The organism is Methylobacterium sp. UNCCL125 (assembly GCF_900116795.1).
Classification (GTDB): Bacteria; Pseudomonadota; Alphaproteobacteria; order Rhizobiales; family Beijerinckiaceae; genus Methylobacterium; species Methylobacterium fujisawaense.
Window position 1 is genome coordinate 110,566 of sequence record NZ_FPBW01000017.1, and the last position, 54,536, is coordinate 165,101.

Here is a 54,536-nt window from a genome sequence, read left to right on the forward strand (position 1 = left end):
GCCGGCCGTGCCCGCGAGCCTCTCGGCCTCCTCCGGGATCTTCCTCGGGCCGGACTTCCGGTTCGACCTGGTGCGCCCCGGCGCCGCCCTCTACGGGATCGCCCCGCAGGCGGACGCCCCGAATCCGATGCGGCCGGTGATCGGTCTGCGGGCGCGGGTGATGCAGACGCGCAGCGTCCCGGCTGGGACCCCCGTCGGCTACGGGCACGCGGCGAAGGTCGGCCGGGACAGCCGCCTCGCCACCGTGGCGATCGGCTACGCGGACGGGTTCTTCCGCAGCACCGCCGGTGGGGCGGCCTGGTTCGGCGGCACGCGCCTGCCCGTGGTCGGGCGGGTCTCGATGGACAGCCTCGTCCTGGACGTCACCGACCTGGCCCCCGGCACGATCGGGCCGGGGGCGCTCGTCGACATCATCGGGCCGGAGCGCGACGTCGACGCCGTCGCCGCGGCGGCCGGCACGATCGGCTACGAGGTCCTAACCAACCTCGGCCACCGCTTCCACCGCGTCTATCTCGGAGCCTGAGGCCCGCCATGAACGTCCTCATCCTCGGCGGCGGCGTCGTCGGCGTCACCTCGGCCTACTACCTCGCCCGGGCCGGCCATCAGGTGACCGTTCTGGAGCGCCAACCCGGCGCCGGCCTGGAGACCAGCTTCGCCAATGCCGGCCAGGTCTCGCCGGGCTACGCGGCGCCCTGGGCGGCCCCCGGGATCCCCGTGAAGGCGCTCAAGTGGCTGATGATGCGGCACCGCCCCCTGGTGCTCTGGCCGCGCCTGGAGCCCCGCCTCTACGGCTGGCTCACGCGGATGCTCGCCAACTGCACCGAGGAGGCCTACCGGCGGAACAAGGGCCGCATGGTCCGGCTCGCCGAGTACAGCCGCGACGTGCTGCGGGACCTGCGCACCGAGACGGGCATCGCCTACGACCACCGGGAGAAGGGCACGCTGCAGCTCTTCCGGACGCAGAAGCAGCTCGACCATGTCGGCGACGACACCCGCGTCCTCGACGCCTACGGCGTGCCCTACACGGTTCTGGATCCGGCGGGCTGCATCGCCGCGGAGCCCGCGCTCGCGGCGGTGCCGGACGTGTTCGTCGGCGGCCTGCGGCTGCCGGGCGACGAGACCGGCGACGCGCACCTGTTCACGCAGCGCCTCGCCGCGATCTGCGAGGGCCTCGGCGTCACCTTCCGCTACGGGACGGCGATCGCGCGCCTGCACCATGCCGGCGACCGGGTGACGGCGGTGGAGACCGCCGGCGGTGAGCTCCTGCGGGCGGAGGCCTACGTGGCGGCGCTGGGCAGCTACACGCCGGCCCTGCTGCGCCCCCTCGGGATCGCCCTGCCGGTCTACCCGGTGAAGGGCTATTCCCTGACCCTGCCCATCGCCGATGCGGCCGCCGCCCCGGTCTCGACGGTGATGGACGAGACCTACAAGGTGGCGATCACCCGGCTCGGCGACCGCATCCGCGTCGGCGGCACCGCCGAACTCGCCGGTTTCAGCAGCGCCCTGCGCCTGCCGCGCCGCGAGACCCTCGCGCGCTCGGTGCAGGACCTGTTCCCCGCGGGCGGCGACCTCTCCCGGGCCGCGTTCTGGACCGGCCTGCGGCCGATGACGCCGGACGGCACGCCGATCGTCGGGGGGACGCGGGTCGCGAACCTGTTCACCAACACCGGCCACGGCACCCTCGGCTGGACGATGGCCTGCGGCTCGGGCCGCCTGCTCGCCGACCTCGTGTCCGGCCGGGCCCCGGAGATCGCGAGCAACGATCTGGCGCTCGACCGCTACGCCGCGTGAGCCGGCCGGGCTTTCCGCGCCGCGTGGTGACGGAGGTGCCGGCACGCGGCGCCCTGGGGACGTGACGCACGGGCACAGCCTCGCCTCGTCCTGCGCCGGGCCGGCCCCGACCCTGCCGGCGCCGAAGCGGCCGCCGCGAGTGGTCGCCGCGAGTGGTCGCCGCGAGTGGTCGCGAAGCCCTGCCACGGGCCTGCCCAATGATTCGGCACTCTTCGCGACACGACTGCAAGTTGATTACATCGCGTTCATGAAGCGCCGATATCCGACATCACCGGACGACTTCACAACGGCCTGAGCAACCCTTCGCATCCCGTCGAGTTTAGGATCTGAACCAACGATCCGGGTGCGCAGATGAGTTTCATCGTCGTACAGGGCAGGGAAGATCAAGAGCAGGCGGATGCCGTGCTCAGAGGCGTCGCCGACGGGCTGGCCAGCCTGTTTCCCGTGCCCGATCATCCGCCCGGTGTTCAGGACCTGCTGGATGCCCGGACACAGGAGGCCGGCATCCGCGCAGGCAGCATCGCAACGTCGAGCGGGCGGAGTACGAAGCGCGCGAACGCGGGTGCGCGCCGCGGCGGGGATATGGGGCCGCCTCCGGCCCGCTCCGTGAAGACGGCTCCCGCCGGGGCGCTGCGCGGATCGCCTCCGCAATACAGCCGCACGCGGGCGCGCCGGGCGAGATCCGAGGCGAAGTCCGAGCGTCGCGACCAGTCCTGAGCCCGAGGCCGGCGGTCACACCGGCCTCAGCGCGGCCCCGCCACGGTCAGGCCGAACCGCCGGATCTCCCCGGGCATCTGCTCGAGCGGCAGGACCTTGGCGGCCGCGCCGCGATCGATCGCCTCCTTGGGCATCCCGAACACCACGCAACTCGCCTCGTCCTGCGCCACGGTCTGCGCCCCGGCCCGGCGCATCTCCAGCAGGCCGTTGGCGCCGTCGTCGCCCATGCCGGTCATCAGGATGCCCAGCGCGTTCGCGGCCGCCGCCCGGGCGGCCGACCGGAACAGCACATCGACGGACGGGCGATGGCGCGCGACGAGCGGACCGTCCTTCACCGACACCGCGTAGCTGCCGCCTCGGCGCTCGACCATGAGGTGCCGCCCGCCCGGGGCGATCAGGGCCCGGCCCCGCAGCACCGGATCGCCGTCCTCCGCCTCCTTGACGGTGATCGCGCAGAGCCCGTTCAGGCGCTTGGCGAAGGCCGCCGTGAAGTGCTCCGGCATGTGCTGCACGATGACGAGGCCGGGGGACTCGGCGGGCAGCACCTCGAGCACGTCGCGCAGGGCTTCCGTCCCGCCCGTCGACGCGCCGATGCAGACGATCCGATCGGTCTCGACCACGACGCGTCCGGGCACGGGCGGCGGCAGGACGACATCGGCCGAGAGCTTCGCTTCGACGAGCTGTCGCGGCGGCCGGCTGCCGCGCAGCTTGGCCCGGGCGGCCGCGCGCACCGCGTCGCAGACCCGCACCGTGGATTCGAGCAGGAACTGGCGGGTGTCGACCCGCGGCTTCGGCAGTACGTCGACGGCGCCCGCCTCCAGCACCTCGAACAGGATCCGGGAACCCGCCTCGGTCAGGGTCGAGCAGACGATCACCGGGAGCGGCTTCTGCGCCATGATCTTGCGCAGAAAGGTCAGGCCGTCCATGCGCGGCATCTCGAGATCGAGGATGATGACGTCCGGGATCTCCTCCTGGATCCGGCGGGCGGCGATGAACGGATCGGCCGCGGTACCCAGGACCGCGATGTCGGGCGCCGTCTCCAGGATGCCGCACAGGGTCTGGCGGACGGAGGCCGAGTCGTCGACGATGAGGACGCGGATCGGTCTCGACGCATTCACCGGCCGGAATCCCTCAGCTTGCTGAAGACGGTCGAGGACATCTGGTCGAGGCCCGCCACGCCGACGCCCGCCATCGATTCGGAATGGCCGACGATCAGGTATCCGCCGGGGCGCAGGTGCCCGGCCAGGCGTGCGACCACGGCCTTCTGGGTCGGCTTGTCGAAGTAGATCAGCACGTTGCGGCAGAAGACGAGGTCGACGTCCCGGTCGATCGGGTAGCTTTCGTCCATCAGGTTGAGCCGCTGGAACCGCACCCGGGCGCGCAGCTCGGGCACGATCCGCCCCTCGCGCCGGGCCGGATCGCGCGCGACCATCACGTAGCGCCGCCGCAGGTCCGGCGGCACCGCCTCCAGCATCTCCTCCGGGTAGATCGCCGTCCGGGCGCGGTCGAGCACCTCCGAGGAGATGTCGGTCCCGAGGATGGCGTAGCGGAACCGGTCGGCGGCCATGTCCTGCAGGACCATCGCCAGCGTATAGGCCTCCGCCCCGGTCGAAGCCGCCGCGCTCCAGACCTTGAGCAGCGGCCGGTCGCCCCGCGCCGCCAGCCGCGGGACGATCGTCGTGCGCAGCAGATCGAAATGCGCGGGCTCGCGGAAGAAGTCGGTCTTGTTCGTCGTCACGCAGTCGACGAGGTGCGGGAACTCGTCCGCGAGATGGCCCGCCTCGAACAGGTGGCGGCCATAGGCCTCGAGGGTCGGAAGATCGAGGGCGCGCATGCGCTTGCGCAGCCGGCCCTCGACCATGGTGCGCTTGGCCGGCGGCAGCTGGATGCCGGCATGGTGCTGGACGAGGTCGGCGACCGAGCGGAAATGCCGGTCGCTCAGGTGACCCGGATCGGTCTCCATGGTCCCGGGTCCGCTCAGGCGGCCTGGGGCGACGCGGCGAGCGCGGGCCCGTCGCCGTCCATGAGCGCGACGAGGTCGAACACCACAACGAACGCTTCGCCCCGGCGGCCGATCCCGGCGATGTAGCGCGCGTTCCAGCGGCCGCCGACCTCGGGGGCCGCCTCCATCTCGGTCCCGTCGAGTTCCGTCACCTCGATCACCCGGTCGGCCACGAACCCGACCCGCAGCGCCCGGCCCGGCATCGGCACGTTGAGCAGGATGATCCGCGTCGCCGGCGTGCGCGCCACGGGCGGCAGGCCGAGCTTGGTGCGCAGGTCCACCACCGGGTAGCTCTGCCCGCGCACGTCGATCATGCCGAGCAGGAAGGCCGGCGCCTGCGGCAGGGCCGCCGGGACCCGGTAGTCCAGGATCTCGTGGACGTGCTCGACGTCGATCCCGAAGATCTCGGCGCCGAGACCGAGGGTCAGGTACTGCCACACACTGGACATGCAGGGTCTCCGGATGGACTGCGACATGCGCCGACGGCGGGATCCGCGCGGGGACGAGCGCCGCGCGGATCCGGGCCTCGCCCGACAGGTCGGGCGACCTGTCGGATGACCTGTCGGGCGAGGTGTCAGGCGACGCGGGTGAAGGCGGCGTCCTGCGCGTCGCCCTCGCCCATGTCGAGGGCGAAGCCCCCGGCCGCGGCCGGGTTGCGCCCCACCGCCCGCTTCGGGCTCGGCGAGCGGATCGCCGCCGAGGGCGCGCCCATCCGCGTCGCGGTCGCGCGCAGCCGCGTCACCGCCTGATCGACACCGGCCAGAGGCCCGACCGGTGCGGCCGCCTCGGTGATGCGGAAGTAGGCGATCGTCGCCTGCAGCTTCTCGGCCTGGGTGGCCAGTTCCTCGGAGGTGGCCGAGACCTGCTCGGAGGCGCTGGCGTTCTGCTGGGTCACCTTGTCGAGCTGCTGGATCGCCTGATTGATCTGGCCCGAGCCGACATCCTGCTCGCGGCAGGCGGCGGTGATCTCCTCCACCAGGCTGGCGGTCTTCTTGATGTCGGGCACGAGCTTGCCGAGCATGTCGCCGGCCTGCTGGGCGGCCTTGACGGTGTCGGACGACAGCGTGCCGATCTCGGCCGCGGCCGCCTGGCTGCGCTCGGCGAGCTTGCGCACCTCGCTGGCCACCACCGCGAAGCCGCGGCCATGCTCGCCGGCCCGGGCCGCCTCGACGGCGGCGTTGAGGGCCAGCAGGTCGGTCTGGCGGGCGATCTCCTGCACGATGGTGATCTTCTGCGCGATGGTCTGCATGGCCTCGACGGCGCGGCCGACGGCGACCCCGCTGGCCTCCGCGTCCTGGGCCGATTGCCGGGCGATCGTCTCGGTCTGGCTGGCGTTCTCGGCGTTCTGCTTCACGTTGGCGGCCATCTCCTCCATCGAGGCCGAGGCCTCCTCGGTCGAGGCCGCCTGCTCGGTCGAGCCCTGCGACAGCTGCTCGGCCGAGGCCGACAGCTCCTGGGACCCCGCCGACACGTTGCTCGCCGCCGCGCTCGCCTCGGCCACGACGGCGCGCAGCTTCGTCAGCATGGTCTGCAGGGCGATGCCCATCGTGTCCTTGTCGGAGAGCGGCCGGGCCTCGACCCTGAGGTCGCCCTGGGCGATGGCGTTGGCGAGCGCGGCCGTCGCGTTCAGGTTCTCGGTCATGCGGCCCATGGCCCCCACGAGGTCGCCGAGCTCGTCGTTGGAGGTGACCTTCGCGGTCTGGCTCAGGTCGCCCATCGCCACCGCGTCGGCGAGGGTCACGGCGCGGCCGAGGCCACGGGAGATCGAGAAGGCGAGCCAGGTGGCGATGCCGAGGCCGAGGAGGAGCGCCGCCGCAACGGTGGCGAGCAGGATCGTCTGGCCCTCGCTCGCATCGGCCTTGGCCCTGCCGACGGCGTCGATCATGCGGCGGTTCTGGAATTCGGCCAGCGCGTCGAAGGCCCGGTTCGCCGCGAGGCTCAGCGTCGCGTAGTCGCCGGAGGCGAGGTCGGCGGCCTTGACGGCGGCCCCCGTCTCGATGGTCGCCAGCGCCTTCTGGAACGAGGCCGACCAGGCGGCGTATTTCTGGCGCACCCCCTCGGTCGAGATGCCCTGCGCGGCGCTCGCGCGCAGGAGGTCGTCCATGGCGTGCGCGACCTCATCCCGCACCTGCTTGGCCGCGTTCACCCGCTGCTCCAGCACCTCGAGGGTCGTCGCACCGGTCGCCGATTGAAGCTGTCCCCAGGCCCGCTCCATGCGGATCTGGAAGGCGGCCGCAGACTTGGCCAAGTCGTCACCCGATGTCTCGCCCGAGCGGCCCTTGGCCAAGGTGTCGAGTTCCGAACGGAGCGCCGCCGTCGCCGGCCGACCCGTCGTGTTGATCTCGGCCCAGGTCCTGACGCCGGAATTCTGCTTCGTCAGATCGATGATCTTCCCGGCCAGGGCGCGCTGCTTCTCGTACTTGTCGGACAGGTCATCCAGCAGCCGCTTGCCCTCATCCGCGACGATGTAGCCCTTGGCCTTGGCCAAGCCCGCCACGGCGTCGTTGCGGTTGTCCGCAGCGCGCTTGCTGAACTCCGTCATCTGGGCGTCATCGGTGCTGATCACCGCCGCCCGCACGTTGCTGACGCCATTGATCGCGTGGCCCTTCGCGTCCAGCACGAGGGCCTGCAGCTCGGCGCGGCTGATGACGAACTTCATCGACTCCTCGGAAGACATCAACTTCTGATAGCCGACGCCGCCGGCCGCGGCGGTCAGGAGCAGGACGGCGCCGAAGCCGCCTGCGAGCTTGGCCTTGATCGAGAAACGCATCGTACTCACCCCACGCACGCAACACTTGGACAGGACAGCCACAAGACTTCAGTTGAGGATCTGCTCGAGTTCGGGGACGATGATGAATTCATCCCTCGCCTTGACGATCGACCGGATGTATTCAGGGCGCCACGTCGTGCCGACCGGCGGCACCGCCTGGCAGCTCGCCGGATCGATCTCCGTCACCGCGAACACCTTGTCGGCCACCAGCGCGACCACCACCGGATCGCCCCCCACCGCAACCTCCAGCACTAGGAAGCGCGTGTCCGGGCTGTCCGCCGCCGCCGGCATCCCGAACCGCTCGCGGATGTCGGCCAGGGGGATGACGTTGCCGCGCACGTTCACGATCCGGTCGATATGCGGCCGCGCCCCCGCCACCCGCGTCGCCGGGATCGGATCGATGATCTCGCGCACCATCCCGGCATCCAGCGCGAAGCTCTCCGTTCCGATCCGGAACATCACCACCTGCTGGCCGCCCCGCGACCCCGCCTGCGGTCCGGTTCCGAGAGAACCGCTCGTCACGCCGCCGCTCATCACGCCACCTCCTGATACACGCGCGCGCCCTCGGCGCCGCCGCCGCTCACGAGCCGGCCGACATCGATGATCAGCGCCGCCGTGCCGTCGCCCAGGATCGTCGCCCCCGAGAACGTCGCCACGTCCGCGTGCAGCTTCGACAGCGACTTGATCACCGTCTGGTGGTTGCCGATGATCTGGTCCGCCACCAGCCCGACCCGGGCCTCGCCCGCCGCGACGATGATCACCTTCTGGTGCAGCTCCGGCTCGCCCGCGGCCCCGAACAGGCTGCGCAGCCGCAGGAACGGCACCAGCGCGCCCCGGATGTTCAGGAAGTCCCGCCCGCGCCCGCCGCGCTCGCCGGCGGGCAGCTCGACGCATTCCTCCACCGCCGCCAGGGGGATGACGTAGCGCCCCTCCCCCACCCGGATCAGCAATCCCTCGATGATCGCCAGCGTCAGCGGCAGGCGCAGGGCGACCGTCGTGCCGCCCCCCGGCTCGGTCGCGATGTCGATTGTGCCGCGCAGGCTCTCGATCGTCTTCTTGACCACGTCCATGCCGACCCCGCGCCCCGACAGGGCCGAGATCTCCTGGGCGGTCGAGAAGCCCGGCGCGAACAGGAACTGGTAGACCTGCTGGTCGGTGAGCACCGCGCCGGGCGCGCACAGGCCCTTCTCCTCGGCCTTGGCGCGGATGCGTGCCGCGTCGAGCCCGGCGCCGTCGTCGCGCACGCTCACCAGCACCTGGGCGCCGACATGCTCGGCGGTCAGCGTGATACGCCCGGTCGCGGCCTTGGCGGCGGCGGCCCGGCGCCCGGGCGCCTCGATGCCGTGGTCGATGGCGTTGCGGATCAGGTGGACGAGCGGGTCGGCCAGCCGCTCGATCACGGTCTTGTCGAGTTCGGTGTCCTCGCCGCCGGTGACGAACTCCACCGGCTTGCCGAGATCGCGCGAGAGATCGTGGATCAGGCGGCGGAAACGGCCGAACAGCGCGCCGATGGCGACCATGCGGATGCTCATCGTGGTGTCGCGCAGCCGCGCCGACAGGCGCTCGATCTCCTCCGCGATGCCCTTGAGGCCGGGATCGGCGCTCAGGCCGGCGAGCTGGCTCAGCCGGGCCTGGGCGATGACCAGTTCGCCGACCCGGTCCATCAGCTCGTCGAGCCGCTCCGCCTCGACCCGCACGCTGCTGGCCGGCCGCTCCTCGGCCCGCCGCGCCGGGCTCCGCTCAGCGGTCGGGGCCGCGGGCGCGATCGCCGGCGGCGCGACGGGTGGGGCTTCGACGGAGGCGATGGCGGCGAGACCCGCCGCCGGAGCCGTGACGGTCGGCGGCGCAAACGGCCCGGGCGCGGCCTCGACCGGTTCGGGTGCGGCGTCCGGCTGCGCCGGCGAGACCGGGACCAGGGTCAGGGTCATCTCGTCCCGCACGAACAGGAAGACATCCTCGATCGCCTCGCGGGTCACGGCCGCGCGCAGCGTGACGTCCCAGCCGATGGCGAGGCTCTCGGGATCGAGGCCCGGCAGTTCGGGCAGCGCGTCGAGGCGCGGCACGATCGTGCAGGCGCCGAGGTCGCGCAGTTCGTCGAGGAGCGCCAGGGGATTGGTACCGTTGCGCAGCACGTCGGGCGCGAAGGCGATGCCGATCTGCCAGCCGCCCTCCACCATCGGGATGGGCTCGGCGACCGGATCCGGATGGGGGGCCAACGGCGCGGCGGCGGGGCGGCCGGTGGTGCCGAGGAGCTGCTCGAGTTCGGCCAGGATGGCCTCGCCGATGATGGGCGCGCTGGCCTCCGGCTCCTCGATGAGGCCGCGGATATAGTCCTTGGCCGAGAGAGAGACGTTGACGAGGTCGTGGCCGACCGGAACCTCGCCGCGACGGACGCGGTCGAAGGCGGTCTCGAAGTCGTGGGTGAAGGCGGCGACCTGCTCGAAGCCGAACATGGCGCCCGAGCCCTTGATGGTGTGCAGGGCGCGGAAGGCGGTGTCGATCAGGGCGCGGTCCTCGGGCCTGTCGCCGAGGTCGAGCAGGGTCGTCTCCAGGCAGGCCAGAAGCTCGGCGGCTTCGGCCCGGAAGACGTCGGCGGGATCGAGAGCAGTCATGGGACGGTCGGACCCGCTCACGCTAGACACAAATACAGAATGAACCGCCCGGCTTCGAGCGAACGCGAAGACTTCGACTTTGTCACCGGGCGAATGTCTTTGAACTCAAGCGTTCGGCTGGATTGCCGAGTCGCGCCGAACCCTCACGGCGACGCGAAACGACGATCATCCGCCGCCCGATTTCACCGGTTGTATATAATCCGACTAAAAATTTTCGGTTAACGCCGAGGTTTTGATGTCTGACGGACAGTATATCCGCTCATTGCCCAGAGAATTTGATTATCGGATACTGAGATCGCGTGAGCCGTGGATCACAGGATCGCCGTGTCCGGCATCCTGCGCCGGTCGGTCCGGCACGGGCTCTCGTCGTGCATCCCATGCGGATGCGGGCCGCGGCCCTGCTGGGTGCGGCCGGCGGAGAGACGGGGATGAGACGTGGGGCCGGTCGCGGCAGATCCGGCGCCGAAGCCCCGGCCGCGGCGCAACCGCCGACCGGGCCGGACCGGATTGCCCGCGGACCGCGCCTGGCGGCGCGCTCGGGTTCAGAACAGGTCGATGCCGTCCAGATCGTCGGCGGCCGGGCGCTGCGCGACCGGGGCGACCCCGAGCAGTCGCTCCGTCAGGCGCGCCCGGACCTCGCCGAGGGTGCAGCGCGCGATCGCCGCCTCGATCCAGGCCGGGTCGGCGCCGGAATCCGGCACCGCGCCGTCGCCCGCGCTCGCTCCGGAGAGACGGCCGAGTTCCGCACCGGCCGCGCGCAGCAGGCCTTCGACGTTCTCGATGCGCTGCTTGGCCCGGTCCTGGAACTGCATCGCCACGATCGCCGCCGACACGTCCTCGGTGATGGCCTGCGTCGTCTCGGCGGTCTGGCGCAGGACGCCGGCGACCTGGGCGTTCTGCTCGACGAGGGCCCGCATCACCATGCGGACGCGCAGCTCGGCGGTGCGGCTCTCCTCGGACATGTCGATCGCCGCGATGTCGCCCAGCAGAGCGTGGCTGCTGCGCAGGTCGGCCGCCATGGTGCCGATCTGCTGCTTGATCACGTCCGACAGGGCGTTGATGGTCGTGGCGAGGCCGCGCACCTCGTCGGCGACCACCGCGAAGGCCGCGCCGCTGCTGCCGGCCCGGGCGGCCTCGATCTTGGCGTTCAGGGCAAGCAGGTTGGTCTGGCGGTTGATCTTCTCGATCTCCGCCACGCTGCCCTCGACCGACGACAGGCCGTCGAGCGCCCCCGCCAGCCCCTGCGCGAGGGTCGTCCCGCGGGAGGACATCAGCGTGATCCGCGCGATCAGCGCGGCGAGCGTCTCGCCGAGGCCGGCGGCGACATCTCCGAGGTCCAGGGTCTTGTCGTCGATCCGTACGGTCTGAACCGAGGCGACGAGGCCGCGCACGATCTCCGACTGCTCGCAGGTCGAGGCCGCGATGTTCTGAAAGCGGTTGGACAGGCCGTGGACATTCGCCTCCACATCCGCGGAGACGATCCCGAGCTCGGCGATGAGGGCGTCCAGGAGCCCCCGCTGCTGCGCCGAGAGGCCGAGCCAGGCCTGGAGCAGATCGGCCGACCGCGTGGCGGCCGCCGGGTCGGCCGGGATCTCGATCTGCGGCGCCGGCGACGTATCGGCGGCGGGGGATGCCACCGTCTCGGGACGATCCGGCGGCGCGAGCGCGGAGCCGGACACCGCGCCGGGCACTGCGCCGGGCACTGCGCCGGATCCGCGCCGTCCGTCGGCCCGCCGGAAGCGGGCCGGGACCTGCCTGAGAATGTCGTGGGCAGCTTGGAAGGACATCAGATGTCGGATCTCTCGGCGTCGACCGTCGCGCGCCGGTCAAGCCGCAAACCGATGGACGGCGTCGGCCCGACGGTAAGGATCGCCGTTAAAGAAAGCGTTATCACCGGCAATGAAGCGCAAGAGCGAGACAACAGATTTCTGTATTGACGCTTGAATTCCGTTCCATGCTGAATCGAATTCCAGCTGTGCAGCGTCCGGCGGCGGCGGCAACAGCGGTGGATTGGTCTGCCGTCGGTCAGAAAGAATTTACCCGCCGCGGTGTTGTCTCCGCCGGAGAGGCGCAGCGGCGCCCAATCCTGTCGTCGAGGGCCTGAACCCGCATGTCCGAGGCTTCCGTCCTCACGCTCGAATCCGACTGCACCATCCGGACGGTCCGGTCGCTGCAGGGCGCTTTGGCGGCGGCCCTCGCCGGCGCGACGCGCCTCACCCTGGACTGCGCGGCGGTCGAGCGCGCGGACATCACCTTCGTCCAGATCGTGCTCGCGGCGGACAAGGCGGCACAGCGTCAAGCCACGGAGATCGCGCTGGCCAATGTGCCGCCGGCGGTCAGCGGCGCGTTCCAACGCGCTGCGATCGCCCTCCCCGGCCAGGCACTCCGCTAGGCCCACGCTTCAAGCACAAGAACGGAATCCTTGTCATGGCCACTGTCCTCGCCGTCGACGACTCGCCCAGCATCCGGCAGATGATCAAGGTCGTCCTCGGCCCGGCCGGCCACACGGTGATCGAGGCCGGCGATGGCGCCGAAGGCTTGGCGAAAGCCAAGAGCGCCAGCCTCAACCTCGTCATCACGGATCTCAACATGCCGGTGATGAACGGACTGGAGATGATCAAGCAATTGCGGACGTTGCCCGCCTGCACGGGCGTTCCGATCCTCTTCCTGAGCACGGAATCGGACGAGGGTATCAAGCAGCAGGCGAAGGCGGCCGGGGCGACCGGCTGGATCACCAAGCCGTTCAAGCCAGAGCAGCTGCTGGCCGTCGTGTCCAAGCTGGTGCGCGCCTGAGGGCGCGGGGCCGGTCCCGGCGGCGCGGCCTTCCGGGACGCCGGCCCCACGACGTCGGCGCCATCCCCCGCACCGCGAGCGGTGACGCGCGTCGCCGTCACTTCAGGTGGTAGGCGACCCCCGCGATCAGCGCCTTTTCCTCGGTGTTGATGGTGCGCCGCGGGTCGGCGCCGAACTTGTTGCGCCAATACTGGAACCCGGCGAAGACCTCGACCCGGTTGGGGGTCCCGGCGAGCAACTGCCCGACATCCAGGACAAGGTTCGTCTGTGAGGCGAACTCCAATTGCGTGTCGTTCTGGTTGATCGTGCCGTAGCGCCCCTTGGGCAGGATGATCGTGTTGAAGCCGGCCAGGGACAGCGGCAGCCCGGTGAACGGCAGCGGGATCGTGTAGGTGATCTCGAATTCCGGGGTCAACTTGAACTCGACACTGCGGAAGTGCGAGTAATCGAAGCCCGGCACGGCGCCATTCCCGAGGATGCCCGGCGTGGGCCCGTTCCCCGCAAAGCCGTTGCGGGAGAAGTCCTTGTAGCCCTGGACCTTCAGGTTCACGAACCCGGCCGGCACGTCGAAGGCGAAGCTGAGGCCGAAGGTGCCGGCCCGCTTCTCAGCGTCGAAATACGTGTCCTTGGTGTTGATATCGGCCCCGAACGACAGGCCGACATCCTTGACGAAGCCCGGAATCGCGAAGGTCTCGGTATCGAAGATCTTGTTGAGGCTCAGGACGCCGCGATAGATCAGGTAGATTTCGGTCGCGCCGTAATCCTTGAACGGGCGCCGCTTGTCGCCCGCAGGATCCTGGGAGCCGGATGTGAGGATGTCGAGGGAGATGAGGTTGGTGCCGTAAGCCCATGAGTCGGCGTGAAACACGTTGACGACGTTCTTCGGCACCTCGCGCGGGGCGAACCCACCCTGCGCCGTGCCGTCGGGACGCCGCACGAAGAGCCCGGGCTCCGCCGACGGGCCCTGGAAGCGGTAGCTGACCACCGTGTCGGAGAAGCCGAGGTACGAGGGCGGCGGCGCCGCCATCACGGTGGCGGCCGCCACGGAAATTCCGGCCTCCTGGCGCTCCGCGCGGGCCGGAGCCCGCGCCCCGGGAACGCGCGTGCCGCCTGCCGCCCCGGCGATCTCCGGAGCCGGGGACGTGGCCGAATCCGGCGAAGGCTCGGCCCGGGCCGGCTCGACCGGCCCGGATCCGCAGGCCAGGATCAGCAGACCCGCCGCGGAGAACGGCCTCATCCGGGATAGCAACCGGAGCCCGGTCAAGACAGCTTCCAGAAGGCAAGGATCATGATCGCGTAGGCGGCGATCAGCAGCGCAGCGCCCTGAAGGTTGGCCCGGGCCCGCCGCCCCGGAGCCGGCGACAGCCACCAGCCCAGCCGCCGGGCCGTCCAGGGCACCATCTGCGCGGTGAGGAGCACGCTGAACACGTTGCCGATGAACAGGGCGACCGGGAAATCCAGCTTCAGCATCCCGGAGAGGATCGGCGTGCCGACCAGGACCCCCCACAGGAACACGGTGGGGTAGAGCGTCAACACGACGATCATGTTCATCTTCCACGCCGCGGGCGCCGGGCCTCCGGCGGGGGCGACGGTGCGGAACCATTGCTCGAAGCCGCTCTGCACCGTCCGCGTGTGGAATTCCGCGGTCAGCGGCGCCGCTTCGGCGACGAGGGCCCGCCGCTCGGCCGAGTCCATCCAGGTTTGCAGGTTCGCCTCGCCGTCGAAGCGCAGGATCGCGACGTAATCCTCCTGCACCCCCGGCACGGCCGGTTCGAACCGGTAGCCCTGCATGCCGGGCGCCTTCGACTGGGCGGCGGCGATCTTCTGCTCCCACTTGAGGTAGGCGGCCTCCAGGCCGGGCTTCACGCGGGTGCTGATCACCGCGCTGACCGGCGACGTGCGGGCTGCACTGGCATCGTCCTTGACGATATGGACGTCGTCGCGGCCCACGAGCATGGGCGTGGCGCCCTCGATCCGGGCCTGCCGCTCGGGCGAGGCCAGCCACGCCCGCGCCTGCTCCAGGCCGCTGAAGCGCTGCAGGATGACCCAATCCACCTGCAGCGGCGGCCGCGGCGGGATGAGCTGCTGCTCGATGAAGCCCGGAAAGGTCGCCACGACGGCATGGGTGTCGGACTGCCATCGGGCGAAGGCGTCGGCGCTCTCCGGCCGGATGGTCGTCTGCGTCACGATGGTGACGGACGTCGAGGCACCGCTCATGAACCGACGCACTTCCGTTGCACGACGCCCTGCCCTCGCCCGCTCGTGCGAAGCGGGGTGCGGCCCTCGGCGCTAAACCGAGCCACACCGCCGGGCGGATCGAAGCATCGGTTCGGGGACCATCACACCGCGACCGCGGCAGACTTGAAGAAGCCTTCCGCCCACAAAAGACGAGGAGGAACAGCCGAAGATTGGTCTCGCATCGCATAGCCGCCGTTCCGCCGGCGGCGTCGCTCTGCATGCTCCCATCAGCAAGCCGACACCAGTCAAAGTCAAGGCCTTGGCAGAAAATGCCAATGTAAATATTGTAAATATAATACAATACAGGTATAGATCGTTCTTTGAACCAAAACATCGAAAGGATAGTTATATCTCGGGGACGCAGCCAGAATCGCCGGACTTTTCCAGCGCGCCGGCGCCTCGCGTGCCGCAGGTCTGGGACGGAGCGACAACAAAAAGGCGGCGCGCTGGCCAAACGGACGAGGCGGAGGCGGAAATATTTTTTCTTGTTCCTGCGTCTCAGACCGAGCGCCATCCGACTTCGCGAACTCCACGGCGCGACTGCAACGCCTCGGATCTGCTGCAGGAACCGGGACCCCGGCGAATCTGATCGTCTATGCTTCAGATATTTATTGCATTCGTGAATATTTACAATTCAATTGCGGCGGATGCCTTGACGGCGTTGACGCGTCTCGCGGTGCCATGTCTAGTCAGATCGTCGTCGGATCATGACCATCCGGTATTGGCGAACGGACATGCGCTTCACGGGACGCACGGCCTTGGCGGGACGACCTGATCTGCGAGAACCATCGCGGCGGATGCGGGCGCGGCTCGATCCCCCCCCCCGCAACCTGCGCCGTTTCATCGACCCACGAGACCATCTGTCCCGAACCGAAGGCGATGCCGGTCTCCGAGGCAGGATTCTTGATCATACGGCGCCAAGTTCAAATCCGTTGATCGACGATCATACCCCCGGACATCGACAAGAACATCGCCGCAGATCATAGTCGCACTTGGCCTGAAAACATGACGAAGCAGAGGATTCGATGACCGAAAAACACGAACAGTTCATGGCCCGCGCGATCGCGCTGTCGGAGAAGACGTCGCTGGTCGACAGTGCCGGCGGCGTGTTCGGCTGCGTGATCGTCCAAGACGGTGAGATCATCGCGGAGGGCGCCAATCGCGTCGTCGCCGAGAACGATCCGACGTGGCACGGGGAGATCGAGGCCATCCGCAAGGCCTGCAAGTCGCAGGGTACCTTCAAGCTGCGGAACGCGACGCTCTATACCAGCGCCGAGCCTTGCCCGATGTGCATGGCGGCCGCGTATTGGGCCGGGATCAAAAATGTCTACTATGCGGCTCAGGTCGAGGACGCGCTCGAATACGGCGGCTTCGACGACAGCATGATCTACGCCGAGCTCAAGAAGGATGTCGGGGAGCGCTCGATCCCGACCCAACAGATCATGCGCGAAGAAGCCGTCGAGGTGTGGAAGAAATACGCCCAGAAGGCGGACCGCGTCCCCTATTGAGGGTCGGGCCGGGCGACCGCCCGCAACCTTGCACCCGCTCAGGCAGATCGGTCCGGGCGGGTTCCTCGCTCGTGCAGGGCTTGGCCATGAATGCTGAGGATCTGAGGACGCTCTGCAAGGGTCCCGTCATCGACGCGGGCGATGCGCAGTTCCGGAACGCCCTTCATGGGAATCTGTGGAACCGGCTGATCCCGGACCGGGCGCCGCGCATGATCGTGAAGGCGGCCGACGAGGACGACATCATCGCCACCGTAAAGTTCGCCCGCGCGCATGGCCTCAAGGTGGTCGTCCGCGGCGGCGGCCACAACTGGTGCCAGCCGACGCTGCGCAACGGCGGCATCCTGATCGACCTCGAACGCCTCAACAGGATCCTCTCGATCGATGTCGAGCATCGCAGGGCGGTCATCCAGCCCATCCTCAGCAATCGCGAGATCCAGACGGCGCTCAACGCCCACGGGCTCGCCTTTCCGACCGGCCATTGTCCGCAGGTCAAGGCCAGCGGCTACTTCCTCGGTGGCGGCATGGCCTGGAACCCCACGGTCTGGGGATACGGCACCGAGAGCCTGGAGGCGATCGAACTCGTCACGGCCGAAGGCGCGCTGATCCGGGCGAGCGAGTCCGAGAACGCGGATTTCTTCTGGGCCGCACGCGGCGCAGGCTCGGGTTTCTTCGGCATCGTCACGAAATACTTTCTGAAACTTCACCCGCTGCCGAAGGCGATTCATGGCAGTCAGTCCTTCTATCGGCTCGCGGATGCCCCGGCTGTCGGCACCTGGCTGGGGCAGGCCGCACCGGCGATCTCGCCCAGCGTCGAGCTGACCCTGTTCCTCGTCCAGGCCCCGCCCGCGCTGGCGGACAGGGCGGCCGGCAGCAACGGCTGGGTCTGCATGGTCACCGCGACCGCCTTCGAGGACGATCCGGAAGCGGCCCGGCGCGCCTTGCAGCCGCTGGACGATGCGCCGGTCGAGCCGCTGTCGCGTTCACGGGTCGCGCCCCTCGATTTCGAGCAGCTCTTCGATGCCTCCGGCGCGCTTTTCCCGGAGGGCGTGCGATCCAGAGTCGAAGCCACCTACTCCGACCACTGCCCCGGCGCGGTGATGGCGGCCATCCTGCCGGCCTGGCAGCGGGCCCCCTCGGCGATCTCGGTGTTCCTGACGACGATCTTCTGCGGGCCCCATGTTCCGGGGCCGCAACGGGACATGGCGCGCTCGATCACCTCCAAGATCTATGGCGGCCCCTGGACGATGTGGCACGATGCGGATGCCGACGCCGTCAATGCCGAATGGCATCGGGCGGTGACCGCCGTCTTGAAACCGTTCAATGTCGGGTACTACATCGGCGAGACCAACACGGTCGAACAGCCCGAGATCGTCGCCCAGGCCTTCACGCCCGAGAAGTGGCGGAGGCTGTGCGACCTGCGCGACAGGTACGATCCGGACCGCGTCTTCTTCGATTATTTCGACGGCCTCACCGCCGAGCCGAGTCGAGAGGTCGGATAGGATCGGACGTCGCGACGGTCGACCCGACGACGCAGGCCGGCCGCGCGATCGGACGAGGCCCTAGGCGTCGACCTTCGTCAGGAAGTCGAAGTCGCAGCCGTGCGGGGCCTGCGTGACGGTGCGGCGGTAGAGGGCCTTGTAGCCCCGGGCCGGGGCCGGCGGCGGCCGGTGGTCAGCGAGCCTGCGGGCGATCTCGTCGGCCTCGACCAGCAGGTCGACCCGCCTGTCCCGGATCGACAGGCGGATCCGGTCGCCGTCGCGCACCGCCGCCAGCGGTCCGCCCACCGCCGCCTCGGGCGCCACGTGCAGGACGATCGAGCCGAACGCCGTACCGGACATCCGGGCGTCGGAGATCCGCACCATGTCCGTCACCCCCGCCCGGGCGAGCTTCTTCGGGATCGGCAGATACCCGGCCTCCGGCATGCCGGCGGCGTGGGGACCGGCGTTCTGCAGCACGAGGATATCGCCCGGCTCGACGTCGAGGTCGGGATCGTCGATGCGGGCGGAGAGATCCTCCAGGCCGGTGAACACCACCGCCCGGCCCTCGGATTCGAACAGCGCCGGGGTTGCGGCCGCGCGCTTGAAGATCGCTCCGTCCGGGGCGAGGCTGCCCGACAGGGCGACCAACCCGCCCACGGCCGAGACCGGCTCGGCGAAGGGGCGGATCACCGTGCGGTCGACCCAGCCGGCGGGCTCGTCGAGGCGCTCGGCGAGGGTGCGGCCCTCCACATCGACGGTGTCGAGGTGCAGGAGCGGCCGCAGCTCGCGCAACAGCGCCCCCATGCCGCCGGCGGCGTGGAAATCCTCCATGTACCCCTGACCCACGGGCTTCAGATCGACCAGAACCGGTGTCTCGTCCGAGATCTGGTTGAAGCGCTCGGGGGAGACCCGGATGCCGAGCCGCCCGGCGATCGCCGTGAGATGCACGATGGCGTTGGTCGAGCCCGAGACCGCCATCAGCACCCGGATCGCGTTCTCCACCGACTTCTCGGTGATGACCTGGGAGGGCCGGATCTTCGTCTCGATGAGACGCACGGCGGCCCGGCCGGTCTCCTCGGCGGCCACCAGCCGGTCGGAATGCACCGCGGGGATCGCCGCGGTGCCGGGCAGCGACAGGCCCAGCGCCTCGGCGATGCAGGCCATGGTCGAGGCCGTGCCCATCACCGCGCAGGTGCCCTGCGTGACCGAGAGCCGTCCCTCGACTTCGGCGATCTCCTCCGCATCGACGGTGCCGGCCCGGTACTTGGCCCAGAAGCCCCGGCAATCCGTGCAGGCGCCGAGCCTCTGCCCGCGGTGGCGCCCGGTGGACATCGGGCCGGTGACGAGCTGGATCGCCGGCAGGTCGGCGGAAGCCGCCCCCATGAGCTGGGCCGGCACGGTCTTGTCGCAGCCGCCGATCAGCACGACCGCGTCCATGGGCTGGGCCCCGATCATCTCCTCGGTGTCCATGGCCATCAGGTTGCGATACATCATGCTGGTCGGGTTGAGGAAAACCTCGCCGAGCGACACGGTGGGGAAGGGCCGCGGCAGGGCGCCGGCCGCCAGCACGCCGCGGGAGACCGCCTCCACCAGCTCGGGCATGCCCCGGTGGCAGTTGTTGAAGCCCGACGGCGTCATCGCGATGCCGACCACCGGCTTGTTCAGGAGTCCGACCGAGATGCCCATGGAGCGGGCGAAGGACCGGCGCAGGTAGCGCGCGAAGTCGCGATCGCCGTAATTGGTCAAGCCGCGATCGAGGCCGTGCGGTTCGTCGGTCATCGTCGGATCCTGTTTCGAAGGCGCGGATGTCTGCGGTGTCGTCCCGGCCCTCGGGCACCCTGTCGGTCATGCCCTTCGCGACCGGAGACCGTGCCGGCCGTCGGAGCCTTCGCGCAGCCGATCCGGCCGGTCGCGGCCCGGCATCCGGAGGTGCGCGCCGAAGCCTTCGGCAGGTGGACCGGGACCGCTCGTCCGGACCGGACCCGGCGGGAGGCTACCGCATGGCGTTTGCCCTGGGTAGCCGGAAGACCCGCTTCGGGCGCTGCCCGGCGCGGGCCGCCGACCCAACGCCCCGCGCGGCCGGAACCGGTGGCGTGTTCCGCCCGGTAGACACCCCGATCCGCGGCGCCGCGCGCGCGCTCAGGCAGACCGTCACCGTGTCCCAGTCGAACCGCGCGGGACGAGACAGCCGCTGAGGACCACGCGCCGGACCGGCTGATCCGGCCTCTCGATCCGCTCGAACAACAGGCGCATCGCCTGGGTGCCGATCTCGGCGACCGGTTGCTCGATCACGGTGAGGCCCGGTTCGGCGAGTTCGGTCCACGGCTCGTTGTCGAAGCCGGCGAGCGCGAGATCCCGCGGGAGCGCGAGATTCAGGGCACGGGCCGCCCGCACGGCCCCCATCAGGATGAGCCCGTTCGAGACCACGAGCGCCTCCGGCCTGTCGGGCTCCTGGAACCAGCGCGTGGCCTCCGCCATCGCCGCGGCCGCGTTCGGGGGCACGCTGCGGATCTGCGGCGCCAAGCCGTGCCGCCCCATCGCCTCCAGATAGCCGGCACGGCGCTCCTGCGCGGTCGAACTCGTCGAGCCAAACAGGCCGCCGATCCGCCCGTAGCCCTGGGCCGCCAGATGATCGACGAGGGTCGCGCAGGCCGCCACGTTGTCGAGGACGACGCTGTCGTAGGCCCCCGGCGGTCCGGCCCGGTCGATCAGCACCACCGGGAAATCGAACCGGCGCGCGCCGAGCCCCCCGGTCGTGGCCACGGTCGGCGCGAAGATCACGCCGGTGACTCGCTCCTCCTCCATCAGGCGCAGGTACATCGCCTCGCGGGCGGGATCCTCGTCGGTGTTGCAGAGGATGACCCGCATGTCCGCGCCGAAGGCCGCATCCTCCACGGCCCGGCTCACCGCCGTGAAGAACGGGTTGCGGATGTCGGCGACGATCAGGCCGATGGTCCGGGCCGATTGCGAGCGCAGCCGCCGCGCGGAGAGATTGGGCCGGTAGCCCGTGGCGCGCACGGCCGCCTCGACCTGCTCGCGGAGAGCCTCGCTCACGGGGCCGCGGCCGAGGGCCCGCGACACGGTCGCCGTCGAGACGCCCGCCGCACGGGCGACGTCGCGGATTCCCACCTTCATCGCCGCATCATCCGGGAAACGTTTCCAGCGGTGTTACACCGTCAATGCCACCGTATACGCCGCTTCGCAACCGTGAGGCGATCGGGGGCAGCGGGTCGTGTTGACAGGTAAAGTGAAAACGTTTTCACTGCCATCAACGAGCAGGTGGCCGACGAGCCGTCGCTCGCGATGGGAGGAGAGCACGCCATGCTCGCACCGACACCGACATTCGCGCCGCGCATCCTGGTGCGCATTGCGGCCGCACCGGCCAGCAAGGAGGCGGCGATCCGCGAGGCGGCGCAGCTCCTGACGGCGGCGGGCTGCATCGACGGGGCCTATGGCGAGAGCATGCTGCGCCGGGAGGGGGTGGCGAACACCTATCTCGGCCACGGCGTCGTCATCCCGCACGGCATGGTCGACGACCGCCACCTCGTCCGCCACAGCGGCCTCGCCGTCCTGCAGGTGCCCGCGGGCGTCCTCTGGACCGACGGGCAGGCGGCCCATCTCGTGGTGGCCATCGCGGCGCAGTCCGACACCCACATCACGGTCCTGCGCCGGCTGACGCGCCTGATCCAGGACGAGGCGCGGCTGGAACAGCTGCGCACCACCGCGCACGAGCGCGACATCGCCGACGCCCTGTCCGAGGACGCGATCCCGGGCGCGTCGGGCCCGGCCACGGACCTGCGCCAGCGGTTCGACTGGACCGTCGACTATCCCGCCGGCCTGCACGCCCGGCCCGCGGCGCACTGGGTCGCGGTGGCAAAATCCTGCTCGGCGCGCATCCAGGTCCGGCACGCGGCCCAGGTCGCCGATGCCAAGAGCCTGATCGGCCTGCTCCAGCTCGGCCTGCGCTGCGGCGACCCGGTGACGATCTCCGCCGAGGGGGACGACGAGGCCGGCGCCCTGGCGCGGATCTGCGCGGCGGTCACGGGCTTGAGCGCCGGCGAGAAGGCGGCGGCGCAGCGCGCCGCGGAGGCGGCCGCCAAGGCGGCCGGTCCCGTCGCCGGCTGGAACCCCGCGGACGCGCCGCGGATCCTGGCGGGGATCGGCGCCAGCCCCGGCCTCAGCATCGGGCCGATCCACGTCCTCGCCAGCGCCGACGTGACCGTTCCCGACGCGCCCGAGCCCCTGACGAGCGGCGCCGACCGCCTTCACCACGCGCTCGCCGCGACGGCCGATCAGCTCAAGGCCCTCGCCGACGACACCGAGCGGCGCCTCGGCAAGGCCGATGCCGGGATCTTCCGGGCCCAGGCCGAGATGATCGCCGACACGGATCTGATCACCCGCGCCTGCCAGCTCATGGTCGAGGGTCACGGCGTCGCCTATGCCTGGGACCAAGCCGTGGACCGCCTCGCCGGAGAACTCGCCGCCCTCGGCAACCCGGTCCTCGCCGGACGCGCCGCGGATCTGCGCGACGTCGGCCGCCGGGTACTGGCGCAGATCGATCCGACCTTGAAAGGCCGCCACGACCTGCCCGACCGGCCCTGCATCCTGATCGCCCCCGACCTCGCGCCCTCCGACACGGCGGGCCTGGACCCCACCCGCGTGATCGGCCTCGCTACGGCCCAGGGCGGCCCGACCTCGCACACGGCGATCCTGGCTCGGACGCTGGGCATCCCCGCCCTGGTGGCCGGCGGCCCCGGGCTGCTGCCGCTCGCCGGCGGCACGATGGCGATCCTCGACGGGACCACCGGCCGCCTCTACCTCGATCCGAGCCCGGCCGACCGCGCCTCGGCCGAGGCGTGGCGTGACGGGCAGCGCCGGCAGGCCGAGGCCGAGGCGCGCGAGCGGGCGCTGCCGGCCCGCACCCGCGACGGCCACGCGGTCGCGATCGGCGCCAACGTCAACAACGCCGATCAGGTCCCCTTCGCCCTCGACCAGGGCGCCGAGGGCGTCGGCCTGATGCGCACCGAATTCCTGTTCCTGGAGCGCGGCGACACCCCCTCCGAGGACGACCAATACGCCGCCTACGCGGGCATGCTGAAGGCCCTCGACGGCCGCCCGCTGATCGTACGCACCCTCGACATCGGCGGCGACAAGCAGGTCGCACATCTGCAGCTGCCCCGGGAGGAGAATCCGTTCCTCGGCGTGCGCGGCGCCCGGCTGCTGCTGCGTCGGCCGGACCTGCTGGAGCCGCAGCTCCGCGCCCTCTACCGGGCCGCCCGGGACCATGTCGGTTCCGCCGCCCCGACCGGCCCGCACGCGCCGCTCTCGATCATGATGCCGATGATCACCTCGGTCCCCGAAATCCTGCGGCTGCGCGCGATCGCCGAGGGGATCCGCGCCGAGATCGGCGCCCCCTCCGTGCCGCTCGGCATCATGATCGAGGTGCCGGCCGCGGCGATCCAGGCCGACGTGCTCGCCCGCCACTGCGACTTCTTCTCGATCGGCACGAACGACCTGACGCAGTACGCCCTGGCCATCGACCGCCAGAACACGGACCTCGCGCCCGAGGCGGATTCCCTGCATCCGGCGGTGCTGCGGCTGATCCACATGACCTGCGCGGGCGCCGCACGCCACAAGCGCTTCGTGGGCGTCTGCGGCGGGATCGCGGGCGACCCGTTCGGCGCCTGCCTGCTGGCGGGGCTCGGCGTCCACGAATTGTCGATGACGCCGCGCGACCTGCCGGGCGTCAAGGCGCGGCTGCGCGGCGCCGACATGAGCGCGCTCCGGGCACTCGCGAGCCTGGCCTGCGAGCAGGAGGATGCGGCCGCGGTCCGCGCCCTCGATCGCGCCCCCGGTCCCGCGCAGGCCGCGGAGGTCGCCGCGTGAGCCCGATCGTCACCCTCACGCTCAACCCGGCCATCGACCAGACCGTCATCCTCGACGCCCTGGAGCCCGGTACGGTCCACCGGGCGCAGGCGGTCCGGTCGCATGCCGGCGGCAAGGGCGTCAACGTCGCCTGCTGCCTGGCCGATTGGGGCCTGCCGGTGACCGCCACCGGGATCCTGGGCGCCGACAACGCCGCCCCCTTCACCCAGGTGTTCGCCGAGAAGGGCATCGCCGACCGCTTCGTGCGGATCCCCGGCGAGACCCGGACCAACCTGAAGCTCCTTGACCGGCGGACCGGCGACACGACCGACATCAACCTGCCGGGGCTCGCCGTCACGGCTGACGCTCTCGGCGCGGCCCGGGCTGCGCTCCTCGATCATGCGGCCGGCGATGCCTGGGTCGTGCTGGCCGGGAGCCTGCCCGGGGCGCTGCCGCTGGAGACCTACGCGGAGCTCACGGCGCCCCTGAAGGCCCGGGGGGCCCGGGTGGTCGTCGACGCTTCGGGCCCGCCGCTGGCGGCCGCCCTCGCGGCCGGCCCGGAGGCGCTTCCCTTCGCGGTGAAGCCGAACCGCCAGGAGCTGGAGGAATGGGCCGGCCGGGCGCTGCCGACGCCCGCCGACGTGCATTCGGCGGCCCGTCGCCTGCACGGCCTCGGCATACCGGTGGTGGTGGTCTCCCTCGGCGCCGAGGGCGCCCTGTTCCTGACGCGGGCCGGCGCCGTGCAGGCGCAGCCCCCCGCCATCGCCGTGGCCAGCACGGTCGGGGCGGGTGATGCCCTCGTGGCGGGCCTCGTGGCGGCGCTCGAAGCCGGGCTCGACCCCGACGGGACCGCCCGACTGGCCGTCGCCTTCGCGGCCGGGAAGCTGACCCAGGCGGGCGCGAGCCTGCCGCCCCGCGCCACCGTGCAGGCGCTGATGCAGGCGGTCCGCACGCGGACGCTCGCCTGACGCGCACCGCGCCACCCGGCCGACCCGCGCGACGGAACCACAAAGCAGGGAGGAAACCATGGCACAGTTGCTGGCGGTGGTCGGAGGCGGAGACCTCCCCACCCACGCCGTTCTCGCCCTCGAGGCGCTCCGCAAGGCGGCCGGCCGGCGCAACCAGCCGATCGTCCTGGAACTGCGCGGCGCCCCCGGCGCAAACCCGCTGCCGGAGGCGGCCATCCGCGAGGCCGGCGCGGTGCTGCTCGTGGGCTCGGGCGACCTCGGCGAAGGCCGCTTCGGCGCGCTCCGCCGGGCGCGGGCCGCGATCGCGGATGTGCTGACCGACGTCAACGGCGTCCTCGACCGGGCGCTCTCGGGCGCCGAGGCCGCCCCCGGCGCCAGAGCCGCGGCGGGGACCAAGCGGATCGTCGCGATCACCTCCTGTCCCACCGGGATCGCGCATACCTTCATGGCCGCCGAAGGCCTCCAGGCGGCGGCCGAGGCCCTGGGCCACACGATCCGTGTGGAGACCCAAGGCTCGGTCGGCGCCCGCGACACCCTGACCGCCGCGGAGATCGCCGCCGCCGACATCGTGCTGATCGCCGCCGACACCGGCGTCGACCGGGCGCGGTTCGCCGGAAAGCGGGTCTACGCCACCAACACCAAGGCGGCGATCCGCGACGGCCAGGGGCTGATCGGCACCGCGCTGGCCGAGGCGCAGAGGCAGGCGGCCGGCGGCGCGGTCGATGCCGGGGTCGACGCCGCGGCCGAGGCACGGCCGGAGGCGGCCGAGCGGAGGGCGGGCGCCTACAAGCACCTGATGACCGGCGTCTCCTTCATGCTGCCCTTCGTGGTGGCGGGCGGCCTGCTCATCGCCCTGGCCTTCGCGGTCGGCGGAATCGACGCCATGGCGCCGGACCACGCGGGAACCCTGGGCTACGCCCTCGGGCAGATCGGCGCCAAGGCGGCCTTCGCCCTGATCGTCCCGGCGCTCGCCGGCTACATCGCCTACTCGATCGCCGACCGGCCCGGGATCGCCCCCGGCATGATCGGCGGCATGCTGGCGGCCAATCTCCAGGCCGGCTTCCTCGGCGGCATCGCGGCCGGGTTCATCGCCGGCTACGCCGCCCGCTTCCTCAACACGCATATCCGGCTGCCCAGGAACCTCGAGGGCCTGAAGCCGGTCCTGATCCTGCCGCTCCTCGCCACCACGATCACCGGCCTCCTGATGATCTACGTGGTCGGCGTGCCGGTCGCGGCGGTGCTGTCGGCGCTCACGACCTGGCTCAAGGGCATGCAGGGCGCGAGCGCCCTGGTGCTCGGGCTCGTCCTCGGCGGCATGATGGCGCTCGACATGGGCGGCCCGATCAACAAGGCTGCCTACGCCTCGGCGGCGGCCCTGCTCTCCTCCGGCGTCGACGCGCCCATGGCGGCGGTGATGCTCGGCGGGATGACCCCGCCGCTGGGCCTCGCCTTGGCGACCCGCCTGTTCCCGGCCCGGTTCACGCAAGCCGAGCGCGAGGCCGGCGGCGCCGCCGCCGTGCTGGGGGCGGCCTTCATCACCGAGGGGGCGATCCCCTTCGCGGCGGCCGACCCCCTCCGGGTGATCCCGTCTCTGGTCGCGGGGTCCGCGGTGGCGGGCGCCCTGGCGCTCACCCTCGGCGTGACCCTGAAGGTGCCGCATGGCGGCCTGTTCGTCCTGCCGATCCCGAACGCCGTCACGAACCTGCCGGGCGCCGTCCTGGCGCTCGCCGCCGGCACCCTGGTCACCGCGCTCACGGTGGGCCTCATCAAGAAGCGCCCAGGCTGAGGCCCCGATCCGGAGCCCGGCGCACGACCGGGCCCGGACACCACAGAGCGTCACGGGGGGATCCGTCATGAAGGGTTTGGCGACGCGCGCCGCGCTCGCGCTCGCGTTGGGCTTGGCGCTGCCGCATCCTGGATGGAGCCAGGAGGCGGGGGCCGGCCGCGCCGTGCCGGCCACGGCCGTCGGCCCGGTGCTGCGGCGCCGGGCCAGCCGCCCGCCGCCGCGATCGGAGGGCCCGGGCTCCGACGGGGCCGACAGCGCGGCCGGCGCCGCCGACACGCTCGGGCAGACCGCGACGCCGCCGACCCTGCCGCCCGGCACCCTGGATCTCGGCAACGGCCTCAGTCTCCTGGCCAATTACACCGGGCAAGGGGCGATCAACCCGGTCGGCGGCCTCCGGCAGGGCGCGGCTTATGCCGGCCAGCTCGTCCTCGGCATCGACGGCGACCTGCAGCGCCTCGCCGGGATCGAGGGCGGCGCATTCCACGTGGCGGTGACGAACCGGCACGGACGCAGCCTGTCGAACGATGTCATCGGCAACAACACCAGTGTGCAGGAGATCTACGGCGGCGGCCAGACCACCCGGCTGACGCTGCTCTCCTACCAGCAGAAGCTGTTCGACAATCGTCTCGACGTCGAGGCCGGCCGCTTGGTCGCCAATATCAGCTTCCTGAACTCGCCGTTCTACTGCAACTTCCAGTCTAATTCAGCCTGCGGCAACCCGACCTTCGTGTTCAAGACCTCGAACTTCACCTTCTGGCCGGTCTCCAGCTGGGGAGCGCATGCCAGGGCGTGGCTCACCGACACGACGTTTTTCCATGTCGGCGCCTACGAGGTGAACCCGCGGCATCAGCAGCCGGGCGACAACGGCCTCGACTTCTCGCTCGAGGGCGCGACGGGCGCCATCGTGCCGTTCGAACTCGGCTACACGACCACCTTCGCCAACGACGTGCTGCCCCGCAATTACGGAATCGGCGGCTGGTACGACGCCTCGGATTACGCCGATCCGGTGCGCGACGTGACCGGGCGGCCCGCGGTGCTCACCGGCCTGCCGGCGATGACCCGGTTCGGCCGCTCGGGTGTCTACGCCCGGTTCGACCAGATGGTGTGGCGGCCGGATCCGAAGGCGATCCAGGGCCTGACGCTGTTCGGCGTCGCGATGGCCGGCACCTCGGGCCGGCTCGTGGAGGACCACTTCCTGGAGATCGGCGCCCTGCAGACCGGCACCTTCGCGGGCCGGCCGTTCGATACGGTCGGCTTCGTCATCAACACGCAGGCCTTCAGCCGGCTCGCCCTGTCCAACATCGCCCTGGCGCAGGGCACGCTCGGCCTGTTCCGCAAGATCCCGACGCAGCAGGTGATGATGGAGCTGAACTACGGCATCCAGGTCAATCCGGCGATCCGGCTGACGCCGAACCTGCAATACATCCTCGATCCGGACCAGACCCGGTTCCCATTCTACCGCAAGACCATCCCCGACGCCTTCGTGGTCGGCGCCAAGCTGTCGATCGATCTGTTCACCCTGGCGGGGCTCGCGCGCGGTCCCGGCAGCCGGTGACCGCCGGCCGGGTGTCCCGGTCGGCCCAGCATCGCGCAGGCCGGCGGCGTCTGGGCCCGGCAGGTTCTCCGGCGCGCGCATGTCGATCCCGCGGGCCGCGATGTCGGTGTTCCAGGCCGGATAGGGCTGCATCACGCCCGTCGCCTTGTCCATCGACTTGTCCGTCGCCTTGCCCGTCGTCCCGCCGGTGAGCGCGATGGTCTGCGGGCCGAGGCGCGGCTGCGGGTGGAGGCGCGGCGCCGGGCCGGCATCGCCCCGCGCGAGGCCGCCCGCCGTTCCCGGTCCGTCACCCGGATCTCGGCCGCGTTGTTCTCCGGAGAGGGCGGGAGCCAGGCCTTCCCCGCCGCCGTGCACCACGCCGCGCCGTGCGCGACATGGCCGGAGCCGCAGATACCGACGCACGATTGCGAAAACGCCGATCGACCACCTGTGCCCGGACAAAACCATTCATGAATACTGCATTTTAGTTGCATATTCAAAACATGTCACAGATTTTTTGACAATATTGATCCAGCGCAATGCCGCCGGGAGGGCAAGATTTTGAATTGAGCCCGAATTGGAGAAATGGGATTTGTGCAATGACCAGTCGCCTCGCTCTCGTGTGCGAAGACTCTTGTGACAGTCTCGAATTCTTCCACCCATCGGATGCGGATCTTTCCCCCTCCGTCGAAACCGTTCATGGCGGCGTCGCGAGCGCGACCCGTGCCGCTCTCCGGGAACTCGGCGCCGATCCCGTCCACATCCTGCGCGAGGCCGGTTGCGATCGCTGGGCGTCCGGAGACGATGCCAGCCCGATCTCGAACGCCGCGCTCGGCCGCGTGCTCCAGTTGGGGGCGAACCGCACGCGGTGCGGCCATCTCGGCCTGCTGGTGGGGCAGCGCATTGCCCTCGCCAAGCTCGGGCCCAGCAACATCCTGATCCGGAACGCGGCGACCATCGGCGACGCCCTCCATGTGCTGGAGACCCGGCCCTGGGCCTGGACCTGCGGCTCGGCGGTCCGACTCTTCGTCGAGGCCGACTTGGCGCTGCTTCATTACTTTCCCTACGAGACTGGCGCGACGGCAGTGGGCCTGCAGGCGGAGGGGGCGCTCGCCACCGTCGTCAATATCGTGCGCGCCCTGTGCGGCGCCCGCTGGTCCCCGTCGGAGCTTCTGCTGCCGCGGGCACCGCCGGAGCAGACCGATCCCTATTGGCACTTCTTCCGCGCGCCCGTCAGGTTCGATCAGGAATGGGCGGCCCTCGCCTTTCCGGCGCGCCTTCTGGAGCAACCGGTCCCGGGCGCAGATCGGACGGCACACCGGATCGCCGAAGGCCGCATCCGACAGGTCGGGGCGGCAGCTCCGCTCCCGATGTCGGACCGGTTGCGGCGGCTGCTCCGCGCGGAGTTCATCCAGGATCCGTGGTCCGGCCAAGCCGTCGCGCGCCATCTGGCGGTGCATCGGCGCACCCTCAGCCGCCGCCTGAGGGCCGAAGGCACGAGCTTCCGGTCGGTGGCCACCCAGATCCGGTTCGAGACGGCGCAGCAGCTCCTGGCCGATACCAACATGACGCTGGCGCAGATCTCGGCCTGTCTGGGCTTTTCCGAAGCCGCCGCCTTCACGCACGCGTTCAGACGCTGGTCCGGTACGACGCCGAGCATCTGGAGGCGTGGGAGCCGGCCTCCGGATGCGGCAGCCGATCCGGGGCCGCCCGATCCCGTACCCCTTCCTGAATGGACGGAACGGACCGGCCTTTCAGGCCGCCCTTGGGCGCCAAGGCCGCGATCGCCGGACGACCGCTTTCCCATGGACGGCAGACAGCATTGGTCAATCGAGCACAAGAATCCGGATTGCATGGCATCACCCGGCGAATTCAGGAGATCCCGATGAAAGCGACACGGACCATCTCGCTCGCAGCCCTCACCCTGGCTGCCATGCTGGGCCTGCCTCCCATCGGCTCGGGCGGACTCGGCATTGCGGCCGCGCAGGCCGCCGGCGGCTGTGGGCCCGGATTTCATCGGGGCCCCTACGGCGCCTGCCGACCGAACGTCTCCGGCGCACCGGGCTACTACGGGCCCCGGGGTGGCGGCGTGTACGGATACCGCGGCGGCGCCCGCTACGGATACCGGGGCGGTGCCGTCTATCGGGGTGCGCGGGTGTATCGGGGGGGCCGCGTATACGGGGGCCGCGCCGTTTACGGACGGCGCGTCGGCGGGTTCCGGGGCGGCTTCCGCCGCTGACCGCGCCGGCCAGACTTAACTGCGCCGGCCGGACTTGGCTGCCCCGCAGCCTTGTCCGGCCGACGCAACCGGAGGTCGTGCCCTAATAGGCGCGGTAGACGGCCCGATGGACGCGAGCCGGAGGAACGTCGTAGCGCACGGAGGCCGGAATCCGCACGGCCACCGGGGCATTCGGGTCGAACGTCAAGATCGCGGCCCCGGCTGCGATGAAGCCCGCCAGGGCGCGGATATCGTCCGGCTGCCGCAGATCGCGCGCGATGCGGTCCGTCTCCCATTGAAGCCGCAGATTGCAGGCCCGTGACGGCAATCCGCCGACGGGGGTGCAGGCGTCATGACGCGCACAGGCGGCATCGAGCGCATCGACGGGCGGCAACGGAGCATTGCTGCCGAGGCCACAATAGTTGCCGTGAATGAGCGCCGCAGGCTGCTGCAAGCCGGACGGCTGCGCCAGGGCGGGTGCGCTCAGGCAGGCGGCGAGGAGGAGCGGGGCGACGATTCGAAAGGTCATGGCTTGGGCCGAACCCATTCTGGGGCCACTCTGCCGGGGCGGGCCGCCGGCTCGGGCCGGATGATCGGGGGTTGGGGGTCGGGGTCTGCCGGCCTCGACCCTCTCGCGGCAGGATCAATACGGGCGGCAGACGCCCGCATAGGCATCGTAATAGGCGTAGGGTCCGCAGCGGCCGTAGGTGGCACCGTATCCGGTGGCGGCGGCAGCGCCCACGGCAGCCGCGCCCAGGCCGTAGCCGTAGGGACGGACGCCGTAGCGGCCATATCCGTATCCGTAACGGCCAACCCCGCCATATCGGCCGACCGCCCCATAGCGGCCGACCGCGCCGTAACGGCCGACCGCGCCGTAGCGGCCGACCGCGCCGTAGCGGCCGCGATAGCCCACCCCCCCGCGATAGCCGCCGACCCGGACGCCCTGGACGCCGCCGGCGCGGAAACCACCGCCGCGGAAGCCTCCCCGGCCGCCGTAGAAGCCACGCGCTTCGGCCACCATGCCGCTCATGATCAGGGCGGCACAGGCCACCGACGCAATCTGCAGAGTTCTCATGGATGGTCTCCGTTCAGGAGAACGACCTGCCGAGGGGCGCCGGACGCGAAGCCCTGCGGCCCCTCGGACACGTCTCGGCCGTACCGTACGCCGAGCTGCCGACGCCGCTTGATCCGCGGGGACTCGCGTGCCGGTGAACCGGCGCAGCCGCGTTGCGCCGCTCCGACCGCAGCGTTCCATCCTGAACGTCGCTTCCGTCCGGCGCCCAGGCGGCCCGAAGCCGTTGTCAATCGCGCCGGCGGCCGGTGTCTTCCCCGATCAAGCATGGGATCGCCGCGACTGCATAATGGGCCCTCCGCTTCGGTGCGGTGAGGCGAGGCAGGGAACTGACCTTGCGTGCCCGGTCAGGGCGCGACCGATCGGGCTTCCTAGCGGTCGGCGCGTTCCGCACATCCCGGCGATCGGAAGAACGCTGCCTCCGGTCCGCTCAAGGACGCGCGAAGCGGTCTCGGCATTCGAGAGATGCCTCGGTTGATCACGATGCAGCGTGAGGAGATGACCATGCCGATCAAGTCACCGAAGGAGCTTTTCGTGCGCATGTTGAGCGATGCGCGGCATCACGCGGAGCGCGCGACGAAGATTTACGAGGAGCTGGGCCAAGCCACGCAGGATCCGGCCATCCAAGAGGCGCTCCAGTCACGCGCCTTCATCCAAGAGAAGACGGTCAAGTCGCTCGATCGCTGCTTTCAGCTGATCGGCGAGAAACCGATTGCCTCCAACGGTCGGCTTCAAGAAGTCTTCCTCGAAGACTTCCGGCGCGAGCTGGCCGAGATCCAGGCCCCGGCCGCCAAGGCCCTGTTCATCCTGATCAAGGCCAATCACCTGATGCATCTGCGCATCGCCGAGTATGTCGCCCTCGTCGCCATGGCCGATGTGAGCGGTCACTTCGGGGTCGGCGTCCTGCTGGAGAGCTGCCTGGCGGACAAGATGGCCTTCACCGAGCGGACCCGTCGCCTGATCCGGCGGACGATCGAGAGCAAGCACGCCGTCAAGCTCGCGGCCTGACCCGCGGCCCGTCAGACCCCGGACCGGGCAGCCCGGTCCGGGGCTTCGGGCGCGCATGCGGAACCGGCCCATGGTCCACGCGCCCGGCGCGCGGACCATGGGCGCACGGGAGCCGCGGAGAACGAGCCATGCCCCCTGTCACGTCTCGAGACGCGATGGCAGCTGCCCCTGCCCCTGCCCCTGCCCCTGCCCCGCGGGAGCTGCCGGGTGCCGACGGGCGCGCCAAGTCCCGATCCCTGGGACGTCGGGCCGCCGCCGAAGCGAAGCGCTACCTGGCCTTCGCGATCTACCTGATCGTCGTTTTCGGCACCCTGATCCTGTTCAGCATCAACATCTACGCACGGGTCGATCAGGATATACCGCACTATCCGAGCTATCACTTCTACGCACTCGGGCTGATCAACGCCCTGGTCCTGGCCAAATTCATGCTGATCGCCGAGGCGGCGAAGCTCGGATCCCTCCGCCTCGGCCGGCGCATCACGCGCGGCCCCCTCGTCTACGGGATCCTGTATCGCTCCCTTCTGTTCACCGCCGTCCTGGTGGCGGCCTACGGACTCGAAGAGGTGCTGGTGGGGGCCTGGCACGGGAAGGCGCCGGGCACCGTTCTTCCGGAGATGGCCGGCGGCCCGCGGGGCGTGCTCACTTTCGCCTGGGTGATGTTCGTGGCGCTGCTCCCGTATTTCGCCTACCGGGAGATCGGCCGCGTGCTGGGCGGCGGTCGCCTGCGCGTCCTGCTCCTCCGCACGCCGGCGGCGCGCTAGAGCGCCTTCACGGCTTCGGTCGCTCGATCGCCGGCCGCAGCCGGCCCGAGCCACCGCCCGGGCCCGCCGTCAATGGGCGACCACGAGCGTCGGTGCGGACGGGAGCGCCGTCTCGGGGCCGAGGCTTGCGCGCCGGCGGTCGAGGGCGTCGCGCGCATGGGCCAGGGCCGTCGCGAAGGCCGACAGGCAGTCGGTGCTGACAGCCCCGGTGGTGCAGCCCAGCATCGCCGAGACGATCGCCCGGAATTCGCCCTCCAGGGCGGCGAGCTCCGCACGGTCGGCGCCGGGCGCCGCGTCGGCAATCTCGACCAGGCGCCGGACCGGGCGCCATTCCGCCTCCGATCGGCGCCGGGCCCAGCCCGCCGAGGCGGCGGCGAGGAGCGATCCGGCGAGGCTGATCACCACGCCGCCGAGATAGAGATATTGCTGGGCTTGGTCGAAGAAGCTCTGGTCCCCGTTGCTGAGATAGGACGCGACCCCCGGATGGACGGGCAGGATCGGGCTCTTGTCGTCCGGATCGGGCGCCTCGATCTGCGCGGCGAGCGGCGTCACGGCCGTGAGCTTGGCCTTTGTGGTCAGGATCGACCGGGCGATGGCGGCCGCGACGACGTTGGGCATCAGCTCCGAGGCGGCGAACCGATAGGTGACCGCCAGCGTCGTGACCGACTCGCTGGGCGTGGCGGGACGCGCCCGGAACGCCCCCACGGGCACGTCGATCGCCTCGAAGCCGGGGAACCGCTTGCCGATCGCCTCCGCCTCGTCGAGCGCGAGGATGCCCGGCGTGCCCTTCGTGGCGCGCGCGACGGCGGCAACCCCATCGACGATCTCGCCCGGCGCCATGGGACCGACCGCCAGGATGGCCGCCACCTTCTTCTGCCGGACGGCCTGGGCCAGCGCGTCGATCGGTAGAATGGCCCTGCCGACATCCTTGGCGGGGATGTTGAAGTAGCTCAGCACCATGTCGAGGACACGCGTGTTGGTGTCTTGCAGCGGCCCGGCCACGAGGCCGACGGTCTTGCCCGCCAGGTTGGCGACCGAGCTGACAGGGCTGTGCGGGGGCACGATCAAGGCGACCACGTCCCGGCGCAGGATGACGATGGTCTGTGCGTTGGCGGGTGCCCCCGCGTCGCTGCGCACGATGGCGAGATCGGTCCGGCGCTCCTCCAGAGCCTTGGCGCTCCCCGCGAGGTCGTCGACCCGCACGAGGTCGAGATTGACGCGGGGATGCTGCACCCGGGAGACGGACACGAAGGCCGTGATGAACCGCTCGGCCGTGCTGCCGGGGGGGCCGAGCGTGATGCGCAGGTTGGCGTGCGGCGACCAGACATGCGCAACCGCGAACGCGCCGGCGGCCACGAGCAGGATGGCGACGGCCACGAGCGCCCGGCTCCACCGCCGGGGCGGCTTGGCGCGGTGCCGCGGGCTTTCCGATCCCGTCCGGTCGGGATCGACAGCGACAGGCTTGGCATCCTGCATCGTGACCTCACACCGGGATTTCGGACCGGGGGCGTGTCGCGCGGAGGCGCCGGCCGGAACCGTTCAGCACGCCTCGCAGGCGCCCCTCTCCCCCGGGAGCCTGCGGTCGTTGCGGCGATCCCGCGGGTCCCGATGCCGCCTCTGCGTGCCCGGTTCGACGCCCGGCGGAGGATCGCTCACATCGAGGGGAGGCGTGGTGATCGCCTCGCGTTCGAGGCGGTTGAGCTGCGCCTCGCTGGGGATGGCGATGCCACCCTGCGCGAGGCGGACCTGCGCTTCCCCGCGGGTGACCGCACCCGCGACTCCGCCGGGAAGGGTGAGCATCAGGAGGGCGGCCGCGGCTCGTGAAAACGGTGAAAACGCCATGGCGACCTCCTCGGCAGCCGCTGAACGGACGATACTCCGCTCACATAGCCCGTCTCGGCGGGCGCTCCTTGACCGAACCGGACAGGGACTGCGCTCACCGCGCGACGCGCGCCGTATTCGGCGATGTGTCCTGGGAGGCGACCCACGAAGTCCCGCGCACGCCGAACGCCCGACCTGATGGGGAGATCGAGCTGGCGGCTTGCGCGAAGCGGCCATCTCCCGCCGCCGCGTTCGGGGCGGGCCTCATGGCCGATGCGCGGCCCTCCGGGCGTGGCGAGAGCCGCCTCTCCGGATCTCAGGCCGAGGCGCGGATCGGACGACCGGCGACCGTGGCGAATGTCACCGGAGCCGCCCGGCGCAGGCGCCCGATCTGAGCCGGCGCAAGCCGTTCGACGATGTGCGGCAGAGCATCATCCCGGCCACCACGCACCGCGACACGGCCGGATCCACAGAGCACTTCAGGGGGACGCTACGCACTTCCGGCCAAGTTCCTCGACACTCCGCCAAATCCGCTCCGGACACGCAGCGGAGGGTATAATGGAATGTGCATTGCGTTGGCGCGGAGCCCTGCAACTGCTCGGTTCCACCCTAGAGCGCGATCCGAGCGAGTTGAGTCGTCTGGGGTTTTGGCACGGACGGAGATGTGATTCGATGCACGGCTTTCTGATCAGGAGAGCCGGATGCCCTGTCCGCCGATCTGCGTGAACGCGTCGTGACGGCCATCGAAGCGGGAGCCTCGCGCCGTGATCTAGCCTGACCGTCTGGCGGGAGCCCCTCGGCCAAGCCTCGGGTCAAATCTCAATCCAGGCCGACCGCGAGTTTTTCAACGAAATCGGTCGTGAGCGGGCGGAACGGTGACGTCCGCTTCATCGCGAGGCCGGTGTTTCGGTTGCGACCCGACGCGGTCATGTCGCGACACGCGTTGCTGTCCTGTTAGCAGACACCCCCGCTGCCGTGTTGCGGATCAGTGACACTGAATTGGCTGACTTTGGCGACGGCCTCGCAATTGCGCTACGCAGCTTTCAGCTGGCGGAGGTCGAACTCGGCGTGAACGCCTCCGGGCTTCGCCATCCGTTCCTCGCGATAGGGTCGCCTCGGCGTTCCTGGTCAATCGAATGAGTCACCTCATGGCGCATAGATCCGGCACCGGGCTCTCGCGTGGTAAAATTGAATTTTTCCGCGATACTTACGCCACCTTATTCTTGGAATGCTCGACTTTAAATAGGGCATCGACTTCCTGCGCAGGGCGCGGAGGACTGAACAGAAAGCCCTGCATCTCGTGAGCCCCCTCGGAGAGGACAGCGTTACGCTGAATGTCCGTCTCAATACCCTCCACAAGGGTCGTCATATTGAGGCTCTGGCCGAGACCGATAATAGCCCGAATGATCGCGGCCGCCTCGGGCTTCTCGCCGATCTCGCGCACGAAGGACCGATCAATCTTGATCTTGTCAAAGGGGAACCGACGCAGGTAGCTGATACTGGAATAGCCGGTGCCGAAGTCGTCCATGGCGATGCGGATACCAAAACTGCGCAAGACGTGCAGTGTCTCAAGGTTCGCATCGGTTTCTTCCAGAAGTACGCTCTCGGTGATTTCCAGTTCGAGCCGACTCGGATCGAGGCCGCTTTCTGATAGAATCGAGAACACCATCGTCGCGAAGTTGCGCTGGCGCAGCTGATGGGCCGATACGTTGACCGCGACCCCGACGTGAGCGGGCCATCGCTTGGCATCCTCGCACGCCCGCCGCAACACCCACTCGCCCAACGGTACGATCAAGCCAGTTTCTTCTGCGATCGGAATGAACACCGCAGGGCTCACGAGGCCCCTCTCGGCGTGCCGCCACCGAACCAGGGCTTCAACGCCAGTCACGTCGTTGCTGCTGAGTTTGACGAGCGGCTGGTAGTGCACCTCAAAGCGCTCATTGGTCAGCGCCTCGCGCAGTTCCCGCTCCAAGTTGAGGCGGGCTCGTGCGCTTTCGTCCATCTGGGGTTCGAAGACCCGAAACGTCCCCCGCCCGTCCGATTTTGCTTGGTAGAGCGCCAGATCGGCGTTCTGCAGAAGCTGACTGACGTCACGATCCATCTCGCCGGACAACACAATTCCGGCACTCATACCGATCTCAACCCGCAATCCGTCGAGCTCGTAGGGCGCGCTGACTGACGCGATCAGTCGCCGCGCCAGCGCTTCCGCCGCCTTCAGGTCCTTGACCCGGTGCAGGACGACGAACTCGTCTCCCCCCATCCGCGCGACGGTAGTTCCTTCACGAACTTCTCGCTGAAGCCGCTGAGCGACACACCGTAGAAGTTGGTCGCCCACCGCGTGGCCGAACCCATCGTTGACGAGCTTGAACCGATCAAGGTCGAGACACAGCACGGCGAGGGAACGACCCGGCATAGGCTGCCCCAGCATTCCGTTGCCAAACTCATGCAAGGCCATGCGGTTGGGCAAATCGGTCAGGGCGTCGTGCCGCGCCATGTAGGTGATACGGTCTTCGTTGCGGCGGCGCTCAGTCACATCCTCGAAGGTTGCGACCCACCCGCCGCCGCTCATCGCCCTGTGAGTCGCTGAGACCGTTCGCCCATCCGCGAGCTCCCGCAGGATTGACGTAGCCTGCCCCTCGATAAGCGAGGTCCGAGTGCCTTCACTCAGAGCATCGACCGTGGTGCCAGCTGCGTAACGTCCGAGGCCAACCAAGATCTCGATGATCTGTCGCTGGCTCATTCCGACATGCAACTGGTCAGCCTCAAGTCCGAAGATCTCCAGATATCGCTTGTTCCAGACCAACAAACGTCGGTCCGCATCGAACATGCACAAGCCTTGGTTCATATTCTCCAAGGCTGCATCGAAGCGTCGATTTTGTTCAATCAGTTGCTCGTGCGGCACAGAGGACTGACTAAGCCACGGCACGAAGGCAGCTGTGGCATTGGAATACCAACACCAAATGCCACAAGAGGTTGGTAATTCCCAAGCATCGAGAGCAGACATGGAATGCGGTCAGCGTGTTGAATTTGGCATACGATAAGATAGATATCTTAATTTATTAGCTGCCCACTCGATGGGCATATGCACTTACAATCATCAACTTAGCGAACCAAAGACAGGCGCTTACTACAGCTTGTCCGATTGTATCACGGGCCGGCCTCTGCACGATGCGCATCGGCAAGCGCTGCAGTGTCGGGAGCGGGACCCATCCGGTCGTCTGCTTTTGCCTTGCTCAGTAAAGGAAGCGGAAGAGCTGAAATTCACCCCGAGCCGCCATTCCGGAAGCGACCCAAGCCGGCCGTGCAGGCCGTTGTTAGGTTTTTCCGAAAGCGGTCCTTTGCAGGAACCCATCGACCTTGGCTCGCGGTATGGCGCGAACCGAGACATAGCGGCTGGAATAGGGCCTTGACTTAGAGCGCACTCAAACTCCTAGCCTCAGATGCGTCGTGGCGAGAACGGTGCTCATGAAGATTGGTGAACTGGCGAAGCGTTCGGGCCTGTCCGCTCACACCATCCGCTATTACGAGCGGATCGGACTGCTTCCCTATGCCGACCGGGACCAATCGAGCCAACGTGACTACGACGCATCGATCCTGATTTGGATCGCGTTCCTTGGCCGTCTCAAGACGACCGGAATGCCGATCCGGGAGATGCTGCGCTACGCAGCCTTGCGGGAGAGCGGCGTCGTCACCGAGGCTGAGCGCCGGGACATGCTGGAGAAGCACCGCGAGCGCGTCCGCGCCCACGTGGCTGACCTGCAAGCCTGCCTCCTCGTCCTCGACACCAAGATCACCGGCTACGCCGGTCCGGACGAGAGGACACAGGCCTATGACGAAATTCCCCCACAGCGGCAGCGAAAGCCGGCTCGAACGCGGACGACGGGCACTCGCTGAGATCGACGGCGAGGCCGGAGAGAAGGTCGTCGCATCGCTCGCCGACATTGCCCCCGACTTCGCGACCTACCTGTTCGAGTTCCCCTTCGGCGACATCTACAGCCGCCCCGGCCTCGACCTGCGCGCCCGCGAGATCGCCACCATCGCGGCTCTGACAGCGATGGGCAATGCGGCCCCGCAGCTCAAGGTCCACATCGAGGCGGGCCTTAATGTTGGTCTCTCGCGCGAAGAAATTACCGAGATCATTATGCAGATGGCCGTCTACGCAGGCTTTCCTGCGGCACTCAATGGCCTGTTCGCTGCCAAGGAGGTATTCGCGAAATGATGCGCCAACCGATGTGATTGCGGCGGGTCGAACGCAAACGTCATAACGAGGTCCGCTTCGAAGCGTTTGTCGCCCGAAAGCGGACCAGCGGAAAATCACCGAGAGCCGCCATTCCTATAACGACCCAGATCGGACGTCATGGACATGTCCCGGGCTTCTTGAAATCCGTCAGTCGCCGGCCGCCACACAAAGTCGGCTCAGGGGGATTGCGGGCCTAGACGCATGCCGAGCTTGCTCGTGTCGTTCTTCGAGAGCGAGCAACCGTGATCTACACTGTGATACCGCGTCCGGCCCCTCAGTCGAACCGACCCTGTCGGCAGAAACAGATCTCACGGTTGCGCGATACCCGTAGCCGTTTAGGCAGGTGGTAACCCTTGCTGGATGGTATGCCATCGGACGCCTCGTAGCGTTCCACTATCTGCCGGATCATCGATGCGTATCTCGATCAAAGCCGCGCTTGCCGGCCTTTTTGCTTTACTGGCAGTCATTATAGCCGGCGAGAGTGCTCTCACGCTGCTCAAGCTCAGCGCGATCCGTCACAGCGCGACCGAAGTCGCAGGCAACTGGCTGCCCTCCGTTCAAACGCTCGGCGAGCTGAACTCAGCCGTCGATAAGGCTCGCGTGCGCCAGTACCGACTCGTAGCCGCGACGCGTGACACACAGCAACTGGCCGAGCATCGTAAGCAGTACTTGTCGGCAATCGAAGCCGCTGAACAGGTCAGCAAACGCTATGAAGCGCTTATCTCCTCGCCCCAGGAGCGCGCTCTCCACGATCGGTTCGTGCAAGAGTGGACCGAGTTCGGAGCCATCGGCAAGCATGCGGTCGAGCTGATGGATGCAGGCCGCCAGCCGGAGGCGCTAACCGAGATTACGCAGCCTGAGATCGTGAGGCTCTACTCAGGCCTGTCTCAGATCATCACACAAGCTGTGGCCCTAAATCGAAAGGGTGCTCAAGACGAGGCGGACACGACCGTGTCCAACGTCGACGAAACAGCACGCGTGACCTACGTCGCGATGGTCGTCGCCCTTGTCCTTGCGCTTGCAGCGACGCTGTTCAGCCTCCTCCGCGTCGCGCACCCGATCATCCGCATGACGGCCACGATGGGCACGCTCGCGGCCGGCGATACCTCTGTCACGGTTCCCGGGGCCGACCGACGCGACGAGCTTGGCGCGATGGCCGCCGCCGTACAGGTGTTCAAGGACAACCTGATCCGCACCCGGCAGCTTGAAGCAGAGACTGCCCAGGCCCGTTTGGCTGCCGAGGAACAACGCAAGGCCGGCATGCGGCAGATGGCCGACAGCTTTGAGGCCGCCGTCGGCGGCATCATCAGCCTGGTGTCGTCCTCAGCGACCGAGCTGCAGGCGACCGCGCAGACCATGACCGCCACGGCGACGGAAACGGCGAGCCAGTCGACCACGGTGGCTGCGGCCGCCGAGGAAGCCGCCTCGAACGTCAACACCGTCGCTGCGGCCGCTGAGGAACTCGGTTCGTCCGTTCAGGAGATCGGTCGGCAGGTGGCCGGCTCGGCGGGTCTCGCGCGGACCGCTGTTACCGAGGCCGGTCAGACCGGCGGACTTGTTCAGGAGCTGAGCGCCGCGGTGTCGCGCATCGGCGATGTGGTCACAATGATCTCCTCGATCGCTGGGCAGACGAACCTTCTGGCTCTGAACGCGACGATCGAGGCGGCGCGCGCCGGCGCGGCAGGGCGCGGCTTTGCGGTCGTAGCGTCTGAGGTGAAGGCGCTCGCTGAGCAGACCGCCAAGGCGACGGGTGAGATATCGGGTCAGATCGCTCAGATCCAGGCCTCGACCGGTCAAGCAGTCACGTCGATCACCGGGATCACCGAACGGATCCGCGAGATCAGCGGCGTTGCGACCTCGATCGCCGCAGCCGTCGAGGAACAGGGTGCGGCGACTCAGGAGATCGTCAGGAATGTCTCTCAGGCGGCGCAGGGCACCGGTGAGGTGACAAGCAACATCGCGGGTGTTGCCGGTGCGGCCGAGGAGACGGGCGCGGCGGCGAGCCAGGTCCTCGGCGCGGCCTCGGAGTTGTCGCGCCAGTCAGAGCACCTCAGCGCTGAGGTTGCGCGCTTCCTAGCCACCGTGAGGGCGGCATAGAGCCTAACGAGGCCGTGCTTTTCAGGAGCACGGCCTCAACCATGCTGTCCGCTTCGCCACATCCCCTTACGAAAGCGGATCGGCTTAAAGCCGCCCGCTCAGCTCGAAGGTCTCGGCTGCAGGAGCTAGGGCGATCAGCGCCGTGGCGGTGATCGGACCGATACCTGGGATGGTCATCAGCCTGCGCGCCATCTCGTCCTCGCGAGCACGCTCGGCGATCTCGCGGTCGAGACTCGCAGGCCTGGATCTCCTCGCCCGAGACGTAGCCCCGGTCCGCGCCCATTACGAAGCGTCCATCCCGCCCTACCACCCTGGCGGACACTCTTAACAACCCAGGCGTTTCCCCACAGCCATTGTCGAGACCAGCCGTAAATGTCGGTCTGTGAAAGGCGTACGCAAATCGCCCGGACGTTCAGGGCGGCAACAACGTAATGAGAAAAAGGCCACTCCCGAAGGAGCGGCCCAAGTCAGGGAGGAAACGCCCACAAATGGGCTGCACGGTGTTGAGACGTGCGCCGCAGCAACTTTTATGCACTGCGGCGGTTCCGGAATGAACCATGCGGGTGACGGTCGACTGAGCGACGGCGCGCGTCCATGATCCGTTCTGGTCGACCGAACAGGTATCCCTGCAGCTCGTCGCATCCCTCAGCGACAAGGAAATCGCGCTCCTCGACGGTTTCAACCCCCTCGGCGAGCACCGTGATGCCCAACGCGTGACCCAGGGCGATGGCGGCGCGCATGACGGCGACGCCCTGGCTGCCATTCGACAGGTTCCGAACGAAGGTCTGGTCGATCTTGATCTTGTCGAACGGGAAGCAACGCATGTAGTTCAACGAAGAGTAGCCCGTACCGAAATCGTCCATGATGATGGACACGCCCATCCGATGCAAAGCCTTCAGGATCTCCAGGTTCGTCAGGTCGTCCCGAAGGAGCACGCTTTCGGTGATCTCGAGCTCCAGCAGCTTCGCCGGCAGATCCGAACGTGCGAGTGCGCGTTCCACCACGGCGACGAGTTCCTTCTCTCGGAACTGCACGGCCGAGAGATTCACGGCCACGCGCAGGCCGGGCAGCCAACCGGCGGCGTCCTCGCAGGCGCGCTGTAGGACCCACGAGCCGATCTCGCGGATGAGGCCGGTCTCCTCGCAGATCGGAATGAACTCGGCGGGCGGGACGAGGCCGCGCGTGGGATGGCGCCAGCGCAGCAGCGCCTCGTACCCGGTCACCGCGCGGCTCGCCGCTCCGACGATGGGTTGGTAGTGCAGCTCGAACTGCCCCTTCTCCAGAGCACAGCCGAGATCCTCCTCCAGCCGCCGCCGTTCACGGTTCTCGCATTCCATCTGCGGTTGGTAGAGGCACCATGTGCGCCTGCCGGAGGCCTTGGCCCGGTAAAGGGCGATGTCGGCGTTGCGCAGTAGCGTTTCGGGCGAGCCGTCCGCCACGTCCGCCCGCGCCACTCCGATGCTCGTCCCGATCGAGAGGTGGACGCCCTCGATAACGAACGGGGTTCCGAGAGCGGAGACGATGCGTTCGGCCAGTCGAACGGCATCCGCCTCTTCGTCCTGCCCGAATCGCACGACGGCGAACTCGTCCCCGCCGAGGCGCGCCAGGACGTCGGGGGCGGCGATCAGAGCCGAGAGCCGCGCCGCGACCGCCCGAAGCAGCGCATCGCCGAGGGGATGGCCGTGGACGTCGTTGACCTGTTTAAAGCCGTCCAGGTCGAGCAGGAGCAATGCCCCCCCGCCGCCATCCATCGGCGTGCGCCCGCGTTCGGCCAGCAGCCGACCGGTGGCTTCCTGCAACAGGACGCGGTTCGGCAACCCGGTCAGCGCGTCGTGATGCGCCATATGGGCGATCATGGCCTGGGCGCGGTGCCGTTCCGTGATGTCCTCGAAGGTGCAGACGATGCCGCCACTCGGCACGGCTGCGGTCGTCACGCCGACGATGCGGCCGTCGGTCAGATCGCAGACCAGTGCCGCCGGGCGGCTCTCCCTCACACTGGCGGCGAGGATATCCGACAGTCGATCTCCCTCGGCCTTCGACATGGAGGCGATGATCTGACGGAGCAGGACATCGAGAGGGCTACCCGCTTCGCGTAGGAGCGGCGGGATGTCGAACAGCTCGGTCATGCGGGCGTTCAGGACGACGAGCCTGCTCTCGTGGTCGAGCAGCAGCACCCCCTGGCTCATGCTATCCAATGCGGTCCCGAACCGGGCGTATTCGTCCCGCAGGCGGCGGTCCGCCGATGCCCTTTCCTCGGCGGCAGCCTGCGCCGCGCTGGACGAGGCGAGGCGCTCTTGGGCGCGAAGCTGCGCCTTGGCGATCCTGACGATGAAAAACACGCCGCCGACGAGCAGCGCCACCGTCGCGGTCAAGGGCAGGGTCTGCGCCCGCCATGGGGTCAGCGTCGCCGAGATGGTGCGGCTCGTGCCCATGATGATCGGATAATGCTCCATGAGCTGGGCCGCGACGATCCGATCCTGCCCGTCGATCGGTGTCGTCATGCGTTCCACGCCGGAGGTGGGACGTTCCGCCCCTTGGACCCGCATCCATTTGAGCGGCGGGACCTTGCGTCCGATCGCGCCGGGCGGACGCGGATGGCGTGCCAGCATGGTCAGATCCGTGTGGACGAACGAGATGACGTCGGCCTCGTCGGGGGAGACCCTGGCATAGAGCCGCTCGAAGTAGCGGAGGTCTACGGCTCCGATCATGTAGCCGACGGATCGGCCATCGATGTCCGCGATGCGGTGGGCGACGATCAGATCCAGGCCTGAACCGTCCGGCCGGGCCGTGCCGGCGACGATGATCTTCCGTTCGGAGGGATCACGGCCGAGATCTTCGAGGAAAGAAGGACGGGACGATTCTTTATCTGCAGGCCGGTCGATCGAGGAGTTGATCGTCCTGCCCTGGAGGTCGATGATTGATATCTCCTTGACCTGGGGTAGGGCCGAGACGCTGGCACGAAGCTTGTCGTGCATGGCCGTGCTCGAGCCAAGCGACGCGAACGAGCGGTCGGCCGACGATCGAGCGCTAGCAAGCTCCCTCGCCACGTCCAGCTGAATGACCTCCATCGCCTGCATCGACCTGTCGGCCTGCTCGGAAAGCAGGGTCGTGAGGCTGACAAGGCTTCGCTCGGTGCTGCGGATCTCCAGGTCGTAGAGCTTTTGCGCCACGAGGATCCCGGCCCCGGTGAGGACCACGGCAAGGACGATGCCTGCAGTCGTAAGCGACGTTGCGGACAAGGTTGGATGTCGTGCCAATCGGATCGCCCGGCGCGCTCTGGAGGATCCTCGCAACGTCCAAGTCGAAGGCATGTCCGCTTAGCGTCCGTCTGGGCAGTTGTTTGACACAAGCTCGACGAAGCGCCTTGCCATCCGTGCGGCTTCACCGTGGCATCCCGAAGTTGAGGCGGTGTGAACAGCGTCGACCCTCGACCAGACTGAGACTTCCGAGCCCGTAGAGCGCCGCGAACAGGCAAGCGACCGCCGGCGCGCTGCTGTCGCGACCGCTCGTGACGCGAGCGCAGCCCCAACAATGCCGGTGGTGAGCTTCCGGCGTCGCACGCCCGGAGCATCGATGCCGTCGTCCGGTTTTCCGGATGCGGCGGAGGCGGGCTGGAGGGCAAGGTCGAGGCTCTATGCCGCGGGCAGAACATTGCCCGCAACGACCATCGAGGCGTGTCGACCAGCGTCCGCTTTTTCATCGGTGCGTCTGGAAGCAGATGGGGTGGATGGCGCACACTCCGACTGACGGCATCTGGGTGCCACGATGTGGTCGCTGTCGACGCAGCAGCCACGCGGCTGCAGGAGCCATCCCCCTGGAGATTACCACCGTCGTGGTGACCGGGCCGGCCGATCAGATCGGCGCCGTGCAGATTCCGCTCACCCGGCTCGAGAAGGCGCTGCTGGCCTGGCATCGGGACAGTGACCTGTCGCGGCGCCTGGCGACGATCCCCGGTCTCGGCATCGTCTCGGCGACGGCGCTGGTCGCTTCGGTGAGTAGGCCCGAGCGCTTCCGCAATGGTCGACGGTTCGCCCCCTCGCTGGGCCGGACACCGCTGCAGAACTCCAGCGGCGGCAAGGAGCGCCTGGCCCGGGTCTCGCGCATGGGCGACCGCGACCTGCGCCGCCTGCTCGTGATCGGCCTGACCCCTCTGGTCCGGCGCGCGAAGGCGATGCCGACCTCGGTCGACCCGCGGCTGCCGGCGCTGCTCCAGCGCAAGCCGGTCCGCGTTGTGACTGTTGCGGCGGCCAATCGCACCGCACGGGTCGCCTGGGCGATCATGACCCGCGGCGGTAGCGACCGCACACCGGCGGCCATTGCCGCCTGACGGCACGGCGAGGAGACTTTTCCAGGTTGCGCGGACGATGAGACTTGATGGCGAACCGGTCAGACCGGGAGGCGGGACACCCCGGAATACGTCGTCGGCGTCATGGCCCGCAAAGCAGAGTGGGACCCAGCGCGCGGATACCATCAGGGCCAGCGGTCAACATCAATGCCTGCATCGACAGGCCGGACACAAGACGGCACCCGACCAACGCGTCCGAAGCCCAACTCGTCACTTGCAATGCGGGCGCCTTCCACACAGGACGCTCCACCTTCGATTGTCGAAGAGCGTGTCAGCCCGCGAGTTTGCCTGCGATCCCATAAGGTCCGATTCCGCCATGATTTGGATGCTGTCCTGTCCTGCGATCGTCTGCTCGGCCAGGGTTGCCAGCATTCGTGGCGACGCCCGCCACTTCCGCGGCTCAAGCGAACGAGCTACGCTTCGATCGGCTCAGGGCGCGGCATGTTCGATTGGAATGACCTAACCTTCTTCCTGGAACTCGCCCTCACGGTCGGGGGAAGCGGGTTTTCGGCTTCATCTGCGCCGTGGCGTTCGCGACGATGCTTGCGGTCGTCGCAGGACTGACGCTGTCCGGGGTGGCGACGGTCTGCCACGACCTCTGGGTCAACGTCGTTCGCCAGGGGCATTCCTCCGAGTCCGAGCAGCTCACGGTCGCGCGGATCGCGACGGTCGCCATCGCCGCCCTGGCGGTGTTCCTGGGCATCGTCTTCGAGGGTCAGAACGTCGCGTTCATGGCCGGGCTCGCCTTCGCCGTCGCGGCCTCCGCGAACTTTCCCGCGCTGCTTCTGTCCATCACCTGGAAGCGGTTCATGACCCCGGCGGCGGTCGCCAGCATCGGCGTCGGGACGTTCTCCGCCCTCCTGATGATAGGGCTGTCACCCACCGTTCAGGTGGACGTGCTCGGGAAGAACCTCGCCGACGTCTCGCGAGCCTGGTGGTTCGTCCCGATGAAGAACCCGGCCATCTTCAGCATGCCGCTGTCCTTCATCGTGGCGGTCGCCGTCTCGCTCCTCACTCGAGAGGACGGCGCCGCGAGCACCTTCCGCGAGATGCGCCACAGGATCATGTTCGGGAAGGCGCGGGAAGCCTATCCGGAACGCTGACTTCTGGTCTCCGACGCAATGGGATGGGGTGTCGATTGACGCCCTGTTCCCGCGTTCAAGCTCCGGCGGACGGTCTGTCGGTATCAAGAGGCCTGAGAGGGACGGAGAGCGTTCTCGTCGCTGAAGGCCAGCGTGCGTGCGAGACCCTCCGACGGGACACCATGCTTGGTAGGACCGCACCGTGGCCCGGTTCACTGCCGCGGCGTCGTGATCGTTGTGTGGATTGTCTGCCGTCACGACGCCCCGCTTGCGCCTCGTCCCGTCGCTTGCACCGACCGTACGCGTCCGATTTTTGACCGATCTGTGAGATTGATTGGCATCGACCTTGCGAATGTCCTTTGCGCCCGCTTCCGGTCACCGGACCCGAAGAGCGACGTCGAGAGGAGTTCGGGGGATGAGTGCGATGGACCGTCGAAAGGTGCTGAAACTAGCGATGGCGTCCGCAGCCGGCACCGTCGCGATGCCGTTCGTCGCGCGGAAGGGCCTCGCCGCCGAACCGATCAAGCTCGGCAGCCTGCTCGACGGATCGGGCGCGCTGGGCCTCGAAGGCAAGCGGATGATCGAGACCACCGAGTACGCGGTCGAGCAACTCAACAAGGCCGGCGGGCTGCTGGGGCGGCCGATCCAGCTCATCGCCTACGACACGCAATCGTCGATGCAGCTCTACACCCAGTATGCCCAGCAGCTCGCGCTCAAGGACAAGGTCGACGTCATCCAGGGCGGCATCACCTCGGCTTCACGCGAGGCGATCCGGCCCATCTTCGACCGCGCGAGGACTCTCTACTTCTACAACACCCAGTACGAGGGCGGCGTCTGCGACCGCAACGTGTTCTGCACCGGGTCGACCCCCGCGCAGACCGTCAACCACATCGTCGATTATGCCCTCAAGACCTGGGGCAAGAAGGCCTACATCATCGCGGCGGACTACAATTACGGACACATCACCGCGAGCTGGATGACGAAGTTTATGAAGGACGGCGGCGGCTCGGTGCTGGGCACCGACTTCTTCCCCCTCGACGTCACCAACTTCTCGTCCGCGATCAGCCGCATCCAGCAGGCGCAGCCCGATCTCGTCCTCTCGGCACTGGTCGGCGCCAACCATTCGGGCTTCTATCGCCAATGGGACGCGGCGGGCATGAAGTCCAAGATCCCGGTCGGGTCGAGCGTGTTCGGGCTCGGCGACGAACTGACGACGATGGATCCCTCCACGACGAACGGGATCATCACCTGCTACGGCTGGTACAACGACCTCGACACACCCGCGAGCAAGGCCTTCGTCGCCGGCATGCAGGCGAAGTTCGGCGCCGACGTCACGGATCTCAGCGAGCTCGACACCGCCACCTACGAAGGCATCCTGTTCTGGGCCGAAGCGGTGAAGAAGGCCGGCTCGATCGAGCGCGACAAGGTCATCGCCGCCCTGGAGAGCGGCCTGTCGATCGAGTCCCCGACCGGAAAGGTCACGATGGACGGCGCCACCCACCACACCATCCGCAACACCTATCTGGCCCGCCCGAAGGACCGGAAGTGGGAGATCCTCGCCACCTTCCCGAACTCGTTCCCGGCCGATACCGGCGGCGCCTGCGATCTGATCAAGAATCCGCGCACCAACAAGCAGTTCACGCCGGACCTGAAGGGCTGAGGGCGATGGATCTCGCCGGACTGCTCGCCTTCAACGTCATCACCGGCATCGCCACCCTGGTCCTGATCACCCTCGGCCTCGGGGTGATCTACGGGATGATGCGCATCATCAATCTCGCCCACGGCGAATTCATGATGCTCGGCGCCTACACGGCGGTCATGGCGAGCGGCGCTGGGGTCAACATCTGGATCGCGATGCTCGTCTTGCCGCCCCTCGTGGTCGGCGTGATCGGGCTGATCCTGGAGCGCACCGTCATCCGCTTCCTCTACGGGCGGATGATGGACACGATGCTCGCCACCTGGGGTATCAGCCTGGGCTTGATCGGGCTGATCACCACGCTCTACGGCAACGTGGTGCGCGGGGTCTCGACGCCGGTCGGCAGCTTCGACATCGGGCGCTACGGGGCGAGCCTCTACAGCCTCGTCATCGTGGCGACGGCACTGGCCGCGCTGGGAGCGATGTTCCTGGTGCTGCGCTTCACCAAGTTCGGCCTGATCCTGCGCGCGACCATGCAGAACCCGCGCATGGCCGCGGCGCTAGGGGTGCAGCCGAACCGCATCTACATGGCGACCTTCGCCCTCGGCGCCGCCCTGGCGGGCCTTGCCGGCGGGGTCCTTGCCCCGATCTCGGGCGTCTCCCCGGCCATGGGCGCGGCCTACATCGCCCGCGCCTTCATCACGGTTCTCGGCGGCGGCCCCGCCATCGTCACCGGCACCGGCCTCGCTTCCAGCCTGTTCGGCGTCATCAACGAACTCGTCTCGTTCAAGACGACGCCGGTCATCGGCGACGTCGCCCTCCTCGTCGCGGCGATCCTGCTGATCCGCGTCCTCCCGCAAGGCATCACCGGCCGCTACCTGAGGCGCAGCCTATGACCTCCGCAGCCCCCGCCCGCCGGCTCTCCGCCGCGGGATTCCTGGCGACCCTGGCCCTCGGCCTCGCCATCCTGTTCGGGGCGCCGCACGCCCTCGATACGTTCGGCCTCGTTCAATGCACCGGCTTCGCGGCGCTCGCGATGTTCGGCCTCTCGCAGGGCTTCGTCTGGGGCTTCGCGGGGGTGATGTGCTTCGGGCAGGCCGCCTTCCTGGGGCTCGGCGGCTACGCCTACGCGGTCGCGGTCCTCAACATGGGCGACAGCAGCGTGCCGGTGCTGCTGTCGATCCTGGTGCCGATGCTGTTTGCCGGCCTGCTCGGCTACTTCATGTTCTACGGCCGGATCAGCGACGCCTATATCGGCGTCATCACGCTCACCGTGTCGGTGATCCTGTTCCAGCTGGTCAACGCCACCTCGGGCAGCCAGTACCGGATCGGCGTGGCGGAACTCGGCGGCTTCAACGGCATCCCGGCGATCCCCGCTCTCAATGCGCCCGGCCATCCCGACGAGCCCCTGGACATCGAGGGGATCTGGTACGCCGCGATGGGCGCGCTGATCCTCGTCTACGCCCTGCTGCGGGGGATCCTGGCGAGCCGCCTCGGCCGCGTGGTGGTGGCGATCCGCGAGAACGAGACGCGGGCGCAGCTGATCGGCTACGACCCGCGCCTCTACAAGCTCATCGCCTTCATGATCGCCGCGGGGGTCGCGGGCCTCGCCGGCTGCCTCTACGCCAACTGGGGCGGCTTCATCAGCCCGACGGTCTTCGCCCTGCCGATGTCGGCGCAGGTGATCATCTACGTGCTGGTCGGCGGTCTCGGCACCCTGATCGGGCCGATGCTCGGCGCGGTGCTGATCCAGGCGCTGATCATCGCCGCCGGCAGCCAGAGCGCGGTGGATTCCAACCTCGGCCTCGGTCTCGTCCTGGTCGGCTTCGTTCTGCTGGTGCCCCAGGGCCTCGTCCCGGTCGCCCGCAGCCTCGGCCTGCGCCTGCTGGAGCGGCGGCCGCGCACGGTCGCCAAGGCGCAGGACGGGTTCGCCACGGGGAGCGCACGATGAACGCCCCGAGCCCGCTCACGGGCCATCACGGCGCGCCGCTGCGCCCCCTCGTCGAGGCTCGCGGCGTGACCATGCGGTTCGGCGGCGTGACCGCGGTCGCCGATGTCGATTTCACCCTCGGGGAGGTCGAGCTGCGCTGCCTGATCGGCCCCAACGGCGCCGGCAAGAGCACCTTCTTCAAGATCCTGACCGGTCAGCTCAAACCCACCGAGGGCCGGATCCGCCTGCGCGACACCGACATCACCGGGGCCGAGCCCCACGCCATCGCGCGGCTCGGCGTCGGCATCAAGACGCAGGTGCCCAACGTGTTCAACGGCCTCTCGGTCCACGAGAACGTCTTCGTGGCGGCCGGGCGGCGCAAGTCCATCGCCCGCACCCGCCGCATCGTCGACGAGACGCTGACGCGCCTCAACCTCACGGGCATCGCCGGGCGGACCGTCGGCCAGCTCGCCCACGGCCAGCGGCAATGGGTCGAGATGGCCACCGTGCTGGCCCAGGAGCCCGAGTTGATCCTCTTGGACGAGCCCGCCGCGGGCATGACCCACGAGGAGGTCCACCGCACGGCGGAGCTGATCCGCGAGATCAACCGCACCCACGCCCTCATCGTGGTGGAGCACGACATGCCGTTCATCCGGATGATCGCCAAGACCGTGACGGTGTTCAACCAGGGCCGGATCCTCATGGAGGATACGGTGGACGCTGTGCTGGCCGATGCCCGCGTCCGCGACGTCTATCTCGGCAAGCAGGCCGCCTGACATGACCGCCTCAGCCAGCCCGCCGCTCCTCTCCGTCGAGGGCCTGCATTCCGGCTACGGCCGCATCCCGATCCTCGGCGGCGTCACCCTCGCGGTACGCCCGGGGGAGTTCGTCGGCATCCTCGGCCACAACGGCATGGGCAAGACCACGCTGCTGCGCACCCTGATGGGCTACCTGCCGGCCACCGCCGGGGAGGTCCGGTTCGAGGGGGCCGACATCACCCGGCGCAGCCCGACAGCCAGGGCCCGGATGGGCCTCGGCTACGTCCCCCAGGGCCGGGAGATCTTTCCGGCGCTCAGCGTGCGCGAGAATCTGCGCATGGGCTGCCTCCTGTCGAAGCGCGGCGAGGACGAGACCATCGCCGACATCCTCGCCACCTTCCCCCGGCTGAAGGCCTATCTCGACCGGCCCGGGGGCGCCCTGTCGGGCGGCGAGCAGCAATTGCTGGCACTCGCCCGCTGCCTCTGCGGCGGGCCGACCATCCTGCTGCTGGACGAGCCGACGGAGGGCATCCAGCCCTCGATCATCGAGGAGATCATCGAGATCCTCCTGCGGATCGGGCGCGAGCGCGGGATCGCGCTGCTCCTCGTCGAGCAGAACCTGACCTGCATCACCGGCCTCTCGGAGCGCATCCTGATCCTTCAGAAGGGCGCGATCACCCGCGAGGTCCCGCCCGAGGTCGCACGCGACCGATCGCTGATCGACGAATTCGTCGGCATGGCCTGAGCCGCCGACGCCCCGCCTGCCCGTCCCAAGCCCGGAGTTTCCGATGGATGCTGCCCCGACCGACGCGCCCGATCTTGCCGGGATGCTGTCCGAGATGACCGTCGCCGACGCCCAGGCCGCCTTCGCGCGCGGCGTGACGGCCGAGGCCCTGACCCGAGCCTTCCTGGCCCGGATCGAGACCTACAACCCGCGCTACAACGCGGTGATCTTCCTCAACCCGCACGCCGTCGAGGAGGCGCGGGCGATCGACCGCCGCCGGGCCGCCGGCGAGGCCCTCGGGCCGCTGGCCGGGGTGCCGGTCGTGATCAAGGATACGATGGACGTCGCCGGCCTGCCAACCACGGCCGGCTGGCACTTCCTCTGCGCCAAGGCCGGGGGCGTCGACCTGATGCCCGCCACCGACGCGCCCGTGGTGGCGCGCATGCGCGCGGCCGGCTGCGTCATCCTCGGCAAGACCAACGTGCCCGTCCTCAGCGCCACGGGCAGCCACGCCAACGACAGCTGGGCCGGCCCGACGCTCAACGCCATGGCGCCCGACCTCCTGCCCGGCGGATCGAGCGCCGGCACCGCGACCGCCGTCGCCGCCAGCCTCGCGGTTCTGGGGCTCGCCGAGGAGACCGGCGGCTCGATCCAGAACCCGGCCTCGGCGCAGGGTCTCGTCGGCATCAAGCCGACCTTCGCCCTGGTGCCCAATACCGGGGTGGTCCCGCTCGCCGGCAGCACGCGCGACGTGGTCGGGCCGATCGCCCGCTGCGTGCGCGACGCGGCGCTGACCCTTGATGCCTTGGCCGGCTACACCGCGGCCGATCCGAAGACCGTGGCCGGGATCGGCCGCCGTCCGAAGGGCGGCTACGCTGCCAAGCTGTCCGAGACGGCCCTGCGGGGCAAACGCCTCGGGCTCTACGGGCCGGGCTGGCGCGACCGGGCCCTCTCCGCGGAGACGATCCAGCTCTACGCCCGGGCCCAGGCCGAGATTGCCGCACGGGGCGCCACCCTGGCGGCCGATCCCTTCGCGGGCAGCGGCTTCGCGGAACTCGGCCAGCCCGTCGCCGGCCTCGATCACTACGACGCCCGGGGCATCGAGAGCGTGCTCTACGACCTCCACCACTATCTGCAACGGCTCGGTCCGCAGGCCGCCTACCGGACCCTCGCCGAATTCGATGCCGCCACGAAGGCGGAAGATCCCCTGGCCCCGGGCGGCGTCCTCGACTGGATGAATCAGGTGCCGGCCTTCGCGGCCTGTCGCGCGGATCCCCTCGCCCCGCCGGATCTCTCGGATTTCCTGGCGGCGCGCGAGCGCTACCTCGACATCTTCACCGCGGTCATGGCGGAGCAGGGTCTCGACGCCCTGGTCTTCCCTCAGACCCGCGACGCGGTGCCGGCCCTGCACGGGTCGGAGACGATCCACGAGACCACCGTGTGCGAGATCAACATCGCCGGGCTGCCGGGCGTGGTCGTGCCGGCCGGCCGCTACGCCTCGGGCTCGCCCTTCTGCCTGATCTTCGTCGGGCCGCTCTGGAGCGAGGCCGACCTCCTCGGGCTCGCCTACGATTACGAGCAGGCGACCCGCCACCGCGCGGCCCCCGACCTCCGAGCTTGAAGGGATAGCGCCCCGCCGCGAAGGCGGCGGGGCTACCCGGCCGGCAGAGCCGGCGTCGGCTCGGCGGGATCCTCCCGGCGCAGCGCGACGCCGCTGGTGCCCTGGGCCAGCATCGCCCGCAGCAGCGCCTCCATCTGCCCGGCGGCCGCCTCGACCGAAAGGCCGCCCTCCCGGATGTTCGAGAGGCAGTTGCGCCGGGAATCGGGCAGCCCCGGCTCCGGGCCGAACGTCACGTAGCAGCCGAGGCTGTCCGAGGCCGACAGGCCCGGCCGCTCCCCGATCAGAACCACGACGCAGCGCGCCCCCAGCCGCGCCCCGATGGGATCGCCGATCGCCACCCGCCCTTGGCTCGCGACGACCACCGGGGCGAGGCTCCAGCCCGCCCGGCGCACCCGCGCCGCGAGCGCCGCGGCGGCAGGGACCGCGTTCAGCGCGACCGCCGTGGCCGAGAGCCCGTCCGCGATCACGATGGCGACGTCGAAGCCCGGCCCGTGACCGTCGAGCACCGTGGCGGATTCCGGATCGAGGCTGCGGCCCCGGTCCGGCCGGCGCAGGTACTCCGTCCGGTCGGACACGGCGGAGCGGACCTCGACCGACTCCAGGCCCTGGGCCCGCAGCGCTGCGCGGATCGCGGCCGCGTCGAGGGGCGTCCAGACCGCCTCGCGGGCGCGGGCATGGTCGAGGCCGAAGGCGAGCGCCGCGCCGGTGGGAAGGCCGGCGCCGTGCGCGCCCAGGGCGATGCGGGCCTGGGTCAGCCCGCGCAGATCGCGCAGCGTCGGGGTGCCCGCGTGGGCCGGCTTGGCCGGCTTCGCCGGGTCGCTCACGCGGCCCGCCCGGGCAGGAGCCGGGAGGCCGCGGCGAGGGCCGGGGGCAACTCACCCGTGGCGCTGGTGAGCCGGCCCTGCGCGTCCGTGATGCGCACGTCCCGCAGCCACGCCTCGAATTCCGGGGCCGGCGGACGGCCCAGGGTCTCGCGGGCGAAGACCGCGTCGTGGTGGGACAGCGACTGGTAGTTCAGCATCACGTCGTCCGCCCCCGGCACGGTGATGACGAAGTTGACGCCGGCCGCGCAGAGCAGGGTCAGGAGCGCGTCCATGTCCTCGCCGTCGGCATCGGCATGGTTGGTGTAGCAGACGTCCACGCCCATCGGCAGGCCGAGCA

At 69.3% G+C, this 54,536-nt stretch carries 44 protein-coding genes and 3 pseudogenes (1 of these 47 running past the window's edge); 27 read left to right on the top strand and 20 right to left on the bottom strand.

What is annotated here, in order from left to right; genetic code table 11:
* From alr to BM396_RS18430, 3 genes are all read left to right on the top strand, one after another.
* A protein-coding gene (gene alr / locus BM396_RS18420; protein ID WP_043389108.1) for an alanine racemase crosses the window boundary here: on the top strand, window positions 1-523 show its 3' end. The gene continues 611 nt to the left of window position 1, outside the view; the window shows 523 of its 1,134 coding nt (coding positions 612-1,134); its start codon lies beyond the left edge, outside the window; it ends in the stop codon at window positions 521-523.
* Between the two features lie 8 nt (window positions 524-531).
* Window positions 532-1,791: a D-amino acid dehydrogenase gene (locus BM396_RS18425; protein WP_043389111.1), complete on the top strand. Its 1,260-nt coding sequence runs from the start codon at window positions 532-534 to the stop codon at window positions 1,789-1,791.
* A 351-nt stretch (window positions 1,792-2,142) separates the two neighbouring features.
* Window positions 2,143-2,508, top strand: a complete 366-nt coding sequence (locus tag BM396_RS18430) for a hypothetical protein (RefSeq protein ID WP_081948913.1) — start codon at window positions 2,143-2,145, stop codon at window positions 2,506-2,508.
* 26 nt (window positions 2,509-2,534) lie between these two features.
* Here the strand turns inward: BM396_RS18430 and BM396_RS18435 are convergent, their stop codons facing one another.
* From BM396_RS18435 to BM396_RS33690, 7 genes are all read right to left on the bottom strand, one after another.
* Complete coding sequence (locus tag BM396_RS18435) at window positions 2,535-3,626, bottom strand: protein-glutamate methylesterase/protein-glutamine glutaminase (RefSeq protein ID WP_043389114.1); 1,092 nt, start codon at window positions 3,624-3,626, stop codon at window positions 2,535-2,537.
* A complete protein-coding gene (locus tag BM396_RS18440; RefSeq protein WP_043389116.1) occupies window positions 3,623-4,471 on the bottom strand; it encodes a CheR family methyltransferase in 849 nt (282 codons plus the stop codon). Before BM396_RS18440 ends, BM396_RS18435 begins: the two co-directional genes overlap by 4 nt.
* 14 nt (window positions 4,472-4,485) lie before the next feature.
* Entirely contained in the window at window positions 4,486-4,959 is a 474-nt protein-coding gene (locus tag BM396_RS18445; RefSeq protein ID WP_043389119.1) for a chemotaxis protein CheW, read from the bottom strand.
* 125 nt (window positions 4,960-5,084) lie between these two features.
* Entirely contained in the window at window positions 5,085-7,280 is a 2,196-nt protein-coding gene (locus BM396_RS18450) for a HAMP domain-containing methyl-accepting chemotaxis protein (protein ID WP_043389121.1), read from the bottom strand.
* 48 nt (window positions 7,281-7,328) lie between these two features.
* Window positions 7,329-7,814 (bottom strand): chemotaxis protein CheW, encoded by a 486-nt coding sequence (locus tag BM396_RS18455; protein WP_043354088.1) that lies wholly within the window; start codon window positions 7,812-7,814, stop codon window positions 7,329-7,331.
* A complete protein-coding gene (locus BM396_RS18460) occupies window positions 7,814-9,892 on the bottom strand; it encodes a chemotaxis protein CheA (protein WP_043389124.1) in 2,079 nt (692 codons plus the stop codon). The genes BM396_RS18455 and BM396_RS18460 overlap by 1 nt, the downstream gene beginning before the upstream one ends.
* Before the next feature lie 542 nt (window positions 9,893-10,434).
* Window positions 10,435-11,679: a methyl-accepting chemotaxis protein gene (locus tag BM396_RS33690; protein ID WP_043389127.1), complete on the bottom strand. Its 1,245-nt coding sequence runs from the start codon at window positions 11,677-11,679 to the stop codon at window positions 10,435-10,437.
* A 3-nt stretch (window positions 11,680-11,682) separates the two neighbouring features.
* On the opposite strand from BM396_RS33690, the gene BM396_RS32845 reads away from it, so the two are divergent.
* The 3 genes from BM396_RS32845 (at window position 11,683) to BM396_RS18475 (ending at window position 12,685) form a co-directional block, all read left to right on the top strand.
* Window positions 11,683-11,829 carry a hypothetical protein gene (locus BM396_RS32845; RefSeq protein ID WP_158498479.1) on the top strand — a complete coding sequence of 49 codons (147 nt, stop codon included), beginning with the start codon at window positions 11,683-11,685 and terminating at the stop codon, window positions 11,827-11,829.
* A gap of 173 nt (window positions 11,830-12,002) precedes the next feature.
* Window positions 12,003-12,284: an STAS domain-containing protein gene (locus BM396_RS18470; protein ID WP_043389130.1), complete on the top strand. Its 282-nt coding sequence runs from the start codon at window positions 12,003-12,005 to the stop codon at window positions 12,282-12,284.
* A gap of 35 nt (window positions 12,285-12,319) precedes the next feature.
* Complete coding sequence (locus BM396_RS18475; protein WP_043389132.1) at window positions 12,320-12,685, top strand: response regulator; 366 nt, start codon at window positions 12,320-12,322, stop codon at window positions 12,683-12,685.
* A 97-nt stretch (window positions 12,686-12,782) separates the two neighbouring features.
* Here the strand turns inward: BM396_RS18475 and BM396_RS18480 are convergent, their stop codons facing one another.
* Entirely contained in the window at window positions 12,783-13,922 is a 1,140-nt protein-coding gene (locus tag BM396_RS18480) for a hypothetical protein (protein WP_043389135.1), read from the bottom strand.
* A gap of 23 nt (window positions 13,923-13,945) precedes the next feature.
* Window positions 13,946-14,902: a putative antibiotic biosynthesis monooxygenase gene (locus BM396_RS18485; RefSeq protein ID WP_043389137.1), complete on the bottom strand. Its 957-nt coding sequence runs from the start codon at window positions 14,900-14,902 to the stop codon at window positions 13,946-13,948.
* Between the two features lie 1,046 nt (window positions 14,903-15,948).
* Between BM396_RS18485 and BM396_RS18490 the strand changes: the two genes are divergently transcribed.
* Window positions 15,949-16,431, top strand: coding sequence for a nucleoside deaminase (locus BM396_RS18490; protein WP_043389139.1), 483 nt, complete (start codon window positions 15,949-15,951; stop codon window positions 16,429-16,431).
* 86 nt (window positions 16,432-16,517) lie between these two features.
* On the top strand, window positions 16,518-17,930 hold the full coding sequence (locus BM396_RS18495) for an FAD-binding oxidoreductase (protein WP_043389245.1): 1,413 nt from the start codon (window positions 16,518-16,520) through the stop codon (window positions 17,928-17,930).
* Window positions 17,931-17,990: 60 nt separating this feature from the next.
* On the opposite strand, the gene BM396_RS18500 is transcribed toward BM396_RS18495, so the two are convergent.
* Both BM396_RS18500 and BM396_RS18505 read right to left on the bottom strand, forming a co-directional pair.
* Window positions 17,991-19,688, bottom strand: coding sequence for a dihydroxy-acid dehydratase (locus BM396_RS18500; RefSeq protein WP_043389141.1), 1,698 nt, complete (start codon window positions 19,686-19,688; stop codon window positions 17,991-17,993).
* A 372-nt stretch (window positions 19,689-20,060) separates the two neighbouring features.
* Window positions 20,061-21,044, bottom strand: coding sequence for a LacI family DNA-binding transcriptional regulator (locus tag BM396_RS18505; protein ID WP_043389142.1), 984 nt, complete (start codon window positions 21,042-21,044; stop codon window positions 20,061-20,063).
* A gap of 186 nt (window positions 21,045-21,230) precedes the next feature.
* Between BM396_RS18505 and ptsP the strand changes: the two genes are divergently transcribed.
* From ptsP to BM396_RS18535, 6 genes are all read left to right on the top strand, one after another.
* On the top strand, window positions 21,231-23,795 hold the full coding sequence (ptsP, locus tag BM396_RS18510) for a phosphoenolpyruvate--protein phosphotransferase (RefSeq protein ID WP_043389143.1): 2,565 nt from the start codon (window positions 21,231-21,233) through the stop codon (window positions 23,793-23,795).
* Entirely contained in the window at window positions 23,792-24,742 is a 951-nt protein-coding gene (gene pfkB, locus BM396_RS18515; protein ID WP_043389145.1) for a 1-phosphofructokinase, read from the top strand. Before ptsP ends, pfkB begins: the two co-directional genes overlap by 4 nt.
* A 58-nt stretch (window positions 24,743-24,800) precedes the next feature.
* On the top strand, window positions 24,801-26,528 hold the full coding sequence (locus tag BM396_RS18520) for a fructose-specific PTS transporter subunit EIIC (RefSeq protein WP_043389148.1): 1,728 nt from the start codon (window positions 24,801-24,803) through the stop codon (window positions 26,526-26,528).
* A gap of 67 nt (window positions 26,529-26,595) precedes the next feature.
* Window positions 26,596-28,083, top strand: a complete 1,488-nt coding sequence (locus tag BM396_RS18525; RefSeq protein ID WP_043389149.1) for a carbohydrate porin — start codon at window positions 26,596-26,598, stop codon at window positions 28,081-28,083.
* Between the two features lie 578 nt (window positions 28,084-28,661).
* Window positions 28,662-29,951, top strand: coding sequence for an AraC family transcriptional regulator (locus BM396_RS18530; RefSeq protein WP_075381190.1), 1,290 nt, complete (start codon window positions 28,662-28,664; stop codon window positions 29,949-29,951).
* Window positions 29,948-30,301 carry a GCG_CRPN prefix-to-repeats domain-containing protein gene (locus BM396_RS18535; RefSeq protein ID WP_236961854.1) on the top strand — a complete coding sequence of 118 codons (354 nt, stop codon included), beginning with the start codon at window positions 29,948-29,950 and terminating at the stop codon, window positions 30,299-30,301. The genes BM396_RS18530 and BM396_RS18535 overlap by 4 nt, the downstream gene beginning before the upstream one ends.
* Before the next feature lie 82 nt (window positions 30,302-30,383).
* On the opposite strand, the gene BM396_RS18540 is transcribed toward BM396_RS18535, so the two are convergent.
* Both BM396_RS18540 and BM396_RS18545 read right to left on the bottom strand, forming a co-directional pair.
* A complete protein-coding gene (locus tag BM396_RS18540) occupies window positions 30,384-30,809 on the bottom strand; it encodes a phospholipase A2 family protein (RefSeq protein WP_043389251.1) in 426 nt (141 codons plus the stop codon).
* A gap of 114 nt (window positions 30,810-30,923) precedes the next feature.
* Entirely contained in the window at window positions 30,924-31,355 is a 432-nt protein-coding gene (locus tag BM396_RS18545) for a hypothetical protein (protein WP_043389152.1), read from the bottom strand.
* Window positions 31,356-31,850: 495 nt separating this feature from the next.
* Here BM396_RS18545 and BM396_RS18550 point away from each other — a divergent pair, with 495 nt between their 5' ends.
* Window positions 31,851-32,360, top strand: coding sequence for a DUF892 family protein (locus BM396_RS18550; RefSeq protein ID WP_158713339.1), 510 nt, complete (start codon window positions 31,851-31,853; stop codon window positions 32,358-32,360).
* Window positions 32,361-32,515: 155 nt separating this feature from the next.
* Entirely contained in the window at window positions 32,516-33,121 is a 606-nt protein-coding gene (locus BM396_RS18555) for a hypothetical protein (RefSeq protein WP_091994905.1), read from the top strand.
* Window positions 33,122-33,190: 69 nt separating this feature from the next.
* Here BM396_RS18555 and BM396_RS18560 read toward each other — a convergent pair whose 3' ends face one another.
* From BM396_RS18560 to BM396_RS18570, 3 genes are all read right to left on the bottom strand, one after another.
* Window positions 33,191-34,597, bottom strand: coding sequence for a TAXI family TRAP transporter solute-binding subunit (locus tag BM396_RS18560; RefSeq protein WP_043389159.1), 1,407 nt, complete (start codon window positions 34,595-34,597; stop codon window positions 33,191-33,193).
* A gap of 63 nt (window positions 34,598-34,660) precedes the next feature.
* Entirely contained in the window at window positions 34,661-34,963 is a 303-nt protein-coding gene (locus tag BM396_RS32245; protein WP_139239518.1) for a hypothetical protein, read from the bottom strand.
* Between the two features lie 1,186 nt (window positions 34,964-36,149).
* Window positions 36,150-37,946, bottom strand: a complete 1,797-nt coding sequence (locus BM396_RS18570; RefSeq protein WP_081948915.1) for a putative bifunctional diguanylate cyclase/phosphodiesterase — start codon at window positions 37,944-37,946, stop codon at window positions 36,150-36,152.
* 461 nt (window positions 37,947-38,407) lie between these two features.
* Between BM396_RS18570 and BM396_RS18575 the strand changes: the two genes are divergently transcribed.
* From BM396_RS18575 to BM396_RS18585, 3 genes are all read left to right on the top strand, one after another.
* Entirely contained in the window at window positions 38,408-38,836 is a 429-nt protein-coding gene (locus BM396_RS18575; protein WP_043389165.1) for a MerR family transcriptional regulator, read from the top strand.
* Entirely contained in the window at window positions 38,772-39,161 is a 390-nt protein-coding gene (locus BM396_RS18580) for a carboxymuconolactone decarboxylase family protein (RefSeq protein ID WP_043389170.1), read from the top strand. The genes BM396_RS18575 and BM396_RS18580 overlap by 65 nt, the downstream gene beginning before the upstream one ends.
* Window positions 39,162-39,593: 432 nt before the next feature.
* Window positions 39,594-41,279, top strand: a complete 1,686-nt coding sequence (locus BM396_RS18585) for a methyl-accepting chemotaxis protein (protein WP_043389172.1) — start codon at window positions 39,594-39,596, stop codon at window positions 41,277-41,279.
* Between the two features lie 129 nt (window positions 41,280-41,408).
* On the opposite strand, the pseudogene BM396_RS18590 reads toward BM396_RS18585, so the two are convergent.
* A pseudogene (locus BM396_RS18590) lies at window positions 41,409-41,522 on the bottom strand (transposase); the annotation flags it as partial.
* 284 nt (window positions 41,523-41,806) lie between these two features.
* Window positions 41,807-44,518 carry a bifunctional diguanylate cyclase/phosphodiesterase gene (locus BM396_RS18595; protein WP_158713340.1) on the bottom strand — a complete coding sequence of 904 codons (2,712 nt, stop codon included), beginning with the start codon at window positions 44,516-44,518 and terminating at the stop codon, window positions 41,807-41,809.
* A 593-nt stretch (window positions 44,519-45,111) separates the two neighbouring features.
* Here BM396_RS18595 and BM396_RS18600 point away from each other — a divergent pair.
* The 8 genes and pseudogenes from BM396_RS18600 to BM396_RS18635 all read left to right on the top strand — a co-directional run.
* Window positions 45,112-45,606, top strand: a pseudogene (locus BM396_RS18600) (transposase); the annotation flags it as partial.
* Window positions 45,607-46,101: 495 nt separating this feature from the next.
* A pseudogene (locus BM396_RS18605) lies at window positions 46,102-46,727 on the top strand (cation acetate symporter); the annotation flags it as partial.
* 403 nt (window positions 46,728-47,130) lie between these two features.
* Entirely contained in the window at window positions 47,131-48,366 is a 1,236-nt protein-coding gene (locus BM396_RS18610) for an urea ABC transporter substrate-binding protein (protein ID WP_091994908.1), read from the top strand.
* Window positions 48,367-48,371: 5 nt separating this feature from the next.
* On the top strand, window positions 48,372-49,238 hold the full coding sequence (locus BM396_RS18615) for a branched-chain amino acid ABC transporter permease (protein ID WP_043389184.1): 867 nt from the start codon (window positions 48,372-48,374) through the stop codon (window positions 49,236-49,238).
* Window positions 49,235-50,293: an ABC transporter permease subunit gene (locus tag BM396_RS18620; protein WP_043389187.1), complete on the top strand. Its 1,059-nt coding sequence runs from the start codon at window positions 49,235-49,237 to the stop codon at window positions 50,291-50,293. The genes BM396_RS18615 and BM396_RS18620 overlap by 4 nt, the downstream gene beginning before the upstream one ends.
* Entirely contained in the window at window positions 50,290-51,048 is a 759-nt protein-coding gene (locus BM396_RS18625) for an ATP-binding cassette domain-containing protein (protein WP_051976363.1), read from the top strand. Before BM396_RS18620 ends, BM396_RS18625 begins: the two co-directional genes overlap by 4 nt.
* Before the next feature lies 1 nt (window position 51,049).
* Complete coding sequence (locus tag BM396_RS18630; protein WP_043389189.1) at window positions 51,050-51,775, top strand: ABC transporter ATP-binding protein; 726 nt, start codon at window positions 51,050-51,052, stop codon at window positions 51,773-51,775.
* 43 nt (window positions 51,776-51,818) lie between these two features.
* Window positions 51,819-53,375: an amidase gene (locus BM396_RS18635; protein WP_043389191.1), complete on the top strand. Its 1,557-nt coding sequence runs from the start codon at window positions 51,819-51,821 to the stop codon at window positions 53,373-53,375.
* A 32-nt stretch (window positions 53,376-53,407) separates the two neighbouring features.
* On the opposite strand, the gene eutC is transcribed toward BM396_RS18635, so the two are convergent.
* Both eutC and eutB read right to left on the bottom strand, forming a co-directional pair.
* Complete coding sequence (gene eutC / locus BM396_RS18640) at window positions 53,408-54,199, bottom strand: ethanolamine ammonia-lyase subunit EutC (RefSeq protein ID WP_091994911.1); 792 nt, start codon at window positions 54,197-54,199, stop codon at window positions 53,408-53,410.
* Window positions 54,196-54,536: ethanolamine ammonia-lyase subunit EutB (gene eutB / locus BM396_RS18645; RefSeq protein WP_170867486.1), on the bottom strand; the 341-nt coding region annotated here is incomplete at its 5' end. The genes eutC and eutB, both read right to left, overlap by 4 nt.

What these genes read in the sequence shown, in the direction of transcription:
- BM396_RS18425 (WP_043389111.1), top strand. Translation starts at nt 532, where the DNA reads ATGAACGTCCTCATCCTCGGCGGCGGCGTCGTCGGCGTCACCTCGGCC.
- BM396_RS18430 (WP_081948913.1), top strand. Translation starts at nt 2,143, where the DNA reads ATGAGTTTCATCGTCGTACAGGGCAGGGAAGATCAAGAGCAGGCGGAT.
- BM396_RS18440 (WP_043389116.1), bottom strand. Translation starts at nt 4,471, where the DNA reads ATGGAGACCGATCCGGGTCACCTGAGCGACCGGCATTTCCGCTCGGTC.
- BM396_RS18445 (WP_043389119.1), bottom strand. Translation starts at nt 4,959, where the DNA reads ATGTCCAGTGTGTGGCAGTACCTGACCCTCGGTCTCGGCGCCGAGATC.
- BM396_RS18450 (WP_043389121.1), bottom strand. Translation starts at nt 7,280, where the DNA reads ATGCGTTTCTCGATCAAGGCCAAGCTCGCAGGCGGCTTCGGCGCCGTC.
- BM396_RS18455 (WP_043354088.1), bottom strand. Translation starts at nt 7,814, where the DNA reads ATGAGCGGCGGCGTGACGAGCGGTTCTCTCGGAACCGGACCGCAGGCG.
- BM396_RS18460 (WP_043389124.1), bottom strand. Translation starts at nt 9,892, where the DNA reads ATGACTGCTCTCGATCCCGCCGACGTCTTCCGGGCCGAAGCCGCCGAG.
- BM396_RS33690 (WP_043389127.1), bottom strand. Translation starts at nt 11,679, where the DNA reads ATGTCCTTCCAAGCTGCCCACGACATTCTCAGGCAGGTCCCGGCCCGC.
- BM396_RS32845 (WP_158498479.1), top strand. Translation starts at nt 11,683, where the DNA reads ATGTCGGATCTCTCGGCGTCGACCGTCGCGCGCCGGTCAAGCCGCAAA.
- BM396_RS18470 (WP_043389130.1), top strand. Translation starts at nt 12,003, where the DNA reads ATGTCCGAGGCTTCCGTCCTCACGCTCGAATCCGACTGCACCATCCGG.
- BM396_RS18475 (WP_043389132.1), top strand. Translation starts at nt 12,320, where the DNA reads ATGGCCACTGTCCTCGCCGTCGACGACTCGCCCAGCATCCGGCAGATG.
- BM396_RS18480 (WP_043389135.1), bottom strand. Translation starts at nt 13,922, where the DNA reads ATGAGGCCGTTCTCCGCGGCGGGTCTGCTGATCCTGGCCTGCGGATCC.
- BM396_RS18485 (WP_043389137.1), bottom strand. Translation starts at nt 14,902, where the DNA reads ATGAGCGGTGCCTCGACGTCCGTCACCATCGTGACGCAGACGACCATC.
- BM396_RS18490 (WP_043389139.1), top strand. Translation starts at nt 15,949, where the DNA reads ATGACCGAAAAACACGAACAGTTCATGGCCCGCGCGATCGCGCTGTCG.
- BM396_RS18495 (WP_043389245.1), top strand. Translation starts at nt 16,518, where the DNA reads ATGAATGCTGAGGATCTGAGGACGCTCTGCAAGGGTCCCGTCATCGAC.
- BM396_RS18500 (WP_043389141.1), bottom strand. Translation starts at nt 19,688, where the DNA reads ATGACCGACGAACCGCACGGCCTCGATCGCGGCTTGACCAATTACGGC.
- BM396_RS18505 (WP_043389142.1), bottom strand. Translation starts at nt 21,044, where the DNA reads ATGAAGGTGGGAATCCGCGACGTCGCCCGTGCGGCGGGCGTCTCGACG.
- ptsP (WP_043389143.1), top strand. Translation starts at nt 21,231, where the DNA reads ATGCTCGCACCGACACCGACATTCGCGCCGCGCATCCTGGTGCGCATT.
- BM396_RS18520 (WP_043389148.1), top strand. Translation starts at nt 24,801, where the DNA reads ATGGCACAGTTGCTGGCGGTGGTCGGAGGCGGAGACCTCCCCACCCAC.
- BM396_RS18525 (WP_043389149.1), top strand. Translation starts at nt 26,596, where the DNA reads ATGAAGGGTTTGGCGACGCGCGCCGCGCTCGCGCTCGCGTTGGGCTTG.
- BM396_RS18530 (WP_075381190.1), top strand. Translation starts at nt 28,662, where the DNA reads ATGACCAGTCGCCTCGCTCTCGTGTGCGAAGACTCTTGTGACAGTCTC.
- BM396_RS18535 (WP_236961854.1), top strand. Translation starts at nt 29,948, where the DNA reads ATGAAAGCGACACGGACCATCTCGCTCGCAGCCCTCACCCTGGCTGCC.
- BM396_RS18540 (WP_043389251.1), bottom strand. Translation starts at nt 30,809, where the DNA reads ATGACCTTTCGAATCGTCGCCCCGCTCCTCCTCGCCGCCTGCCTGAGC.
- BM396_RS18545 (WP_043389152.1), bottom strand. Translation starts at nt 31,355, where the DNA reads ATGAGAACTCTGCAGATTGCGTCGGTGGCCTGTGCCGCCCTGATCATG.
- BM396_RS18550 (WP_158713339.1), top strand. Translation starts at nt 31,851, where the DNA reads ATGACCATGCCGATCAAGTCACCGAAGGAGCTTTTCGTGCGCATGTTG.
- BM396_RS18555 (WP_091994905.1), top strand. Translation starts at nt 32,516, where the DNA reads ATGGCAGCTGCCCCTGCCCCTGCCCCTGCCCCTGCCCCGCGGGAGCTG.
- BM396_RS18560 (WP_043389159.1), bottom strand. Translation starts at nt 34,597, where the DNA reads ATGCAGGATGCCAAGCCTGTCGCTGTCGATCCCGACCGGACGGGATCG.
- BM396_RS32245 (WP_139239518.1), bottom strand. Translation starts at nt 34,963, where the DNA reads ATGGCGTTTTCACCGTTTTCACGAGCCGCGGCCGCCCTCCTGATGCTC.
- BM396_RS18570 (WP_081948915.1), bottom strand. Translation starts at nt 37,946, where the DNA reads ATGTCTGCTCTCGATGCTTGGGAATTACCAACCTCTTGTGGCATTTGG.
- BM396_RS18575 (WP_043389165.1), top strand. Translation starts at nt 38,408, where the DNA reads ATGAAGATTGGTGAACTGGCGAAGCGTTCGGGCCTGTCCGCTCACACC.
- BM396_RS18580 (WP_043389170.1), top strand. Translation starts at nt 38,772, where the DNA reads ATGACGAAATTCCCCCACAGCGGCAGCGAAAGCCGGCTCGAACGCGGA.
- BM396_RS18585 (WP_043389172.1), top strand. Translation starts at nt 39,594, where the DNA reads ATGCGTATCTCGATCAAAGCCGCGCTTGCCGGCCTTTTTGCTTTACTG.
- BM396_RS18610 (WP_091994908.1), top strand. Translation starts at nt 47,131, where the DNA reads ATGGACCGTCGAAAGGTGCTGAAACTAGCGATGGCGTCCGCAGCCGGC.
- BM396_RS18615 (WP_043389184.1), top strand. Translation starts at nt 48,372, where the DNA reads ATGGATCTCGCCGGACTGCTCGCCTTCAACGTCATCACCGGCATCGCC.
- BM396_RS18620 (WP_043389187.1), top strand. Translation starts at nt 49,235, where the DNA reads ATGACCTCCGCAGCCCCCGCCCGCCGGCTCTCCGCCGCGGGATTCCTG.
- BM396_RS18625 (WP_051976363.1), top strand. Translation starts at nt 50,290, where the DNA reads ATGAACGCCCCGAGCCCGCTCACGGGCCATCACGGCGCGCCGCTGCGC.
- BM396_RS18630 (WP_043389189.1), top strand. Translation starts at nt 51,050, where the DNA reads ATGACCGCCTCAGCCAGCCCGCCGCTCCTCTCCGTCGAGGGCCTGCAT.
- BM396_RS18635 (WP_043389191.1), top strand. Translation starts at nt 51,819, where the DNA reads ATGGATGCTGCCCCGACCGACGCGCCCGATCTTGCCGGGATGCTGTCC.